57 protein-coding genes (1 of these 57 only partly in view) are annotated in these 56,040 nt (G+C 71.8%); 29 read left to right on the top strand and 28 right to left on the bottom strand.

The genetic code is table 11. The features are described 5' to 3' along the window. Positions 1–497 carry the end of an alpha/beta hydrolase gene (locus IF28_RS0124835; RefSeq protein WP_030224364.1) on the top strand. The gene continues 631 nt to the left of window position 1, outside the view, so only the last 497 of its 1,128 coding nucleotides appear in the window; the start codon falls outside the window, past its left edge; its stop codon occupies positions 495–497. Between the two features lie 169 nt (positions 498–666). Then, positions 667–2,193, top strand: coding sequence for a hypothetical protein (locus IF28_RS0124830; RefSeq protein ID WP_234325338.1), 1,527 nt, complete (start codon positions 667–669; stop codon positions 2,191–2,193). Positions 2,194–2,211: 18 nt separating this feature from the next. Here the strand turns inward: IF28_RS0124830 and IF28_RS0124825 are convergent, their stop codons facing one another. Then, entirely contained in the window at positions 2,212–2,631 is a 420-nt protein-coding gene (locus IF28_RS0124825; RefSeq protein WP_030224358.1) for a VOC family protein, read from the bottom strand. Between the two features lie 226 nt (positions 2,632–2,857). Here IF28_RS0124825 and IF28_RS0124820 point away from each other — a divergent pair, with 226 nt between their 5' ends. The 3 genes from IF28_RS0124820 (at position 2,858) to IF28_RS0124810 (ending at position 5,943) form a co-directional block, all read left to right on the top strand. After that, complete coding sequence (locus IF28_RS0124820) at positions 2,858–4,456, top strand: ABC-F family ATP-binding cassette domain-containing protein (RefSeq protein WP_030224355.1); 1,599 nt, start codon at positions 2,858–2,860, stop codon at positions 4,454–4,456. A gap of 355 nt (positions 4,457–4,811) precedes the next feature. Beyond that, positions 4,812–5,033 carry a helix-turn-helix domain-containing protein gene (locus IF28_RS0124815; RefSeq protein WP_029385158.1) on the top strand — a complete coding sequence of 74 codons (222 nt, stop codon included), beginning with the start codon at positions 4,812–4,814 and terminating at the stop codon, positions 5,031–5,033. A gap of 106 nt (positions 5,034–5,139) precedes the next feature. After that, positions 5,140–5,943, top strand: coding sequence for an enoyl-CoA hydratase/isomerase family protein (locus IF28_RS0124810; protein WP_030224348.1), 804 nt, complete (start codon positions 5,140–5,142; stop codon positions 5,941–5,943). 287 nt (positions 5,944–6,230) lie between these two features. Here the strand turns inward: IF28_RS0124810 and IF28_RS39500 are convergent, their stop codons facing one another. Further along, the gene (locus IF28_RS39500) at positions 6,231–6,956 is read right to left on the bottom strand and encodes a hypothetical protein (protein ID WP_030224347.1); all 726 of its coding nucleotides are present in this window, start codon (positions 6,954–6,956) and stop codon (positions 6,231–6,233) included. 96 nt (positions 6,957–7,052) lie between these two features. On the opposite strand from IF28_RS39500, the gene IF28_RS0124800 reads away from it, so the two are divergent. The 5 genes from IF28_RS0124800 to amaP are packed head-to-tail and all read left to right on the top strand — an operon-like array spanning position 7,053 to position 9,243. Next, positions 7,053–7,538, top strand: coding sequence for an Asp23/Gls24 family envelope stress response protein (locus tag IF28_RS0124800; protein WP_420713794.1), 486 nt, complete (start codon positions 7,053–7,055; stop codon positions 7,536–7,538). Between the two features lie 25 nt (positions 7,539–7,563). Beyond that, positions 7,564–7,749, top strand: coding sequence for a hypothetical protein (locus IF28_RS0124795; RefSeq protein WP_030224344.1), 186 nt, complete (start codon positions 7,564–7,566; stop codon positions 7,747–7,749). Further along, positions 7,746–8,111: a hypothetical protein gene (locus IF28_RS0124790; RefSeq protein ID WP_030224340.1), complete on the top strand. Its 366-nt coding sequence runs from the start codon at positions 7,746–7,748 to the stop codon at positions 8,109–8,111. Before IF28_RS0124795 ends, IF28_RS0124790 begins: the two co-directional genes overlap by 4 nt. Then, entirely contained in the window at positions 8,108–8,662 is a 555-nt protein-coding gene (locus tag IF28_RS0124785; protein ID WP_106982135.1) for a DUF6286 domain-containing protein, read from the top strand. The genes IF28_RS0124790 and IF28_RS0124785 overlap by 4 nt, the downstream gene beginning before the upstream one ends. A gap of 2 nt (positions 8,663–8,664) precedes the next feature. Continuing rightward, the gene (gene amaP, locus IF28_RS0124780) at positions 8,665–9,243 is read left to right on the top strand and encodes an alkaline shock response membrane anchor protein AmaP (protein ID WP_030224333.1); all 579 of its coding nucleotides are present in this window, start codon (positions 8,665–8,667) and stop codon (positions 9,241–9,243) included. A 270-nt stretch (positions 9,244–9,513) separates the two neighbouring features. Here amaP and IF28_RS0124775 read toward each other — a convergent pair whose 3' ends face one another. The 6 genes from IF28_RS0124775 to IF28_RS0124750 form a co-directional block, all read right to left on the bottom strand. Next, entirely contained in the window at positions 9,514–10,269 is a 756-nt protein-coding gene (locus tag IF28_RS0124775) for an SDR family oxidoreductase (protein WP_030224323.1), read from the bottom strand. Between the two features lie 4 nt (positions 10,270–10,273). Next, entirely contained in the window at positions 10,274–12,055 is a 1,782-nt protein-coding gene (locus tag IF28_RS0124770) for a glycoside hydrolase family 15 protein (protein ID WP_030224321.1), read from the bottom strand. Positions 12,056–12,088: 33 nt separating this feature from the next. Continuing rightward, positions 12,089–12,451, bottom strand: coding sequence for a hypothetical protein (locus tag IF28_RS0124765; RefSeq protein WP_030224319.1), 363 nt, complete (start codon positions 12,449–12,451; stop codon positions 12,089–12,091). After that, on the bottom strand, positions 12,448–13,026 hold the full coding sequence (locus IF28_RS0124760; protein WP_030224317.1) for a sigma-70 family RNA polymerase sigma factor: 579 nt from the start codon (positions 13,024–13,026) through the stop codon (positions 12,448–12,450). Before IF28_RS0124760 ends, IF28_RS0124765 begins: the two co-directional genes overlap by 4 nt. After that, positions 13,023–14,585 carry a sodium:solute symporter family protein gene (locus IF28_RS0124755; RefSeq protein WP_030224312.1) on the bottom strand — a complete coding sequence of 521 codons (1,563 nt, stop codon included), beginning with the start codon at positions 14,583–14,585 and terminating at the stop codon, positions 13,023–13,025. The genes IF28_RS0124760 and IF28_RS0124755 overlap by 4 nt, the downstream gene beginning before the upstream one ends. 147 nt (positions 14,586–14,732) lie before the next feature. Beyond that, positions 14,733–15,566 (bottom strand): SURF1 family protein, encoded by an 834-nt coding sequence (locus IF28_RS0124750; RefSeq protein ID WP_030224311.1) that lies wholly within the window; start codon positions 15,564–15,566, stop codon positions 14,733–14,735. Between the two features lie 206 nt (positions 15,567–15,772). Here IF28_RS0124750 and IF28_RS0124745 point away from each other — a divergent pair, with 206 nt between their 5' ends. Next, positions 15,773–16,021: a hypothetical protein gene (locus IF28_RS0124745; protein WP_030224310.1), complete on the top strand. Its 249-nt coding sequence runs from the start codon at positions 15,773–15,775 to the stop codon at positions 16,019–16,021. 80 nt (positions 16,022–16,101) lie between these two features. Here IF28_RS0124745 and IF28_RS0124740 read toward each other — a convergent pair whose 3' ends face one another. The 5 genes from IF28_RS0124740 to IF28_RS0124715 all read right to left on the bottom strand — a co-directional run bounded on the left by IF28_RS0124740 (position 16,102) and on the right by IF28_RS0124715 (position 22,893). Next, complete coding sequence (locus IF28_RS0124740; RefSeq protein WP_030224301.1) at positions 16,102–17,076, bottom strand: DEDDh family exonuclease; 975 nt, start codon at positions 17,074–17,076, stop codon at positions 16,102–16,104. Between the two features lie 106 nt (positions 17,077–17,182). Beyond that, positions 17,183–18,154, bottom strand: coding sequence for a CopD family protein (locus IF28_RS0124735; protein ID WP_051713871.1), 972 nt, complete (start codon positions 18,152–18,154; stop codon positions 17,183–17,185). A 159-nt stretch (positions 18,155–18,313) separates the two neighbouring features. Further along, complete coding sequence (locus IF28_RS0124725) at positions 18,314–19,693, bottom strand: CoA transferase (protein ID WP_030224297.1); 1,380 nt, start codon at positions 19,691–19,693, stop codon at positions 18,314–18,316. Between the two features lie 76 nt (positions 19,694–19,769). Beyond that, positions 19,770–21,302 (bottom strand): S8 family peptidase, encoded by a 1,533-nt coding sequence (locus tag IF28_RS0124720; RefSeq protein ID WP_030224293.1) that lies wholly within the window; start codon positions 21,300–21,302, stop codon positions 19,770–19,772. A gap of 61 nt (positions 21,303–21,363) precedes the next feature. Beyond that, positions 21,364–22,893, bottom strand: a complete 1,530-nt coding sequence (locus IF28_RS0124715) for a S8 family serine peptidase (RefSeq protein ID WP_030224291.1) — start codon at positions 22,891–22,893, stop codon at positions 21,364–21,366. A 269-nt stretch (positions 22,894–23,162) separates the two neighbouring features. Between IF28_RS0124715 and IF28_RS0124710 the strand changes: the two genes are divergently transcribed. The 3 genes from IF28_RS0124710 to moaA all read left to right on the top strand — a co-directional run bounded on the left by IF28_RS0124710 (position 23,163) and on the right by moaA (position 26,426). After that, positions 23,163–23,519, top strand: coding sequence for a DUF485 domain-containing protein (locus IF28_RS0124710; RefSeq protein WP_030224288.1), 357 nt, complete (start codon positions 23,163–23,165; stop codon positions 23,517–23,519). Continuing rightward, a complete protein-coding gene (locus IF28_RS0124705) occupies positions 23,516–25,144 on the top strand; it encodes a cation acetate symporter (protein ID WP_030224286.1) in 1,629 nt (542 codons plus the stop codon). The genes IF28_RS0124710 and IF28_RS0124705 overlap by 4 nt, the downstream gene beginning before the upstream one ends. Before the next feature lie 292 nt (positions 25,145–25,436). Continuing rightward, positions 25,437–26,426, top strand: a complete 990-nt coding sequence (gene moaA, locus IF28_RS0124700) for a GTP 3',8-cyclase MoaA (protein ID WP_030224283.1) — start codon at positions 25,437–25,439, stop codon at positions 26,424–26,426. Between the two features lie 22 nt (positions 26,427–26,448). On the opposite strand, the gene IF28_RS0124695 is transcribed toward moaA, so the two are convergent. Both IF28_RS0124695 and IF28_RS0124690 read right to left on the bottom strand, forming a co-directional pair. Further along, positions 26,449–26,673: a hypothetical protein gene (locus IF28_RS0124695; protein ID WP_030224281.1), complete on the bottom strand. Its 225-nt coding sequence runs from the start codon at positions 26,671–26,673 to the stop codon at positions 26,449–26,451. Positions 26,674–26,895: 222 nt separating this feature from the next. Then, complete coding sequence (locus tag IF28_RS0124690; RefSeq protein WP_030224278.1) at positions 26,896–27,294, bottom strand: DUF3099 domain-containing protein; 399 nt, start codon at positions 27,292–27,294, stop codon at positions 26,896–26,898. A 244-nt stretch (positions 27,295–27,538) separates the two neighbouring features. Here IF28_RS0124690 and IF28_RS0124685 point away from each other — a divergent pair, with 244 nt between their 5' ends. Further along, positions 27,539–27,823: a GlsB/YeaQ/YmgE family stress response membrane protein gene (locus IF28_RS0124685; protein WP_030224275.1), complete on the top strand. Its 285-nt coding sequence runs from the start codon at positions 27,539–27,541 to the stop codon at positions 27,821–27,823. A 77-nt stretch (positions 27,824–27,900) separates the two neighbouring features. On the opposite strand, the gene tyrS is transcribed toward IF28_RS0124685, so the two are convergent. The 3 genes from tyrS to IF28_RS0124670 all read right to left on the bottom strand — a co-directional run bounded on the left by tyrS (position 27,901) and on the right by IF28_RS0124670 (position 32,150). Further along, positions 27,901–29,169, bottom strand: coding sequence for a tyrosine--tRNA ligase (gene tyrS / locus IF28_RS0124680; RefSeq protein WP_030224273.1), 1,269 nt, complete (start codon positions 29,167–29,169; stop codon positions 27,901–27,903). A gap of 66 nt (positions 29,170–29,235) precedes the next feature. Continuing rightward, the gene (locus tag IF28_RS0124675; RefSeq protein WP_030224271.1) at positions 29,236–30,630 is read right to left on the bottom strand and encodes a metallopeptidase TldD-related protein; all 1,395 of its coding nucleotides are present in this window, start codon (positions 30,628–30,630) and stop codon (positions 29,236–29,238) included. After that, complete coding sequence (locus tag IF28_RS0124670) at positions 30,627–32,150, bottom strand: TldD/PmbA family protein (protein WP_030224267.1); 1,524 nt, start codon at positions 32,148–32,150, stop codon at positions 30,627–30,629. The genes IF28_RS0124675 and IF28_RS0124670 overlap by 4 nt, the downstream gene beginning before the upstream one ends. Positions 32,151–32,415: 265 nt before the next feature. Here IF28_RS0124670 and fabG point away from each other — a divergent pair, with 265 nt between their 5' ends. Together fabG and fabI are read left to right on the top strand one after the other, a co-directional pair. Further along, positions 32,416–33,120, top strand: coding sequence for a 3-oxoacyl-[acyl-carrier-protein] reductase (gene fabG, locus IF28_RS0124665; RefSeq protein ID WP_030224265.1), 705 nt, complete (start codon positions 32,416–32,418; stop codon positions 33,118–33,120). Positions 33,121–33,125: 5 nt separating this feature from the next. Further along, positions 33,126–33,893, top strand: coding sequence for an enoyl-ACP reductase FabI (gene fabI / locus IF28_RS0124660; protein ID WP_030224263.1), 768 nt, complete (start codon positions 33,126–33,128; stop codon positions 33,891–33,893). A gap of 54 nt (positions 33,894–33,947) precedes the next feature. On the opposite strand, the gene IF28_RS0124655 is transcribed toward fabI, so the two are convergent. Then, positions 33,948–34,640, bottom strand: a complete 693-nt coding sequence (locus tag IF28_RS0124655) for a FadR/GntR family transcriptional regulator (protein WP_030224260.1) — start codon at positions 34,638–34,640, stop codon at positions 33,948–33,950. 76 nt (positions 34,641–34,716) lie between these two features. Here IF28_RS0124655 and IF28_RS0124650 point away from each other — a divergent pair, with 76 nt between their 5' ends. The 4 genes from IF28_RS0124650 (at position 34,717) to IF28_RS0124635 (ending at position 37,250) form a co-directional block, all read left to right on the top strand. Further along, positions 34,717–36,006, top strand: a complete 1,290-nt coding sequence (locus IF28_RS0124650) for a CynX/NimT family MFS transporter (RefSeq protein WP_420713793.1) — start codon at positions 34,717–34,719, stop codon at positions 36,004–36,006. Positions 36,007–36,187: 181 nt separating this feature from the next. Next, complete coding sequence (locus tag IF28_RS40205; protein WP_267883066.1) at positions 36,188–36,304, top strand: SGM_5486 family transporter-associated protein; 117 nt, start codon at positions 36,188–36,190, stop codon at positions 36,302–36,304. 157 nt (positions 36,305–36,461) lie between these two features. Next, entirely contained in the window at positions 36,462–36,668 is a 207-nt protein-coding gene (locus IF28_RS0124640; protein ID WP_030224254.1) for a hypothetical protein, read from the top strand. 63 nt (positions 36,669–36,731) lie between these two features. Beyond that, a complete protein-coding gene (locus tag IF28_RS0124635) occupies positions 36,732–37,250 on the top strand; it encodes a SixA phosphatase family protein (RefSeq protein WP_030224252.1) in 519 nt (172 codons plus the stop codon). Positions 37,251–37,507: 257 nt separating this feature from the next. Here IF28_RS0124635 and serB read toward each other — a convergent pair whose 3' ends face one another. Further along, the gene (serB, locus tag IF28_RS0124630) at positions 37,508–38,716 is read right to left on the bottom strand and encodes a phosphoserine phosphatase SerB (RefSeq protein WP_030224250.1); all 1,209 of its coding nucleotides are present in this window, start codon (positions 38,714–38,716) and stop codon (positions 37,508–37,510) included. A gap of 94 nt (positions 38,717–38,810) precedes the next feature. Then, positions 38,811–40,658, bottom strand: a complete 1,848-nt coding sequence (locus IF28_RS0124625) for a streptophobe family protein (protein ID WP_051713870.1) — start codon at positions 40,656–40,658, stop codon at positions 38,811–38,813. 242 nt (positions 40,659–40,900) lie between these two features. Between IF28_RS0124625 and IF28_RS0124620 the strand changes: the two genes are divergently transcribed. Next, positions 40,901–43,417, top strand: coding sequence for an FHA domain-containing protein (locus IF28_RS0124620; RefSeq protein WP_030224246.1), 2,517 nt, complete (start codon positions 40,901–40,903; stop codon positions 43,415–43,417). A gap of 90 nt (positions 43,418–43,507) precedes the next feature. On the opposite strand, the gene IF28_RS0124615 is transcribed toward IF28_RS0124620, so the two are convergent. The 3 genes from IF28_RS0124615 to IF28_RS0124605 all read right to left on the bottom strand — a co-directional run bounded on the left by IF28_RS0124615 (position 43,508) and on the right by IF28_RS0124605 (position 46,342). Continuing rightward, positions 43,508–44,263, bottom strand: a complete 756-nt coding sequence (locus tag IF28_RS0124615; RefSeq protein ID WP_030224244.1) for a transglycosylase SLT domain-containing protein — start codon at positions 44,261–44,263, stop codon at positions 43,508–43,510. A 340-nt stretch (positions 44,264–44,603) separates the two neighbouring features. Further along, complete coding sequence (locus IF28_RS0124610) at positions 44,604–45,647, bottom strand: S-adenosylmethionine:tRNA ribosyltransferase-isomerase (protein ID WP_030224243.1); 1,044 nt, start codon at positions 45,645–45,647, stop codon at positions 44,604–44,606. Then, on the bottom strand, positions 45,644–46,342 hold the full coding sequence (locus IF28_RS0124605; protein WP_030224241.1) for an SDR family NAD(P)-dependent oxidoreductase: 699 nt from the start codon (positions 46,340–46,342) through the stop codon (positions 45,644–45,646). Before IF28_RS0124605 ends, IF28_RS0124610 begins: the two co-directional genes overlap by 4 nt. 237 nt (positions 46,343–46,579) lie before the next feature. Between IF28_RS0124605 and IF28_RS0124600 the strand changes: the two genes are divergently transcribed. The 3 genes from IF28_RS0124600 to IF28_RS0124590 all read left to right on the top strand — a co-directional run bounded on the left by IF28_RS0124600 (position 46,580) and on the right by IF28_RS0124590 (position 48,735). Further along, the gene (locus tag IF28_RS0124600; RefSeq protein WP_030224239.1) at positions 46,580–47,725 is read left to right on the top strand and encodes a GAF domain-containing sensor histidine kinase; all 1,146 of its coding nucleotides are present in this window, start codon (positions 46,580–46,582) and stop codon (positions 47,723–47,725) included. Continuing rightward, on the top strand, positions 47,718–48,359 hold the full coding sequence (locus tag IF28_RS0124595; protein WP_030224236.1) for a response regulator: 642 nt from the start codon (positions 47,718–47,720) through the stop codon (positions 48,357–48,359). The genes IF28_RS0124600 and IF28_RS0124595 overlap by 8 nt, the downstream gene beginning before the upstream one ends. A gap of 130 nt (positions 48,360–48,489) precedes the next feature. After that, on the top strand, positions 48,490–48,735 hold the full coding sequence (locus IF28_RS0124590) for a chaplin (protein ID WP_030224233.1): 246 nt from the start codon (positions 48,490–48,492) through the stop codon (positions 48,733–48,735). Positions 48,736–49,213: 478 nt separating this feature from the next. On the opposite strand, the gene IF28_RS0124585 is transcribed toward IF28_RS0124590, so the two are convergent. Further along, positions 49,214–50,002 (bottom strand): hypothetical protein, encoded by a 789-nt coding sequence (locus IF28_RS0124585; protein WP_030224230.1) that lies wholly within the window; start codon positions 50,000–50,002, stop codon positions 49,214–49,216. Between the two features lie 162 nt (positions 50,003–50,164). Between IF28_RS0124585 and IF28_RS0124580 the strand changes: the two genes are divergently transcribed. The 3 genes from IF28_RS0124580 to IF28_RS0124570 all read left to right on the top strand — a co-directional run bounded on the left by IF28_RS0124580 (position 50,165) and on the right by IF28_RS0124570 (position 52,588). Further along, positions 50,165–50,962: an ABC transporter ATP-binding protein gene (locus tag IF28_RS0124580; protein ID WP_030224228.1), complete on the top strand. Its 798-nt coding sequence runs from the start codon at positions 50,165–50,167 to the stop codon at positions 50,960–50,962. Between the two features lie 101 nt (positions 50,963–51,063). Then, the gene (locus tag IF28_RS0124575) at positions 51,064–51,495 is read left to right on the top strand and encodes an NfeD family protein (protein WP_030224225.1); all 432 of its coding nucleotides are present in this window, start codon (positions 51,064–51,066) and stop codon (positions 51,493–51,495) included. A gap of 148 nt (positions 51,496–51,643) precedes the next feature. Then, positions 51,644–52,588 carry an SPFH domain-containing protein gene (locus IF28_RS0124570; RefSeq protein ID WP_030224222.1) on the top strand — a complete coding sequence of 315 codons (945 nt, stop codon included), beginning with the start codon at positions 51,644–51,646 and terminating at the stop codon, positions 52,586–52,588. Positions 52,589–52,751: 163 nt separating this feature from the next. Here IF28_RS0124570 and IF28_RS0124565 read toward each other — a convergent pair whose 3' ends face one another. The 3 genes from IF28_RS0124565 to IF28_RS0124555 form a co-directional block, all read right to left on the bottom strand. Continuing rightward, the gene (locus tag IF28_RS0124565; protein WP_030224218.1) at positions 52,752–53,258 is read right to left on the bottom strand and encodes an HNH endonuclease; all 507 of its coding nucleotides are present in this window, start codon (positions 53,256–53,258) and stop codon (positions 52,752–52,754) included. Between the two features lie 210 nt (positions 53,259–53,468). Continuing rightward, positions 53,469–54,008 (bottom strand): YbhB/YbcL family Raf kinase inhibitor-like protein, encoded by a 540-nt coding sequence (locus IF28_RS0124560; protein WP_030224216.1) that lies wholly within the window; start codon positions 54,006–54,008, stop codon positions 53,469–53,471. 41 nt (positions 54,009–54,049) lie between these two features. Continuing rightward, positions 54,050–54,832: a sporulation protein gene (locus tag IF28_RS0124555; RefSeq protein ID WP_030224214.1), complete on the bottom strand. Its 783-nt coding sequence runs from the start codon at positions 54,830–54,832 to the stop codon at positions 54,050–54,052. Between the two features lie 201 nt (positions 54,833–55,033). Between IF28_RS0124555 and IF28_RS0124550 the strand changes: the two genes are divergently transcribed. Beyond that, positions 55,034–55,675: a DNA-3-methyladenine glycosylase gene (locus tag IF28_RS0124550; protein WP_030224210.1), complete on the top strand. Its 642-nt coding sequence runs from the start codon at positions 55,034–55,036 to the stop codon at positions 55,673–55,675. The last annotated feature ends 365 nt before the right edge of the window (positions 55,676–56,040 follow it).

Below are 56,040 nucleotides of genomic sequence, written 5' to 3'. Positions count from 1 at the left end.
GGCGCGATCTCGACGCGGCGCTCCACCACGCCGTCGACGCCGGCGCCCGGCAGGTCGTCCTGTACGGCTGGTCCACCGGCGCGACCATGGCGCTGCGCGCCGCCGCCCGCTCCGAGGTCCGCGCCCGCGTCGCCGGCCTCGTCCTGGACTCCCCGGTGCTCAACTGGGAGGCGACCCTGCGCGCCCTCGCCTCGGCCCGGCACACGCCCGGCGTGCTGCTGCCGCTCGCGGTCCGCGCCGCCCAGGGACGCACGGGCCTGTACGGCGACCGCAGGCCCGGCGCCGTCCATCTGGACCGGATCTCGGTACCCACCCAGATCTTCCACGGACCCGACGACCGGGTGGCACCCTGGAGGTTCTCCCGGCGCCTCGCCGCCGGCCATCCCCACACCATCACCCTGCACACCGTCAGGGGCGCCCCGCACGCCGCGATGTGGAACGCCGACCCGCACGCCTACGAGGAGGCACTGCGGCGCTTCCTCACCCCCCTGATGTGACCGCGGGAAGCACGGGCCGGGCAGCCGGTGCGGAAGATTCCGTTTAGCGCCGTACCGCTGGCCTGAATCCCTCCCTCCGACGGCATCCGGGACCGGGGCGCACCCCGCCCGATGGGCCCCGTCGGCATTCCGTTTGGGTTTTCGGACCGTCACCCGCGAGACTGCACCCGTGACGTCCCGTATCCCGCGCGACTCCAGGCTTCGAATCGTCCGCCCCCGACCCCTGGCCGCCGCCCCCACAGCGATCAATCAGCGGCGCTCACGCCGCCCAGCGCCACGACCTCCGGAGGGCACGCCGGCACCGGCGGAGCTGGCCAGAATGGCGCGCTCCGGACTGGCGGCCGCGGCCCGCGTCGCCCGCTGGGCCGACGCCGCCCTCGGCCCCGGCGGGGACAGTGCCACCGCCGACGGCAAGGCCACCCTGTCCGACGCGACCGCCGAACGTGCGGCACTCGCCCTGGGCCTGACCCCCGCTCAGGTCCGCGCCGACTGGGACACCGCCCGCCTGGCCGGTCTCATCGAGGTGCACGGCGACAGCGCCCGACCGGGCTGGCGGCTGCGCGCCTGGAACCGCGACGACAGCGCCGTGCTGCGCGGCTGGGTCGCCCTCTGCGACGCGTGGTCGCTGGCCTACCCGGAACCCGAGGAGTACGAGGCCGCGGCCGTCGCCGAGGTCGTCACGGCCATGCCGCAGGTCCTCTCCTTCCTCCAGCTCTCCGCCGGCCCGGTCCCCGTGCCCCAGCTCCTCGACCTCCTCGGGCAGCGCGTCACCGAACTCCGCACGGAACGCTGCGAAGTCGACTACGCCCCGCACCCCGAGGCACCCGGGCTCGAGGCGCCGCGGCCCGGCCCGTCCCGCACCGGCGGCGGCGCACGCCGGCCCGGTACCACCGTCGCCCTCCCCGAATCGGAGGCCGGGCCCGGACCCGACGTGCCGGTTCAGCGGGCCCGGCCGGCCGAACCGCCGGTCACCGACGCCCCGCTCGACGCGCTGCTCGACTGGGCGCTGCGCGCCCTCGCCTGCGTGGGCGCCCTCACCTACGGCGACGGACAGGCCACGCTCACCCCGCTCGGCAGCTGGGCGGTGTGGGTCAAGCTGGAGCAGATCTGCGTCGCCGCGCAGAGCCCGGCCGGGAACATCGAGCAGGGCGCCGAGGACATGCTGCGCGGCTGCGGCCGGCTCCGCCCCAACGCGGCCCGCGCCGAATACCGCGCCTGGCTCGCCGCACGGCCGGTCGGCAGCGCCGTCACCGAGCTGATCAACGCCGCCCGCGGCGAGGACGCCCTGCTGCGCGGCCTCGCCTTCGAGGCGCTGCGCGTCGTCGGAGCCCCCGCCGAACCCGAGGTCCGTACCGTGCTCGACGAGCCGACGCTACGGCCGTACGCCCTCCTGTGGCTCGCGGAACACGACGGCGCCGACCCCGAGGACGCCCACGAGATCCTCACCCGCGAGGAGGCCACCTGGCTGTGGGTGGACACCGCGGCCGCCGTCGCCGACCACGGTGAGGCCCCGCTGCTGGTCCGCCATCTGGAGTCCGCGGTCCAGCCGACCGTCCCCGCGCTGCTCACCGAGGTACGCGCCGTCGGTCACCCGCGCACCGTGCAGGTCCTGGTCGCCCTCGCCGCCGCCCACCCCGACCCGGCCCTGGCCAAAGCGGTCCGCCGGGCCGCCTTCCAGGTGCACACCGGCGGCTGACCGGGCCCGGCGCCCGCTTCAGGCCCCCGTCTCCGTCTCCGGGGCGTAGGTGCCGAAGCTCCAGACGTTGCCCTCGAGGTCGCGGGCCATGTAGTCCCGCGACCCGTAGTCCTGGTCCGTCGGGGGCATCAGGATCTCCGCCCCCTGCTCCACCGCCCGCCGGTGGTGTGCGTCGGCGTCGTCCACGACCACGTACACCCCGGCGGGGCCCGCACCCCTCATCGCCGCGTCGAACGCCCCGCCGCGGCCCTTGGTGCCCAGCATCACCACACCGTCGCCGTGCACCAGCTCGGCGTGCATCACCGTGCCGTCCTCGCCCTCGTACACCGACCGCTCCATGAAGCCGAACGCCTCCGTGAGCTGCCGGATCGCCCCCTTCGCGTCCGCGTACAACAACGTCGGGACGACGCTCGGACGTCCGCCGGCCGTACCTGCCATGGCGATCACTTCCCTGTGTCTCGCACACACCGATTGTCCGGATGCCGCCCAGTGTGGCACCGGCCACTGACAACCGCCGGGCGCTCCCGTACGGGGCCCGCGGGCAGAGAAAAGCGCTTGCACGGCCCCGTTAGAATGGCTCGCATGGCCATTCTCCTCGCGCATTAGACGGCGGGAACGTCCTCAGCCGCCCACCGCCACCCCATACCTGCCCAGGAGTCTGTCCGTGATCTCCGCCTCCGGCATCGAGCTGCGCGCCGGTGCCCGTGTCCTCATCGAGAGCGCCACCTTCCGCATCGCCAAGGGCGACCGCATCGGCCTCGTCGGCCGTAACGGCGCAGGCAAGACCACCCTCACCAAGGTCCTCGCCGGCCAGGGCATCCCCGCCGGCGGCACCGTCACCCGCTCCGGCGAGGTCGGCTACCTGCCCCAGGACCCCCGCACCGGCGACCTCGACGTGCTCGCCCGCGACCGCATCCTCTCCGCGCGCGGTCTCGACGTACTGCTCCGCAAGATGCGCGAGAACGAGCAGCGGATCGCCAATGGCCAGGGCTCCACGCGCGAGAAGGCGCTCAAGCAGTACGAGCGCCAGGAGACCGAGTTCCTCACCAAGGGCGGCTACGCCGCCGAGGCCGAGGCCGCCACCATCGGCGCCGCGCTGAACCTGCCCGACCGTGTGCTCGGCCAGCCCCTGCACACCCTCTCCGGCGGTCAGCGCCGTCGCGTCGAGCTGGCCCGCATCCTGTTCTCCGACGCCGACACCCTGCTCCTCGACGAGCCGACGAACCACCTCGACGCCGACTCGATCGTCTGGCTGCGCGACTACCTCAAGACCTATCGCGGCGGCTTCATCGTGATCTCCCACGACGTCGACCTGGTCGAGACGGTCGTCAACAAGGTGTTCTACCTGGACGCCAACCGCGCCCAGATCGACGTCTACAACATGGGCTGGAAGCTCTACCAGCAGCAGCGCGAGGCCGACGAGAAGCGCCGCAAGCGCGAGCGGCAGAACGCCGAGAAGAAGGCGTCCGCGCTGCATTCGCAGGCCGACAAGATGCGTGCCAAGGCCACCAAGACCGTCGCCGCGCAGAACATGGCCCGCAGGGCGGACAAGCTGCTGGCCGGCCTGGAGGCCGAGCGGAAGTCCGACAAGGTCGCCAAGCTGCGCTTCCCCGAGCCGTCCCCGTGCGGCAAGACCCCGCTCATGGCGGAGGGGCTGTCGAAGTCCTACGGCTCCCTGGAGATCTTCACCGACGTCGACCTGGCCATCGACAAGGGCTCCCGTGTCGTCATCCTCGGCCTCAACGGCGCGGGCAAGACCACCCTGCTCCGCCTCCTCGGCGGCGCCGAGAAGCCCGACACCGGCCAGGTCATCGAGGGCCACGGCCTCAAGCTCGGCTACTACGCGCAGGAGCACGAGACCCTCGACCCGGAGCGCACGGTCCTGGAGAACATGCGCTCCGCCGCCCCCGACCTGGACCTCGTCGACGTCCGCAAGACGCTCGGCTCGTTCCTCTTCTCCGGCGACGACGTGGACAAGCCCGCCGGTGTCCTCTCCGGCGGCGAGAAGACGCGGCTGGCGCTGGCGACCCTCGTGGTCTCCTCCGCCAACGTGCTGCTCCTCGACGAGCCCACCAACAACCTCGACCCGGCCAGCCGCGAGGAGATCCTCGGCGCGCTGCGCACGTACAAGGGCGCCGTCGTCCTCGTCACCCACGACGAGGGCGCCGTCGAGGCGCTCCAGCCGGAGCGGATCATCCTGCTGCCGGACGGCGTCGAGGACCTGTGGGGCGCCGACTACGCCGACCTGGTGGCCCTCGCCTGAGGAACGTCAGCGTGGGTTGATCGAAGGCGTGATCCACTGCGTATGGATCATTCGGCCCATCGGTGATCCATCATTCGTGTGAGATCTCCTCATCCCGAGGTGTGTCCTACACGGAAATCACGGCCGAGCTCCCGGCGAACCGGGGCTCGGCCGTCGCGCGTCTGTGACCAGGCACTTCACGGAAGAACCCGATCGGAGGTACCGCGCGCACACTCCGGAATCCCTCATTCCGTATGTGGGGACGCGCTCCCGTCGTCACAACCTTGTCTCATCGACCTTGCCGAATGGGTGGCCATGAGGGCCGGGAGGGGTGATCATGAGGAGACCAGAGCGCACTTCCCATGAGGAGGCACGGGTGGCCGAGACTCTGAAGAAGGGCAGCCGGGTGACCGGCGCCGCGCGCGACAAGCTCGCGGCAGACCTGAAGAAGAAGTACGACGCCGGTGCGAGCATCCGGGCGTTGGCCGAGGAGACCGGCCGCTCGTATGGCTTCGTGCACCGCATGCTCAGCGAGTCGGGCGTCACGCTGCGAGGGCGTGGCGGGGCGACGCGGGGCAAGAAGGCCCCCTCGGCCTGACCCCGGGCGCGCCACTGTTCCGATGGTGGCCACCCGGTCGGCCGGATGACCGACCGGGTGGTTACTGTGCAGTCACTTGACTGACCGCACCCATCGGAGGCGCCCCATGGCTTCGTCCGCCCAGGACCTCGGTCCGGTACTCGACAAGGACGGCGTACGGCTCACCGTCGACGACGCGATCGCCACGGTGACGCTGACCAACCCGGCCAAGCGCAACGCGCAGAGCCCCGCTCTGTGGCGGGCGCTGACCGAGGCGGGCCGGCTGCTGCCCGGCTCCGTCCGGGTCGTGGTGCTGCGCGGGGAGGGCAAGTCCTTCTCCGCCGGACTCGACCGGCAGATGTTCACGCCCGAGGGAATCGAGGGCGAGCCCTCGTTCATCGACCTGGCGCGCCGCGACGACGCCGCGCTGGACGCGACCATCGCCGCATACCAGGAGGCGTTCACCTGGTGGCGGCGCAGCGACATCGTGTCCATCGCGGCCGTCCAGGGGCATGCCATCGGGGCGGGCTTCCAGCTGGCCCTCGCCTGTGACCTGCGCGTCGTCGCGGACGACGTGCAGTTCGCCATGCGTGAGACCAGTCTGGGCCTCGTCCCCGACCTCACCGGCACCCACCCCCTGGTCGCCCTCGTCGGCTACGCCCGTGCGCTGGAGATCTGCGCGACGGGCCGCTTCGTCACGGCGGAGGAGTCGGTGGCGACCGGCCTGGCCAACGTGGCGGTCCCGGCCGCGGATCTGGACGCGGCGACGCAGGATCTGGCGGCGGCCCTCCTTGCGGCCCCCCGCGACGCGGTGATCGAGACCAAGGCGCTGCTCCGGTCCGCCACCACCCACCCCTACGACACCCAACGAGCCGCCGAACGAGCCGCCCAGTCCCGCCGCCTACGAGCCCTGTCCAACCTCGACGACTAACTTCACCCTAGCTGCGGGCAGTCGTGCCGCTGCAGCCCGCGTAGCTGCGGGCAGTCGTGCCGCTGGGGCGGCACGGGTGGGCGCAGCGGCACCCCCTCCAGCGGGGCGAGCGCACACCCACCCCCGCCCAGCAGTTGCCCGGGGTGACGGCTGGGCGGGGGAGGTCGCGCGGCCCGGCGCTCACGGGGTGCCGTCGCGCCCACCCGTGCCGCCCTGCGGCACGCCTGCCCGCGGATCGGCGGATCGGCGGATCGGTGGGCGCGCGGCCGCGGAACCCCCGGCCACCTTCAGTCGATCGTCGTGACCAGTACGGTCACCGTCGGTCCGCCGGTGACCACGGACGCCACCACCCCCCGAACCTCCCGCGCCACATCCAGCGGCCGCGCCCCCGCCCCCACCGCAAGATCCACCCGCACATGGCGCCGAGGCAATGCGGCGGTACCGCCCTCTCCCGGCTCCTCGGTGATGTGAACCGCCCGCCCCAACACCCCCGTCAGCCGGCTCACCCCCGGCACCCCCAGCACCGCCGCCCCCACCCGCCCCACCTCAAAGTCCCCGGTGTCCACCGGCCCACCGGCCGACTCACGCACCCCCGGTTCAGCAACCGGCTCCGCGTCCAGCAACTCCGTCACCCGCAGATCCACCTCCACGACAGCCAGCCCCACCCCCTCCACCACCGCTTCCCCCAGCACCCCCCGCAGCACCGACGAAGTCTCCGGCAACGGCCGCCCCCCGGTCGCCGCGAACTCGACGACCAGCCGCAACGCCCCCACCCCCAACGCCCCCACCGGCGCCGGCACGACCGGCCGTTCCCCCACCTCCTCCGGATCGACCGGCCCCACCCGCACACCATCCACCCGCACCCCCGGCACCCCCCGCGCGACCGCCCGCCGCAGCACGGCCCCCACCGCCCGCTCCGTGATCCACGCGCCGTCCCGCGCTCCACCCAGGGGCACGATCCTGCCGAGCCCCACCTGTTCCCGCACCACCCGGGTCCACCGATCCGCCGTCATACCACCCAGCCTGCCGCATCTCGGGCGCGAGACCGGGCCACCGCGCATACGGTGGTTGAAGGAGGATGACCGAAGGGACGTACGGCGATGACCGATATGACAGAGGGCGGCTCGGTACGGGCCCCCGACCCGGAGAAGAACCTCTCGGACACCGGCCCCCGCAAGGGCCAGGGAAGCCGCCGCGGCGGCGGCGATGCCGCGACCCGTGGCCGTACCACCATCGCCGACGGCGTCGTGGAGAAGATCGCCGGACTGGCCGCACGGGACGTGCTCGGCGTACACACCATGGGCAGCGGCCTGTCCCGCACCTTCGGCGCCGTACGGGACAGGGTGCCAGGCGGCTCGAAGTCCGCGACGCGCGGCGTGAAGGCAGAGGTCGGCGAGGTGCAGACCGCGCTCGACCTGGAGATCGTCGTCGACTACGGCGTCTCCATCGCCGACGTCGCCAGGGACGTGCGGGAGAACGTCATCGCGGCGGTCGAGCGGATGACCGGCCTCGAGGTGGTCGAGGTCAACATCGCGGTGAGCGACGTGAAGCTGCCCGAGGAGGAGGACGAGGAACCGGAGACCCGTCTTCAGTGAGACTCGGTGAGCGGAGGAGCGCACCATGAACATGGCCGTCGTCGGCATGATCGCCGGCATGGCGTTGGGCTTCGCCGGATACTTCGGCGGGTTCGGAGCATTTCTGCTGGTGGCGGCGTTGGGTGCCGTCGGTTTCGTCGCCGGGCGGTTCCTCGAGGGAGACCTGGAGCTCGGCGACTTCTTCCGGCGCCGTGACGAACGGCGGCGGTGACGGCGTTGGGCACGGTCGCGGAGCCCCGCCGGGGACCGGACGCCGTCGCGCCGGGCGAGCGCGGGGCGACCAGGATCGCCGACCGGGTGATCGCGAAGATCGCCTCGCAGGCGGCCCGCGAGGCGGCCGGCCCTCTCCCACCGGACGCCGCACCACCGCACGCGACCGTGATCGTCAGCCATGAGGCGGCCCGGGTCCGGGTGCACATCGAACTCGACTACCCCGGCGACATCGGCGGCCGCTGCGCGCGGGTGCGGCGCCGGGTGGTCGACCGGGTGCGCGATCTGGCGGGCATGCATGTGCCGGAGGTCGTCGTCCTGGTGGAACGCCTGCATGTGGCGGCGGCCCGGGGGAGGACATGATGAACGAGCCCCGGCGCTTCTGGTCCTCGCGCGCGGTCCCCGCGGGCCTGGTCGCCCTGCTGATCCTGCTGATCGCGGGCGCCTTCCTGTACGACGTCGTCGCCGTACGGGCCCACCGTGCGGGGCTGAGCTGGCGCCGGGACCTGGCGCGGCAGCTCGCCGAACGGCCCCTGGACGACCCCTGGGTACTGACCGGAGCCGGTGTCGCCGCCGCGCTCGGACTCTGGCTGCTGCTGCTCGCGGTGACACCCGGCCTGCGCGCCCAGCTGCCGATGCGCCCCACCGACCCCGACGTCCGCGCGGGACTGCACCGGGACGCCGCCGCGACGGTGCTGCGCGACCGGGCCCTGGAGGTGGCCGGTGTGCGGTCGGTCCGGGTCAGGGTGAAACGCGCCCGCGCGGATGTCCACGCGGTGTCGCACTTTCGTGAACTCGACGACGTACGGGCCGACTTGACCGGAGTGCTCGACGACGCGGTGAAGGGGCTGGGCCTGGCCCGGCCGCCCTCGCTGTCGCTGCGCGTACGGCGGCCCGGCCGGAAGGGGCGGTAGAGGTGCTCGGAGCCGTCAACCGGGTGCTGCTCGGAATCGTGGGGCTGGTGCTGGTCGCCCTCGGCGGGTCGGTGCTGGCCATCGGACTGGGGGCACCGGCGCCGTCCTGGTGGCTGCACGACGGACGCGACGACGTGCTGTTGAACGAGTCCGAGCGGACCCGGTGGCGGGACGAGGGCTGGTGGTGGCCGGTGGTCATCGCGGTGCTCGCCGTCCTGGTCCTGCTCTCCCTGTGGTGGCTGGTCGCGGTACTGCGCCGGCGACGGCTCGCGGAGGTGGTGGTCGACACGGGCGACGACGAGGAGGCGTCACTGCGCGGCCGTGCCCTGGAACAGGCCCTGGCCGAGGAGGCAGGTCACCTGGACGGGGTGGAACAGGCCCACGTCGTCCTGACGGGCCGCCGAGGCACCCCGAGAGCCCGCGTCCTCCTGCTCCTGGACCCCCGCATCGACCCGTCAACAGCCCTGACCACCCTCACCGAGGGCCCCCTGACCCACGCCAGAACCTCCGCAGGCCTCCCCACCCTCCCCACGGAAACCCACCTGAAAACCCAAAAACACCCCCCAGAACGAGTCACCTAACCCCCACGCGCCGCACAGCCGCACTGCCGCCCCTCCGTGCGCCGCACCGCCGCACTGCCGCCCCTCTGCGCGCCGCACAGCTGCACTGCCGCCCCTCCGCGGGCAGTCGTGCCGCTGGGGCGGCACGGGTGGGCGCGACGGCACCCCGTGGGCGCCGGGCCGCGCCACTCACCCCCCGCTCAGCCATCACACCGGGGCGCGGCCCAACTCCGCCGCACGGGTGGGCGCGACGGCACCCCGCAGGCGCCGGGCCGCGCCACTCACCCCCCGTCAGAACCCGTGCCGCACGCCCCCGTCCACCGGCACCATCAGCCCCGTCAGATAAGACCCCGCCGGCGACAGCAAGAACGCCGCCGCCCGCCCGAATTCCCCCGGCGTCCCATACCGCCGCAACGGAATCCGCGACTCCGCCGCCCGCCGAGTAGCCTCCGGATCCGCCGACAACGCGTCCAGCTCCCGCACGCGATCCGTGTCGATCCGCCCCGGCAGCAGCCCCACCACGCGAATCCCCCGCGGCCCCAGCTCGTCCGCCAGCGACTTCGCGAACCCGGCCAGCCCCGGCCGCAGGCCGTTGGAGATCGTCAGCCCCGGAATCGGCTCATGCACCGACCCCGACAGCACGAACCCGATGACGCCGCCCTCGGCCAGCTCCGCCGCGGCCGCCCGAGCCATCCGCACCGCACCGAGGAACACCGACTCGAACGCCGTCTGCCACTGCTCGTCCGTCGTGTCGGCCACGAACCCCGGCGGCGGCCCGCCCACGCTGACGAGAATGCCGTCGAAACGCCCGAACCGCTCCCGCGCGGTCGCGATCAGCCGCGCCGGCGCCCCGGGGTCCGCGTTGTCGACGGCCACCCCCACCACGTCCGGCCCCAGCGCGGCGGCCGCCTCCGCGACGGACTTCTCCTCCCGCCCGGTGATCACCACCTTCGCGCCGTCCGCGACGAGCTCCCGCGCGGAGGCGTTGCCCAGCCCCCGGGTCGCCCCGGTGACGACGTACACCCGGTCCTTCAGTCCAAGATCCATGGCCCTATCCTGCCTCCTCGTCCCCGAACAGGGCGAGAGCGGTGTTCACCAGCCCGATGTGGCTGAACGCCTGCGGGAAGTTCCCCAGCAGCCGCCCGCCCACCGGGTCGTACTCCTCCGCGAGCAGCCCCACGTCGTTGGCGAGCCCCAGCAGCCGCTCGAACAGCTCGCGCGCCTCCTCCGTCCTCCCGGTCATGTGCAGGGCGTCCGCCAGCCAGAACGAGCACACCAGGAACGTGCCCTCATTGCCGGGCAGCCCGTCGACCGCCGTCGCCTCCGGTGTGTACCGGCGCAGAAACCCGTTCTGCCCCAGCTCCGCACGGACCGCGTCGATGGTGCCCAGCACCCGCGGGTCGTCGGGCGGCAGAAACCCCACCCTGGGGATCAGCAGCAGCGCCGCGTCGAGTTCGCGCGAGCCGTACGACTGCGTGAACGTGTTCCGCGCGGGGTCGTACCCCTTCTCGCACACCTCCCGGTGCACCTCGTCACGCAGCTCCCGCCAGCCGTCCAGATCCCCGTCCAGCCCCGGGTTCTCCTCCAGCGTGCGCACCGCGCGGTCGGCCGCCACCCACACCATCACCTTGGAGTGCACGAAGTGGCGCCGGCCGCCGCGCACCTCCCACAGCCCCTCGTCCGGCTGTCGCCACGCCGTACGCAGGAAGTCCATCAGCACCGACTGCAGCGCCCACACGTCCGGCTGTGCCGACAGCCCCGAACTCCGCGCCAGCGAAAGGGAGTCCATGACCTCGCCGTACACATCCAGCTGAAGCTGGTTCACGGCCTCGTTGCCGGTCCGTACGGGTGTGGCGCCGTCGAAACCGGACAGCCACGGCAGTTCGAACTCGGGCAGCCGCCGCTCGCCCGCCAGCCCGTACATGATCTGCAGGTCCGCCGGATCGCCCGCCACCGCGCGGAGCAGCCAGTCGCGCCAGGCCTCCGCCTCGTCCTGGTACCCGGCGGCCAGCAGCGTGTTCAGGGTCAGGGTGGAATCGCGCAGCCAGCAGAAGCGGTAGTCCCAGTTGCGCACCCCGCCCGGCTCCTCCGGCAGCGAGGTGGTGGGTGCGGCGACGATGCCGCCGGTGGGACGGTAGGTGAGTGCCTTGAGCGTGATCAGCGACCGGACGACGACGTCCCGGTGCGGGCCCTCGTAACGGCACCGGCCCGCCCAGGCACGCCAGTCCGTGACGCTGTGCCGCAGCGAGGAGTACGGGTCGACCAGCGGGGGCCGCGGCTCGTGGGAGGGGTGCCAGGTGAGCACGAACGCGACCCGTTCGCCCTCGCGCACCGTGAACTCCGAGACGGTGCTCTGGTTCTCGCCCCAGGTCTCCACGTCCGGGACACTGCGCAGCCACGCCGAGTCCGGCCCGGCCACCGCCACCCGGTGGCCGTCCTCCTTGCGCACCCACGGCACCACGGAGCCGTAGTCGAAGCGCAGCCGCAGCGTGCTGCGCACCCTCACCTCACCCCGTACGCCCTGCACGATCCGTACCACGTCCGGCGCGCGGTGGCGTTGCGGCATCAGGTCGGTGACGCGCACGGCGCCCTCGGAGGTCTCCCACTCGGTGTCCAGGACCAGGGTGTCCTCGCGGTAGGCGCGGCGGACGCAGCGCTCCGCGCCGTCCGGGGCGATCCGCCAGTGCCCGTTGTCCTCGTCCCCGAGCAGCCGGGCGAAGCAGGCCGCCGAGTCGAAGCGGGGCAGGCAGAGCCAGTCGACCGAGCCGTCCGCGCCCACCAGGGCAGCGGTCTGTTCGTCGCCGATGAGCGCGTAGTCCTCGATACGGTGCACGGGGTGCGGGTTCCCGGCAGTCGGGGGCCGCAATCAGGGGTGGACCCGGGGGAGTGACGGACCGTCGGCCGCCGCGGCACCGTCGCCGGAGAAGATGACACCGGGGTCCGAGGGGGCCTGGTTGAGCACCCACAGGCCGATCAGTGTGGCCAGCGCGAAGACGACGGCGACGAGCACGGCGAGGACGAGCCGCCGCCGGCGTTCCCGGCGCAGCCACTCCCCGCGCGCGGTGCGATAGGCGTCCGGGTCGGGCAGCACCCCGCCGGCCAGCGCCTCCAGTGCGTCGCGCAGGTCCCGTTCGGTGCGGTCCGCGCCCGGCGGACGCGGCGGGGCCGGCTCGTGGCCGGTGCGGTCCGGGCCGGTGCCACGCGACGGAGTCGCCTCTCGATGCGTCATCGCCGGGTCTCCATCGCCTGGGTCAGCGCGGCGATGCCGCGTGAGGTGTGCGTCTTCACGGAACCACGGGTGATGCCCATCGCGGCGGCGATCTCGCTCTCCTTCAGGCCGAGCCAGTGCCGCAGCACCAGCGCCTCGCGCTGCCGGGCCGGAAGGTGCTGGAGCGCGCCGATCAGCACCCGCTGGTCGTCACGGAGCAGCGCGGTGTTCTCGGCGGACGCCACGGTCTCGTCCGACGGGCCGGGCGGCTGTTCCCTGCGGGCCGCCTGACGCGTCCGTACGCGGCTCAGATCGCAGACCGTGGAGCGCAGGAACGCCTCCGCCGCGGCCACGTCCCTCAGCCGCCGCCATCTGCGGTAGATCTGGTAGTAGGCCTCCGCCACCACGTTCTCCGGATCGTCCGCGCCGAGCAGCACGGCGAGCCGCAGCATCGACGAGTAGTGCAGCTCGAAGAGGCGGGCGACACCGGCCTCCCGTTCCAGGCCGGCCGGGTCGAGCGGCCGGGCCCCGACCGGTGGCGGCGCGGGCGCCGGGGCCGGGGACAGGGTGGCCCGAGGATGCTCTGCGCGTCTCACGGGTTGTTCGCTCCCGTCTGTGGACGCCGTCCCACCGGCAGGCGGGACGGCAGGTCGGTGGCGTCGGCGCCGCGCGGGACACCGAGCCGGGCGAGGACGGCGGTGCCGGCGATCGCGACGATCAGATTGAGCAGCAGGGCGGCGACACCGGCGTAGATCTCCAGTGGTCCGTCACCGGTGCCGAGCGGCACGATCGAGGAGAACCCCTCCCGCACCACCAGAAACGTTCCGGCGGCCATGCCGACGGCCCACCCGGCGAGCAGCGCCCGCGGATGCAGCCACCGGGTGTACAGCCCCACCGCCACGGCCGGGAAGATCTGCAGGATCCACACCCCGCCCAGCAGCTGGAGGTTGACGGCGTCCTGGTCACGCAGCCCGAACACGAACCCCACCGCCCCGACCTTCGCGGTCAGCGACACCGCCTTGGCGACCCGCACCTGCCGTTTCGGGGTGGCCGTCGGATGCACGTACTCGACGTACACGTTCCGTACGAAACTCGTCGCCGCCGCGATCGACATCACCGCCGCCGGCACCAGCGCGCCCACCACGATCGAACCGAACACCAGCCCGGCGAGCGGGCCCGGCATCAGCCGGTCGACGAGCATCGGCACGGCCGCCTCGGCGGTGCCCGCCGGCGCCCGCACCCCGGCCGCCAGGGCCGCGATGCCGAGGAACCCGAACAGCGCGAGCAGCGCCGTCCACGCGGGCAGGCCCGCGGACACCTTGCGCAGGGTGCGCGTCCCGTCGGCGGCGAACCCGGCGGTGAGCACATGCGGATACATCAGCAGGGCCAGCGCGGAGCCGAGCGCCAGCGTGGCGTACGCCGGCTGCTGCCCCGGCGTCAGCAGCAGCGGGGAGTGGGCCGCGTCCCTGCCGCCGAGCGCGCGGGCCGCCCCGTCGAAGACCGCGCCCGGTCCGCCGAAATGCCGCAGCACCAGCCAGCACACGGCGGTGAGCGAGACGAACACCGCCACCGCCTTCAGCGCGGAGATCACCGTGGGCGCCCGCAGCCCGTGCCGGTAGGTGGCCACCGCGAGCCCCGCGAACACCGCCACCATCACCAGGTCGCCCGTCGCCCCGTGCGGATACAGCCCGCCCGCGGTGAGCACCGCGCGGATGCCCAGCAGTTGCAGCGCCAGATACGGCATCGTCGCCAGGATCCCGGTCAGCGCGACCACCAGCGCCAGCGGCGGCGATCCGTACCGGCCGCGCACGAAGTCGGCGACGGTGATGTAGCCGTGCCGCCGCGCGACGCTCCACAGCCGGCTGAGCAGCACGAACGCCAGCGGGCAGACGATCACCGTGTACGGCACCGCGAAGAAGGCGGGCGCGCCGTTGCCGTACGCCAGACCCGGTACGGCGGTGAAGGTGTACGCCGTGTAGACCGTCCCGCCGAGCAGCAGCCAGGTCCAGCCGGGGCCGAGGCTCCGGTCGGCCAGTGCCCAGCCCTCCAGCGACGGCAGCCGGTCGCCGGGCCGCAGCCGCCGCGCGGTGACGGCGAGCAGTGACGCCCCGCCGATCACGGCGAGGAACGCCGCGGTCATGCCGCCACCGGCCATGCGTCACGTCCTTCGCTGTGCTGTGTCCCGGAGAGCGTCGCGGACGACCGCCGACCGGCCGGGGGCACCCCTCCGGCACGCCGCGTCACTCTCGCACAGACCTCCGCGAACCGGGAGAGGAGCGCAGGTCACAGCACGGACCGGTGATCACCGGCTACGGGGAGTGTCCTCGAGGGCGGCCGGCCGCACCGCCGCCGGTTCGCTCTTCTCGGCGTCCGCCTTCTCCACGGCCGCGCGGGTCCGCTCCCGGGACTCGCGGCGCACCAGCACGAACCAGCCGACCGGCACGGCCGCCGCGAACAGCCACCACTGGATGGCGTACGCGTAGTTCAGCGCCGCGTTCTCCTTGCCGGGGTTCCCGAGCCGCTGCGGGGTGCCGTCCTTCGGCTCGGGGGCCGTCTGCGCCACATAGCCGCCGAGCACCCGGGCGCCGAGCCGCTCCGCCTCCCGCTCGCTGTCGACCAGCATGATCTGCCGGTCCGGCAGCCCCTCCAGATCCTTGATGCCGCTCGCCTCGGTCGTCTCGTCGGGCATCAGCCGGCCCGTGATCGTGACCTCGCCGCGCGGTGGCGCGGGAACCTCCGGGAACGCGGTCTGGCTGGGCCCGTCGGCGGGGATCCAGCCCCGGTTGACCAGCAGGACCTGCCCGTCGTCGAGGACGAACGGGGTCAGGATGTGGAAGCCGATCTCGTCGTCGCCGTTGGTGCGGCGGCGGACGACGACCTCGTCATCGGTGTCGAAGTGCCCCTTGGCGGTCACGGTCCGGTACCGCTCGGCACGCGTCACGGCCTCGCCCGGGGCGGCCAGCCGCTCCACGGGCACCGGATCGGCGGCCAGCGCGTCGGCCACCAGCTGGTTCCGGGCGGCGCGCTCGTCGTGGCGGTCCATCTGCCAGATGCCCAGCCTGATCATCGTAGGGATGAGAAGCAGGGCGACCAAGGTGATGATCACCCATTGCCGGGACAACAGAAAGCGGTACACCCCACGACCGTACAACTCGGCCAGGTGGTGCATTGAGCCGGGTACGTCCCCCCGAGGCCAAGGACCCGGCCGCCCCGGCCTCGTCGTCCCGAGCGGCCCCGGGACGCCGGATCCGGACAGGACGCCTACGCCGACCAGGTGCCGTGTCTCGCCGAGGTGGAGCAGTCGGCTTGCGGGCGCCCTCCCGGCGGCTGACCATGCCGCTTATGACACGTTGTGAAGTGTGCGGCAATGACTACGCGCTGGCGTTCACCGTGGAGACCCGGGACGGTGCCCGCCACGTCTTCGACTCGTTCGCCTGCGCGATCCATCGCATGGCCCCGATCTGCGAGCACTGCCGGGTGCAGATCATCGGCCAGGGCGTCGAGGCCGACGGACACTGGTTCTGCGGCGCCCACTGCGCCCGCGCGGAGGGCAAGGTCGGCATCGTCGACAAGATCGGATCACTGGCGTAGAAGGCGGCGGCCTCCTCCGCGGGGAAGGGGCCCCTTCTCCTTCCCCGCCGCCGTCCGCCCGCCGTCACCCGTCCGTACGGTCAGGCCTCCGCCGCCGGTTCCACGTTTCCGAGGAGCTGGCCGAACGCGGCCTCGTCGACCACCGGGGTGCCGTACTGCCGGGCCTTGAGCACCTTGGACGTGCCCGAGTCCGGGTCGTTGGTGACGAGGAGGCTGGTGAGCCGGGACAGGCTGCCGGCGACATGCAGGCCCGCCTCCGTCGCGCGGTCCTCCAGCAGGTCCCGCTCGGTCGAGGTGTCACCGGAGAACGCCACCCGCATGCCCTGCTTGAGCCGTTCGCCCGGTTCGAACCGCCCCGGATTGGGATACGGGCACGCGGGCCGCTTGCGGGACGGACGCCAGCTCGTCGGCCGGTAGCCGCCCTGCTGCCCGATGCGGGGCCGGTCCGTCCACTCGGTCAGCGGCCGGCACTCGTGCAGCGGCAGCCGTACGCCGCCCGCCGCCGCGGCCCGCAGACTGGGCCGGAACGCCTCCGCGAGCACCCGCGCGTCGTCCAGCGCGTGGTGCGCCCGCTGCTGGACGACACCGTAGTGCGCGGCGAGCGACTCCAGCTTGTGGTTGGGCAGCGGAAGCTTCAGCTCCTTGGAGAGGGCGATGGTGCACAGCCGCTGCTTCACCGGCGCCTCGCCGCGCGCGCGGGCGTACTCCCGGGCGATCATCTGCCAGTCGAAGACCGCGTTGTGCGCCACCAGCACCCGGCCCTCCAGCCGGGACGCGAACTCCGCCGCGACGTCCTGGAAGAGGGGCGCCCCCTCCAGTACGTCACTCGTCAGACCGTGTATCCACACGGGGCCCGGGTCCCGCTCCGGATTGACCACCGTGTACCAGTGGTCCTCGACCTCGCCGCGCGCGTCCAGCCGGTAGACGGCCGCGGAGATGATGCGGTCGTCCCGGGCCAGCCCCGTCGTCTCCACGTCGACGACCGCGTATCCCCGCGGATAAGCGGCCGGCCACGCGGTGGGGGAGGACACTGCGGTCGTGAGGTCATCGAGCATGGTTCACGAGGATACGGCCCCCGGCCGACACCCCGGTCCGTCAGGGCCCCCGTGCGGCACGGGCGTTGAGATGCCGGGAATGTCCGTACGCGTCCCGAAGACCCGTTCACCAGCGGATCGGCACCGGAAGCACCGTCAGCAGCCCCGACACCGCGACCACCGCGCCGAGCGCGTACACCTCCGCCCGCGCGGGGACGCAGGCGGTCAGCGGGTCCTGCGCGCGCGCCAGCCGGACCCGTGCCCACAGGGCGAGCACGGCGACACCGGCCATCAGGATCACCTTGGCCAGCAGGACCCGTCCGTACGCCGTGTCCGTGAGCTGATCCAGGACCGTCTCCGGCGGCATCCGGCGCAGTGAACTCCACACACCCGTCGCGGTGATGGCGACGAGCAGAACGGCCGCCACGCGCGCGTAGCGCCCCAGCAGTACGGCGCCCGCCTCCGCCCGCCCCCACAGCCGCAGGGTGCGCAGCACGTACACCAGACCGCCCACCCAGACCGATGCGCAGACCAGGTGCACCAGGGTCAGTCCGGAGCCGGTCAGCGGTCCGTACTCGGTCGTCGGATGCGCGCGCAGCGCCTCCGCGACCATCACGGCGGCCAGCGGCCACACCTGCGTACCGGGCCGGCCGGAGGCCGCGCACAGGGCGGCCGCGAGGAAGGCGTTGACCTCCAGGAGGGCAAGCTTCCCGTCCCGGGAGTCGTACAGCCCACCGACGTCGATGTCACCGAGCCCGCCGGGCACCAGATTCCCCGTGGCCACGACGGACGCGAGCCCCAGAGCGGCGACGAAGCCGACCGAGTTCGCCACGACGGCCCAACTCCGCGGCGCGGCAGGGGGAGCACCGGGCACGCCACGCACCAGCCGCCGCACGAACAGTTCACCGACGGGCACGGCCAGCACCGCGAACAACACGGTCCGCAGCAGCCCGATCCCCCCGCTTCCGGGCACATCGGCTTCCCCGGTCCCGCGCAACGCGGCCTCCGGCCCCCACACGGGTATCAGCGCCCCGAGAGCGACCAACACGAGCACGGCGACACCCCGCCGCTCCCCACCCACCTCAACCCTGGATCTCACACCGGCAACCGTATCCGCGCCCACACCCCGGCCAACCGCGCCTCGTATCCGCGGGCGCACCCCCCGGCCCGCAGACCGCGGGCAGTCGTGCCGCTGGGGCGGCACGGGTGGGCGCGGCGGCACCCCGCGAACGCCGGGCCGCGCAACCCCGCCCCCGGCTCAGACCCACCGCGCCGAATCCGCACCCCAACGCCCCGGCGCCCGCCCCCAGTCACGCGGCCCACCCTCGAACACCACCGGCGACAACGCGTACCGCAGCCGCCCCAGCGGACTGTCCCGCTCCGTGAGCCACCGCCCGACGGGCACGTCACCACCGACGCCGACGTCTGCGGACCCCGCCAGCAACCACCCCGCCGTCCGCGCCAAAGCGACCCGCACCACCCTGCTCCCACCGACCGACACCTGCTCACCCACCGCCCGCAACACCCCCGCGGCCAGCAGATACCCCGACCCGTGGTCAAGCGCCTGCGCCGGCAGCACCCCGGGCCGCGCCGGCGAAGAGGCCGAATCCAATCCCCCTTCGACCACGGCGATCCCCGTACCCACCTGCACGAGACTGTCGAACCCCCGCCGCCCACCCCACGGCCCGTCCGCCCCCCACGCCGACAACTGCGCCACCACCACCCCCGGCCGCCGAGCGGCCAACGCCTCCGCGGACAGCCCGAACCGCTCCAGTGCCCTTGGCCGATACCCCGTCACCACCACATCCGCAGCGGCCAGCAGCTCCTCGAACACGTCCCGCCCACCCGCCGCCAGATCCAGCAACGCGGACCGCTTCCCGAACCCCGTGTCCGCGTGCTGGTCCACAAGTTCCGGCAACCCCGGCGCGTCCAGGCGCAGCACATCCGCCCCCAGCAGCGCGAGCGTGCGCGTCGCGACCGGCCCCGCGATCACCCGCGTGAGATCCAGTACCCGCAGCCCCGCAGCGGGCAACAGCGGATCCCGGCCCACCGGAGCGAGCACCCGCGCGGGCGCCGAATCCAGCCGCGCGCGCTCCACCAGGGGCCGTGAGGCCACCGCCACGCCCTGCGGATGCGCCGCCCACTCCGAGGGCGTCCGCAGCGCCACGGCCAGCCCTCCGGCCCCGTACACCGCTTCTTCGACCTCATGCGCACGAGCGCGGGCGAGTACCTCCGCCACCGCCTCCGGATCGTCCGGCGCCCCCAGCGCGGCGAGCAGCCGGGCCCGGTGGTGCGGATAGTTCGCGTGCGTCCGCACCCACCCGTCGGCGGTGCGCCAGAACCGGGACAGCGGCGCGAAGCTCTCCGGCGCCCGCCCGTCCACCAGCAGATGCCGTTCGCTGACGAACGCCGTGGCCACCGCCCCGTCGTCCACCCGCACCGCCGGCACCTCGCCCCCGCCCGTCCGCAGCGCCGCCAGCTCGGCGGCGGCCAGCGCGCACGCGCCCACACAGGCGCGCGCCGACCCCCGTACCGGAAGCCGGGCATCCAGCACACCGGGCCGTTCGACGGCCGACACACGTGACAGAAGGGCGGGATCGCCGCCCAGAGCGGACCATACGGACGCGAGATCAGTCATGCCCGCACTATGCCGTCCGGGCCGAAGCGCAAGCGAAAGGGGCCGGGCACGAGCGCCCGGCCCCTCCCACGGAGAACTAGCGCGTCACCGCGTCCAGCGCGTCCGCGGTACCCCAGCCGTAGAACCCGTTGCGGTTCTTCGGCCCCTCGCACACCGCGTCGACCTTGCCGTCACCGTTGATGTCGTACGGGTCCGTGCACGCGGTCGCGTCGGCCTCCGCGTACAGCAGCGCCTTCACCAGCGCCGGCGAGGCGTGCGGATGCGTCGACTTGATGAGCGCGGCGACGCCCGCGACGTGCGGGGACGCCATCGACGTACCGGCCATGTAGCCCCACGACCCGCCGGGCAGCGTGCCCAGGATCAGACCGCTGGTGGCGGGCGGTGCCGGCGTCTGGTACGCCGTCGAGTCGCCGCCGGGCGCGGCGATGTCGATGAAGCCCCGGCCGTAGTTGGAGAACGACGACTTCAGACCCTTCGCGCCGGTCGCCGCGACCGTGACCACGCCCGGCAGCTGCGTCGGGATGTCGAAGCACTCGTCGGGGTCGATCACCCGCTCCGAGGGGGTGGAGTCGTTCGGGGAGACCGGGTCGGGGATCTCGTCGGCGGCGAGGTCGTAGTTCTCGTTGCCGGCCGCGGCCACGTTCACCGCGCCCTTGCGCTCCGCGTACCGCGACGCCCGGGTGACGGCCTCGACGAGCGCCTTCTGGTCCGGGTCGTCCGAGCAGTTGAAGTACCAGGGGTCGGTGTAATAGCTGTTGTTGGTGACGTCGACCCCGTGCTCGGCCGCCCACACGAAGCCGCACACCACGGCCTCGGTGTAGAAGAAGCCGTCCGGGTTGGACACCTTGATGCCCGACACCTTCACGCCCGGCGCGACACCGGTCATGCCGACGCCGTTCTTCGCGGCGGCGATCTCACCGGCGACATGCGTGCCGTGCGGGCTCTCCTGCGCGCCCGGCCGCCAGGCGCCGTCGCTGGTGTCCGGCTTGCCCGACACACAGTTGACCGACGCGGCCCGGTCGAAGTTGGGCGCGATGTCCGGGTGGGTGTCGTCGACCCCGGTGTCGATGACGGCGACGGTCACCTTGGAGCTGCCCAGCGACTTCTCGTGCGCCTTGTCCGCCTTGATGGCGGGCAGGTCCCACTGCAGGCCCTGGAGCGGGTCCTGGCCCTCGGCCGCCGCGGACTCCGCGCGGGCGATCTCGGCGGCGCTGAGCGCCTTCGGGGTGACCGTGTCCGCGGTGGCCGCCGACGGCAGCGGCGCGGTGCGGGTGGCACCGGCCGACTGCACCCCGCGCACCTTGCGGATCGTCTTCGCGAAGTCGGCGTTCGAGGAGTGGACGACGATGACGCCGATCTTGTCGTACGACGTCACGACGGTGCCGCCGGCCTTGCCGATCGCCTTCTTCACCTGCGCCGACGTGCCGTGTCCGCCCTTGACGTTGACCACGTAGCTGAGCGCGGCCGCGTCGGCGGAGACCGAAGCCGGCTGCTCGGGGGCCGGGGCGGCCGATGCGGCGGTGTTCGGCAGGAACGCCAGTGCCGTCGCCATGGCCATCCCGGCGGGGATGACGAGCGCGCGGCGGTGACGCGGGTGGGACGCTGTCATGAAGTCTCCAGTTCGTTCACGCGTGTGGAGCGGGCGGAAGGGAAGTGCGGTGCCGCGCCGGTCACTTGACCGCGCGCAGCGCGTCGACGACGCCGAAGCCGTAGAAGCCGTTGACCCGGCTGCCGCCCTCGCAGGTCGCGTCCTGCACGCCGTCGCCGTCCTGGTCGTACGACTCGGGGCAGCCCGGGTTGTCCGCCTGGGCCTTCAGCAGCGCCTGCAACTGGGCGGGGGAGGCCCACGGGTGCTTGGACTTCAGCAGGGCGGCGACACCGGCGGCGTGCGGGGAGGCCATCGAGGTGCCCTGCAGCCAGGCGTACTCGCCGTTCGGCATGGTCGACAGGATGCGGCCGTCCTTCGACGGCGTGTCCGGCAGCTGGTAGCGGCGGTCGCCGCCCGGCGCCGCGACGTCGACGACACCCTTGCCGTACGTGGAGTAGTACGACTTGAGGTTCTGGACGCCCGTCGCGCTGACCGTGACGACACCGGGCAGCTGGGTCGGCACGTCGAAGCACTCGCTCGGGTCGATGGTGCGCGTCCCCGGCGTGGTGTCGTTCGGGCTGGAGTCGTCCACGATGGCGTCGGAGGCCAGGTCGTGGTTGGAGTTGCCGGCCGAGGCCAGGTGCAGCGTGCCCTTCCGCTGCGCGTACAGCTGGGCACGGTTGACCGCGTCGACGATCGCCCTCTGGTCCGGGTCGTCCATGCAGTTGTAGAGCCACGGGTCGACGTAGTAGCTGTTGTTGGTGATCTCCACGCCGTGGTCGGCGGCGAACACGAACGCGCAGACGACGTTCTCCGGGTAGAACAGCCCGTTGTCCGGGTCGCTGACCTTGATGCCGGCCACCTTCACGCCGGGTGCCACACCGGCGACGCCGATTCCGTTGCGGGCCGCGGCGATCTCACCGGCCACATGGGTGCCGTGGTAGTCGTCGGCCGTGTACGGACGCCAGGCGCCCTCGCCGGTGTCCGCCTTGCCGCCGACGCAGTTGGCCGACTGCGCGGCGGAGAAGTTCGGGGCGAGGTCCGGGTGGGTGTCGTCGACGCCGGTGTCGATGACGGCGACGGTCACCTTCCGGCTGCCGTCGTTGATCTTCGCGGCCTTGTCGGCGCCGATCGCCCGCAGGTCCCACTGGTCGGCCTCGAGCGGCTCGCTGCCCGGCGTCTTCGCGGAGACGGCCTTGGTCCGCGCGGCCTCGGCGGCCGTGACGAAGTTGGCGGCGCCCTCGTCCGTCGTTCCGGCCGCGGTCAGCGGCGCGGTGCGGGTGGCGCCGGCGGACTGCACACCGCGGGCCCTGCGGATCTCCTTGCCGAAGTCCGGGTTGGCCGAGTGGACGACGATCACGCCGATCCGGTCGTGCGTCACGACGACCTTGCCACCGGCCGCGGCGATCGCCCGCTCGACCGACGCGATCGTGCGACGGTCCGCCTTGGTGTTGACGACATACGCCAGGGCGGGCGCGTCTGTCGCCTGCTCGGCCGTCACCGTCCGCGGGGCCGCCGAGGCCGCCGCCGGCAGGAAGCCGAGCGAGGCGGTCAGCGACAGTACGACGGGCACGGCGAGAGCGAGCCGGCGTCTGGAACGCAGATGAGCCATGGGGTCTCCACATCATCCGGAAACGAAACCGCCCGAGGCACAAGGGTGGTGCTCGGGCAGGTACATGACGGGGTGGTGCAGGGTGAAGTTATCCCGCGCTCTCGCTGGCCAGCAATGTTTTGCCGGGAACGTCTTCGGAAAACGGCAGGGGAAAAGAATGGGCCGACCGGTTGAACCGGTCCTCGCGTGGCGCCGTGCCCTTGGGCAGGAAGCGCGAGGACACTCGCCTTTCGTCCCCGCCCGTACCAACCGCACCGCGAGGAGACTCCGTGGCCGCCGAAGCACCGCCCCCCTCGACAGAACAACCCAAACTCCCCACTCCCGAGGAGTTCACCGAGGTGCAGGAGAGCGCGGAGTTCGGTGAACTGCGCCGCTCCCACCGCTCCTTCGCCTTCCCGCTGACGATCGCCTTCACGGCCTGGTACCTGCTGTACGTCCTGCTCTCCAACTACGCGGGCGGCTTCATGGGCACCAAGCTGTTCGGCAACATCAACGTCGCCTTCGTCTTCGGCGTCCTGCAGTTCGTCACCACGTTCCTCATCGCATGGTGGTACTCCCGGCACGCCGCCACCAAGCTCGACCCCAAGGCCGAGGCCATCAAGACCCGTATGGAGGGCGGCGCATGAGCCCCGCGATCACCCATGTCACGCTCGCGGCGAACGAGGCCAGCGAACACCGCACGCTGATCATCACCCTGTTCGCGCTGTTCGTCCTCGCCACCCTCGGCATCACCGTCTGGGCCGGACGGCAGACCAAGGACGCCGCCGACTTCTACGCGGGCGGCCGGCAGTTCAGCGCCTTCCAGAACGGACTCGCGGTCTCCGGCGACTACATGTCGGCCGCGTCCTTCCTCGGCATCGCCGGCGCCATCGCCCTCTTCGGCTACGACGGCTTCCTGTACTCCATCGGCTTCCTGGTCGCCTGGCTGGTCGCCCTGCTGCTGGTCGCCGAACCGCTGCGGAACTCCGGCCGCTACACGATGGGCGACGTCCTCGCCTACCGCATGCGCCAGCGCCCCGTGCGCACCGCCGCCGGCACCTCCACCATCGTCGTGTCGATCTTCTACCTGCTGGCCCAGATGGCGGGCGCGGGCGTCCTCGTCTCGCTGCTGCTCGGCATCACCTCCGACGCCGGCAAGATCCTCATCGTCGCCCTCGTCGGCGTCCTGATGATCGTGTACGTCTCCATCGGCGGCATGAAGGGCACCACCTGGGTCCAGATGGTCAAGGCCGTCCTGCTCATCGGCGGCACCATCCTGATCACCTTCCTGGTGCTGCTGAAGTTCAACTTCAACATCTCCGACCTGCTGGGCAGCGCCGCGGAGAACAGCGGCAAGGGCGACGCCTTCCTCGAGCCCGGCCTCCAGTACGGCGCCGACGGAACCACCAAGCTGGACTTCATCTCCCTCGGCATCGCCCTGGTGCTCGGCACCGCGGGCCTGCCGCACATCCTGATCCGCTTCTACACCGTGCCCAACGCCAAGGCCGCCCGTAAGTCCGTGAACTGGGCCATCGGCATCATCGGCGGCTTCTACCTGATGACCATCGCCCTCGGCTTCGGCGCGGCGGCACTGATCTCCCAGGACGAGATCATCGCGTCCAACCCGTCCGGCAACACGGCAGCCCCGCTGCTCGCCCTGCACCTGGGCGGCGTCGACTCCGCCTGGGGCGCGATCCTGCTGGCCACCATCTCGGCGGTCGCCTTCGCGACGATCCTCGCCGTGGTCGCGGGTCTCACCCTGGCCTCGTCGTCCTCCTTCGCGCACGACATCTACGCCAATGTCATCCGCAAGGGGCAGGCCACCGAGAAGGAGGAGATGCGGGCGGCCCGCTGGGCGACCGTCGCCATCGGCGTCGTCTCCATCGCGCTCGGCGCCCTCGCCCGCGACCTGAACGTGGCCGGCCTGGTCGCGCTGGCCTTCGCGGTCGCCGCCTCCGCCAACCTGCCGACCATCCTCTACAGCCTGTTCTGGAAGCGGTTCACCACCCAGGGCGCGCTGTGGTCGATCTACGGCGGTCTGATCGTCGCCGTCGGCCTGGTGCTGTTCTCGCCCGTCGTCTCCGGCGACCCCAAGGCGATGTTCCCGGACGTCGACTTCGCCTGGTTCCCGCTGAAAAACCCGGGCATCATCTCCATCCCGTTCGGCTTCGCGATGGGCTGGCTCGGCACCGTCCTGTCGAAGGAGGAGCCCGACGCCAAGAAGTACGCGGAACTGGAGGTCCGCTCCCTGACCGGCACCGGCGCCCACTGACCCACACCCGCGACGGCCGCGTCGTACGACCCTTCTCCGGTCGTACGACGCGGCCGTTCCGCATCCCGGGACGTGGGCCCCGCCGTCACTTTCCGGCCTGCCGCGCGACGTCATGCGGCTCCCGCGCGGCCCCTGGGGCGCGGGAGGCGCCCCCACTCGCCGCACGGCCCGCCCTCCGGGCGGACGACGGGAATGCGACGAGAGGGCCGAGGCTCCCTGGGGGTTGTCGGTGGCGTCACGTAGGCTCGGAGGAGCCGGGCACGAGTGATCCGCGTCGAGGGAGGGGGCCCACGTGCTCATCGACACCTACGGCCGAGTGGCCACCGATCTGAGGGTCTCGCTCACCGACCGCTGCAATCTGCGCTGTACCTACTGCATGCCCGAGGAAGGCCTGCAGTGGCTGGCCAAGCCCGACCTGCTCACCGACGACGAGATCGTCCGCCTCGTCGGCATCGCCGTCACCTCCCTCGGTATCGAGGAGGTCCGCTTCACCGGCGGTGAACCGCTGCTGCGCCCCGGGCTGGTCGGCATCGTCGAGCGGGTCGCCGCACTGGAACCCCGCCCGCAGATGTCCCTCACCACCAACGGCATCGGCCTGCGGCGCACCGCGGCCGCCCTGAAGGCGGCGGGCCTGGACCGGGTCAACGTCTCGCTGGACACGCTCCGCCCTGACGTCTTCAAGACCCTCACCCGCCGCAACCGCCACCAGGACGTCCTGGACGGCCTGTACGCGGCCCGCGAGGCCGGACTGACCCCGGTGAAGGTCAACTCGGTCCTGATGCCGGGGCTCAACGACGACGAGGCCCCCGACCTCCTCGCCTGGGCCGTGGAGCACGACTACGAGCTGCGCTTCATCGAGCAGATGCCCCTGGACGCCCAGCACGGCTGGAAGCGCGACGGCATGATCACCGCCGGGGACATCCTGACGTCCCTGCGCACCCGCTTCGAGCTGACCCCCGAGGGCGACGAGGCCCGCGGCTCCGCCCCGGCCGAGCGCTGGCTCGTCGACGGCGGCCCGCACCGCGTGGGCGTCATCGCCTCCGTCACCCGCCCGTTCTGCGCGGCCTGCGACCGCACCCGCCTGACGGCCGACGGCCAGATCCGCACCTGCCTCTTCGCCACCGAGGAGACCGACCTCCGCGCCGCCCTCCGCTCGAACGCCCCCGACGAGGAGATAGCCCGCATCTGGAAACTGGCGATGTGGGGCAAGAAGGCAGGAGCAGGCCTGGACGACCCGACCTTCGTCCAGCCGGACAGGCCCATGTCGGCGATCGGCGGCTAGCCGGCCGCTAGTCGGACGGAGATCAAACCCCCGGAGTCTCCCAGTCCTCCAGAAGGACGACGTCCTTCAAGAACCCCCGAACCCCCAGGAACTGGGACAAGTGCTCCCGGTGCTCCTCGCACGCGATCCACGTCTTGCGCCGCTCGGGCGTATGAACCTTGGGGTTGTTCCACGCGAGTACCCACACGGCCGCCGCACGGCACCCCTTCGCGGAACAGACAGGCGTCTCGGAATCAGAAAGCGTCACGCCAGTGACCCTAACCCGCCCGGAAATGGCGACGCCGAGCAGCCACGGGGGGAGCTGCCCGGCGTCGGTCCGTCGCTCCGACGGGGGATGCGGAGCGCGTACGAAGTATGTCATGGGTCACCCCGCCCCCGGCACCGGAACAACATGATTGATCTGAGGTTTTATTGAGCTTGGCGGGGAAGTGTCTTCCGCTTGAGGCCGCCACCCCCCACCCCCCGATCCTCACGCCCGTTCGGAACGCTCCGTTCCTGTGCCCCGCGCCGCCTGTGACGCGACATCTTCCGCATCGGATTCCGCGGAACCGTCATTCGTCCGCGGCGGCGTGATCATCGGCTTCATCGGCGCCGTCACGAACGTCGACGGCAGCGACGGCGCGTTCTCGCGCCCGGCGTTGGCGATCACCACCGCGATGTACGGCAGTACCGCACCGAGCACCAGCGCCACGATCGCAACGTGCCTCTCCACGTTCCAGAGCGTCGCCGCGAGGATGACCGAGATCGTACGGACGGCCATCGAGATCACATACCGGCGCTGCCGCGCCCGCACATCGTCATGGAGACCCGCCCGGGCACCGGTGATCCGGAACACCTGGACGCTGCCGCCGCCATGCTGCTTCCGCATCACATTCCACCATCCGCCCGCTCGGACCTTCCCCGTACCTGACCGGCCGGAGCGCCGTTCCGTGACACCGGTTCCGGACATGTCCACGTTACGCCGCACCCGGGTGCGCGACGAGAGCGGGTCACCCCGGCCGGGCACCGCCCCGGCTGCGCCGTAGCGCGTACGGCATGCCCGACATGCGGCGTACGGCGTACCGGCCGACACTGTCCGTAATGCTCGCGTCAAGCGGTACGAGGAGGCAGCCATGGGCTGGTTGTGGGCGATCATCGTGGGATTCGTGCTCGGTCTGATCGCGAAGGCGGTGATCCCCGGCAAGCAGCACATCCCACTGTGGCTGGCCACCATCTGCGGCATGATCGGCGCCGTCGTGGGCAACGCCATCGCACGGGGCTTCGGTATCGAGGAGACCCGGGGCATCGACTGGGGCCGGCACATCTTCCAGCTGGGCGCGGCCATCGTCGTCGTCCTGCTCGCGGAGATGCTGTACACCGCGATGAAGCGCAGGAAGCACGAGGGGCAGCGGGTCTGACCCCCGCCGTACGGTGACAGAGGGGCGGTCCCCGGCATGCGCCGGAAACCGCCCCCGGGCCCGTACGGGCCACCGGCTCAGCCGGCCGTGACCTCCACCGCCGCCAGGTTCTTCTTGCCCCGGCGCAACACCAGCCAGCGCCCGTGCAGCAGATCCTCCTTCGCGGGGACGGCGTCCTCGGCGGTGACCTTGACGTTGTTCACGTAGGCGCCGCCCTCCTTCACCGTGCGCCGCGCGGCGGATTTGCTCGGCACCAGGCCGACCTCGGCGAGCAGGTCGACCACCGGACCCAGCTCGGTCACCTTGGCGTGCGGCAGCTCGGAGAGCGCCGTCGCCAGCGTGCGGTCGTCCAGCTCGCCCAGCTCGCCCTGGCCGAAGAGGGCCTTGGACGCGGCGATCACGGCGGCCGTCTGCCCGGCGCCGTGCACCAGCGTCGTCAGCTCCTCCGCCAGCGCGCGCTGCGCGGCCCGGGCCTGCGGACGCTCCTCGGTCTGCCGCTCCAGCTCCTCCAGCTCCGCACGGGACCGGAACGACAGGATCCGCAGGTAGCCGGAGATGTCCCGGTCGTCCGTGTTCAGCCAGAACTGGTAGAACGCGTACGGCGTCGTCATCTCCGGGTCGAGCCAGACGGCCCCGCCCTCGGTCTTGCCGAACTTGGTGCCGTCCGCCTTCGTCATCAGCGGCGTGGCGTAGGCGTGCGCCGTGGCGTCCGGCTCCAGCCGGTGCAGCAGGTCGAGACCCGCCGTGAGGTTGCCCCACTGGTCGCTGCCGCCCTGCTGCATCGTGCAGCCGTAGCGCCGGTACAGCTGGAGGAAGTCCATCGCCTGCAGCAGCTGGTAGCTGAACTCCGTGTAGCTGATGCCCTCGGAGGACTCGAGGCGCCGGGCGACGGAGTCCTTGGTCAGCATCTTGTTGACGCGGAAGTGCTTGCCGATGTCCCGCAGGAACTCGATCGCGGAGAGGTTCTGCGTCCAGTCGAGGTTGTTGACCATCGTGGCCGCGTTCTCGCCCTCGAAGGCCAGGAACGGCTCGATCTGGCCACGCAGCCGCTCGACCCAGCCCGCGACGGTCTCCGGGGGGTTCAGCGTGCGCTCAGCGGTCGGGCGGGGGTCGCCGATCTGGCCCGTGGCCCCGCCGACCAGCGCCAGCGGCCGGTGACCGGCCTGCTGGAGCCGGCGCAGGGTGAGCACCTGCACCAGATGCCCCACGTGCAGCGACGGCGCGGTCGGGTCGAAGCCGCAATAGAACGTGACGGGACCGTCCGCGAGCGCCTTGCGCAAAGCGTCCTCGTCGGTGGACTGGGCGAACAGCCCGCGCCACTTCAGCTCGTCGACGATGTCCGTCACGGTTCTCGTGTCTCCTCGATGATCCTCGGCCGGTCGGGTGACGGCCGGTTGTGAACGCCTACGAGGTTATACGCCCTGGCTGACAGAGCTCATATTGAAATCGGGGACCCGCAGCGCGGGCATCGCCGCCCTGGTGAACCAGTCGCCCCACTCCCTGGGCAGCGTCTTCTCCGTACGGCCCGCCTCCGCCGCCCGGCCGAGCAGGTCCACCGGGGACTCGTTGAACCGGAAGTTGTTGACCTCCCCGGTGACCTCGCCGTTCTCGACCAGGTACACCCCGTCCCGGGTCAGCCCCGTGAGCAGCAGCGTCGCCGGATCCACCTCGCGGATGTACCAGAGGCAGGTCAGCAGCAGACCGCGCTCCGTGGCCGCGACCATGTCCTCCAGGGACCGGTCGCCGCCGCCGTCCAGGATCAGGTTGTCGATCCCGGGTGCCACCGGCAGCCCGGTCAGGCCCGCGCCGTGCCTGCTGGTCGTCAGCCGGTTCAGCTCGCCCTCGCGGACCCACTCCGTGGCCTCCAGCGGCAGCCCGTTGTCGAACACCGACTGGTCCCCGCCGGAGGAGTGCGCGAGCACGAACGGCGCCGACTCCAGGCCCGGCTCGCCCGGGTCGCTGCGCAGGGTCAGCGGCAGCTCGGACAGCCTCTCGCCGACCCGGGTGCCGCCGCCCGGCTTGGAGAACACCGTGCGGCCCTCCGCCGCGTCCCGCCCCGACGCCGACCACAGCTGGTAGATCAGCAGGTCCGCCACCGCCGTCGGCGGCAGCAGCGTCTCGTACCGGCCCGCGGGCAGCTCGAGCCGCCGCTCGGCCCAGCCCAGACGTACGGCCAGCTCCGCGTCGAGCGCCGCCGGGTCCACGTCCTTGAAGTCCCGCGTGGAACGCCCCGCCCACGCCGAGCGCGTACGGTCCGGTGACTTGGCGTTCAGCTCCAGCGTGCCGTTCGGCTGGTCGTGCCGCAGCCGCAGCCCCGCCGACGTACCGAGGTAGCTGGAGACCATCTCGTGGTTGGCGAAGCCGTACAGCTCCCGGCCGCCGGCCCGCGCGCGGGCGAACGCCTCACCCAGCGCCGGCGCGAAGTCGGCGAACACGGCCGACGACGTCTCGGCCGGCGCCTGCGTGAACTCCGGCGCCGGGGCCACCCCCGTGACCAGCGGCTGCGCGTCCTCCGCCGGACCCGCACCCCGCGCGGCGGCCTCGGCGGCCCGCACCAGCGGCTCCAGCTCGTCCACGGTCACCGCGGACCGCGACACCACCCCGGACGCCGTACCCCGCGCCCCGTCCACCGTCGCGATCACGGTGAGCGTGCGCCCGCGCGTGACACCGTTCGTGGTGAGCGCGTTGCCCGCCCAGCGCAGATTGGCGCTGGACTCCTCGTCGGCGATCACGACACACCCGTCGGCCCGGGACAGTTCGAGAGCGCGCTCGACGATCTCGTACGGCTTACTGGTGCGCGCGCTCATCGCCCGGCCTCCTGCGTGGTGTTGAGGATGTTGACTCCCTTGAACAGGGCGGACGGGCAGCCGTGCGAGACCGCGGCGACCTGTCCCGGCTGGGCCTTGCCGCAGTTGAAGGCACCGCCCAGCACATACGTCTGCGGGCCGCCGACCGCCGCCATGGAACCCCAGAAGTCCGTGGTCGTGGCCTGGTAGGCGACGTCCCGCAACTGCCCCGCCAGCCGCCCGTTCTCGATCCGGTAGAAGCGCTGCCCGGTGAACTGGAAGTTGTACCGCTGCATGTCGATCGACCACGACCGGTCCCCGACGACATAGATGCCCCGGTCCACGCCCCCGATCAGGTCCTCCGTCGACATCCCCGCCGGATCAGGCGCCAGCGACACATTCGCCATCCGCTGCACCGGCACATGCCCGGGGGAGTCCGCGAACGCGCACCCGTTGGACCGCTCGAACCCGGTCAGCCTCGCGATCCGCCGGTCCAGCTGGTAACCGACCAGCGTGCCGTCCTTCACCAGGTCCCACGACTGCGCCTCGACGCCCTCGTCGTCGTAGCCCACCGTGGCCAGCCCGTGCTCGGCGGTGCGGTCACCCGTGACATTCATCAGCTCGGAGCCGTACTTCAGCTTGCCCAGCCGGTCGAAGGTGGCGAACGACGTCCCCGCGTACGCCGCCTCGTAGCCCAGCGCACGGTCCAGCTCGGTGGCGTGCCCGATCGACTCGTGGATCGTCAGCCACAGGTTGGACGGGTCCACCACCAGGTCGTACAGCCCCGGATCGACACTCGGCGCCCGCATCTTCTCGGCGAGCAGCTCCGGAATCCGCTCCAGCTCGTCGTCCCAGTCCCAGCCGGTGCCCGTCAGATACTCCCAGCCCCGGCCCACGGGCGGCGCGACCGTGCGCATGGAGTCGAACTCGCCGCTGGAGCCGTCGACCGACACGGCCGTGAACGCCGGGTGCAGCCTGACCCGCTGCTGGGTGGTCACGGTCCCGGCGGTGTCGGCGTAGAACTTGTTCTCGTGCACGGTGAGCAGCGAGGCGTCGACATGATCCACCCCGTTCGCCGCCAGCAGCCGCGCGCTCCACTCGGCCAGCAGCCCGGCCTTCTCCTCGTCGGGCACGGCGAACGGATCGATGTCGTACGACGACACCCACGTCTTCTCGGAGTGCACCGGCTCGCCGGCCAGCTCCACCCTCTCGTCCGACCCGGCCGCCCGGATCACCTGCGCGGACAGCTTCGCCATCGCCACGGCCTGCGAGGCCACCCTGGCGGCCGCGTCCAGGGTCAGATCCACCCCGGACGCGAACCCCCAGGTCCCGCCGTGCACCACCCGCACCGCGTACCCGAGGTCGGTGGTGTCCGACGACCCGGCCGGCTTCGCGTCCCGGAACCGCCAGGACGCACTGCGCACCCGCTCCAGGCGAAAGTCCGCGTGCTCGGCCCCGAGCGCCCGCGCGCGGGCCAGCGCGGCGTCGGCGAGGGGGCGCAGGGGCAGGGCCGTGAAGGCTTCGTCAATGCTATGAGGCACCTACGTCTCTTCCTGTCGGCATTCGATGGTCGGTTTCCGGTACTGCTCGGTCGTCGCTGCGCATCATGTCGCGTCGGCCGGTGCCGGACCACATCTTTCCGACGCGAGCCCGGAGCTTTCTGTAGGGACCCGACAGTGACTCCCGTGAGCCACTGTCGGTGCCCCAATGTCCCGGGAGGGGCCGGGACCGATAGGTTTTCGGTGTAGCCGCCTGTCATCCAGGTGTCCGGGCGGTGCACCAGACCGCTATCGAAAGGGTGATCCGTTGAGCCGCTCGGTTCTCGTCACCGGAGGCAACCGGGGCATCGGCCTCGCCATCGCCCGCGCGTTCGCCGACGCCGGCGACAAGGTCGCCATCACATACCGCTCGGGCGAGCCGCCGCAGGGCCTCCTCGCCGTCAAGTGCGACATCACCGACACCGAGCAGGTGGAGCAGGCCTACAAGGAGATCGAGGAGGCCCACGGCCCCGTCGAGGTCCTGATCGCCAACGCCGGCATCAACAAGGACCAGTTGTTGATGCGGATGTCCGAGGAGGACTTCACCTCGGTCGTCGAGACCAACCTCACCGGCACCTTCCGGGTCGTCAAGCGTGCCAACCGCGCCATGCTGCGCGCCAAGAAGGGCCGCGTCGTCCTGATCTCCTCGGTGGTCGGACTGCTCGGCTCCGCGGGGCAGGCGAACTACGCCGCCTCCAAGGCCGCGATGGTCGGATTCGCCCGCTCCCTCGCCCGTGAGCTGGGATCGCGCAACATCACCTTCAACGTCGTCGCGCCCGGTTTCGTCGACACCGACATGACCCGGGAGCTCAGCGAGGAACAGCAGACGAAGATCCTCGCGCAGGTACCGCTCGCCCGGTACGCGCGGCCCGAGGAGATCGCCGCGACCGTGCGGTTCCTCGCCTCGGACGACGCCTCGTACATCACTGGAGCCGTCATTCCCGTTGACGGCGGACTGGGAATGGGTCACTGAACGACATGAGCGGAATCCTCGAGGGCAAGCGCGTCCTGATCACCGGTGTGCTGATGGAGTCCTCCATCGCCTTCCACGCCGCCAAGCTGGCCCAGGAGCAGGGTGCCGAGATCATCCTGACCGCCTTCCCGCGGCCCACGCTGACCGAGCGCATCGCCAAGAAGCTGCCCAAGCCCACCAAGGTCATCGAGCTGGACGTCACCAACGACGAGCACCTCGGCCGCCTGGCCGACGTCGTCGGCGAGGAGCTGGGCGGCCTCGACGGCGTCGTGCACTCCATCGGCTTCGCGCCGCAGGACGCGCTCGGCGGCAACTTCCTCAACACGCCGTTCGAGTCGGTCGCCACCGCGATGCACGTCTCGGCGTACTCCCTGAAGTCGCTGACCATGGCCTGCCTGCCGCTGATGCAGAACGGCGGCTCCGTCGTCGGCCTCACCTTCGACGCGCAGTACGCGTGGCCGCAGTACGACTGGATGGGCCCCGCGAAGGCGGCCCTGGAGGCCACCAGCCGCTACATGGCCCGTGACCTCGGCAAGCAGAACATCCGCTGCAACCTGGTCTCGGCGGGCCCCATCGGCTCCATGGCCGCCAAGTCCATCCCGGGCTTCGGCGAGCTGGCCTCGGTGTGGGACACCCGTGCGCCGCTGGAGTGGGACCTGAAGGACCCGGAGCCGGCCGGCCGGGGCATCGTCGCGCTGCTCAGCGACTGGTTCCCGAAGACCACGGGCGAGATCGTCCACGTCGACGGCGGTCTGCACGCCATCGGCGCCTGACGAACGCACCGCCGAAGGCCCGCGTCCCCTCCGGGACGCGGGCCTTCGCGCGTGTCAGCCGTCGGAGGGCGGACCGAACAGCCCCGGACGGCACATGAACGGATAGGCGGCGGCCTCCTCGGCCGCCTTCGCCGCGTCACCCGCGCGGATCGCGTCCACCAGCCGGCCGTGGTCCATGTGCGCCTCGGGGGACATGCCCCGGTCCATGTCACCGCGCAGCCAGTCCCGCAGCACCTCGCTCAGATCCGCGTACATCGCGGTCATCACGTCGTTGTGCGAGGCGGCCACGACCGCCAGATGGAACGTCGCGTCCGCCGCCACGAACGCCTCCGCCTCACCCGACTCCCAGGCCTCCTCCCGGCGCAGCAGCAGGGTGTCGATCTGCTTGAGGTCCTTCTCCGTCCGCCGCTCGGCGGCCAGCCGCGCGGCCGCCGACTCCAGCGTCGAGCGCAGCTCGGCGATGTGCCGGGGGTCCGCGCCGGCGAAGCGGCGCTGCATCACACCGGCCAGCTCGCTCGTGGCCACGACATACGTGCCCGAGCCCTGGCGGATGTCCAGCAGCCCGTTGTGCGCCAGCGCGCGGACGGCCTCACGGACCGTGTTACGCGCCACACCCAGCTGCTCGACGAGTTCCGGCTCGGTGGGGATGCGCGCGCCGACCGGCCACTCGCCCGACGTGATCTCGGCCCGCAGCGCGGCGATGACCTGCTCGGACAGGGCCGAACGACGGGGATGGCTCAATGACATGGCACACCTTCGCACGACAGCGGCGCCGCGGCACGGCGACCTCGGCATGGACAACCAATCATCCCATGATTCTATGATGGGCGGCATGGCTCGCCAGGAAACCCGGACGCTCACGTCCACGACCGTACGTACGCCGACCGCTCCCGAAGTCCGGACGACCGCCGGGACCGGGCCCACGCGCGCGTGGCGGACACGGCTGCTGGTCCTCGGTATCGTGCTGGCCGCACTCAACCTCCGCCCCGCCATCACCAGCCTGGGCGCGCTGCTCGAGGAGGTCCGCGACGGGCTCGGCATGAGCAGCAGCGTGGCCGGGCTGCTCACCTCCGTGCCCCCGCTGTGCTTCGCCGTCTTCGGCGTCACCGCGCCGCGGCTGGCCCGCCGGTTCGGCGCGGGCGCGGTGGTCTGCGCCGGCATGGCCGCCATCGGCACCGGTCTGCTGATCCGGCCGTACGTGGGCGGCACCGCGGCGTTCCTGGCGGCCACCGCGCTCACGCTGATGGGTATCGCCGTCAGCAACGTCCTGATGCCGGTCATCGTCAAGCGCCGGTTCCCCGACCGGGTCGGCTCCATGACCGGCCTGTACTCCATGGCCCTCGCCCTGGGCACCGCCTCGGCGGCGGCCGTGACCGTGCCGCTGACCGGCGCGCTCGGCGGGAACTGGCGGTCGGGCCTCGCCGTGTGGGCGGCCCTGGCGGCCGTCGCCGTACTGCCGTGGCTGACCTTCGCGCGGGCCCGGGAGCCGGAGCAGGAGCGGGACACCCGCGCCGGGGCGCCGGTACGGCTGCGGATCACCCGGAGCCGTACGGCCTGGGCGCTGGCCGTGTTCTTCGGGCTCCAGGCCACCGCCGCGTACATCACCATGGGCTGGATGGCGCAGATCTTCCGCGACTCGGGCGTCCCCGCCGGCAAGGCCGGGCTGCTTCTCGCGGTCACCATGGTGATGGGCGTCCCGCTGGCCTTCGTCATCCCGCGCCTCGCCACCCGGCTGCCCCACCAGGGCCCGATCGTGCTCGCGCTGGGCGTCAGCGGCCTCATCGGCTACGCGGGCCTGTACCTCGCCCCGGCCGAGGGCGCCTGGGCCTGGGCCGTGCTGCTCGGCATAGCGAACTGTGCCTTCCCGCTCGCGCTCACCATGGTCGGCATGCGCGCCAGGACCGGCGCGGGCGTGGCCCAGCTCTCGGCCTTCGCCCAGAGCACCGGCTATCTGATCTCCATCCCCGGCCCCCTCCTGGTAGGCGTCCTCTACCAGCACAGCGGCGGCTGGGGCCTCCCGATAGCCCTGATGGCAGCACTGATGATCCCGCAAACGGCAGTAGGCATCCTGGCCGGCCGCCCCCGCACGGTAGAGGACGAGGCAGCCGCGTAAGGGGCGCGGAGCTGTGCCGCTTTGCGGCTCCGCCGCGTGGGCGCAAGGGGTTCTGGGGGCGAAGCCCCCAGGGACGGGACGGGAAGGGGCGGCGGGGGCGAAAAACCCCCGTGTCACCCCACCCCCGCCCCCCGGTGAACCCCCGAAAGCCCGCCGCAGGCGCGGATGCGAGACTGACCCCATGCCAGTCCTAGACCCCACCCCCCAGAACGGCCAGAAGAAGCTGCTCCTGGTCTTCGGCGCCTTCTTCGCCATCTTCATCGTCATCGGCGTGGTCGCCACGATCCTCGCCCCCTGAAAACCCCCATGGTGGTGCCAGCACCCCCATCCCCTAGGGGGCCAGGCTCAGGGTCAAGTGGGTGGATCACCGGATGGGTTGAGCCCCGAACAATCCGTACCTTCGAGATGTGGCCGCGAGACGCGACCCACGCACCATCCAAGGGAGCGGAGGCCCCATGTCGGCGCACACGCACACCCGGCCCCACCCGGCCCCCCGGGGCGGCGTCGACACCCGGCTGCCGTGGTGGGCCCTGGCCCTCCCCACCCTCGCGTTCGTCGCCCTGCTCACCCTGATCCTCAACCCCTCCGAGGCCCACGCGGCGGCGGGCGATCCCGGGCTCACCCACCTCGTCGAGCGGGCACAGCGGCTCATAGCCCGCTGAACCCCCGAAAGCGCCGGTCAACTCCCTGCGCCCCGTGGCCTGTTTCATGCGAAGCTGGGTCACATGAGCGTCGCAGAACCCCGCAGGATTGTCCTTTTCCGGCATGCGAAAGCCGACTGGCCCCCGGTGACCGACCATGAACGCCCGCTCGCAGAGCGTGGCCGCATGGAAGCCGCCGTCGCCGGACGCAAGCTCGCGGACACCGGTATCGCCTTCGACCTGGCCGTGTGCTCGACCTCGGTGAGGACCCGCGAGACCTGGAAACTCGCGGTCCACGAGTTCCCGGAGCGGCCGAAGACCGTCTACGAGGAGCGGGTCTACGAGGCCTCGCCCGGCGAGCTCATCGCCCTGCTCAACGAAACCCCCGACGACGCGCAGAACGTCCTCCTGGTCGGCCACAACCCCGGCGTCCAGGGACTGGCCGACATCCTGGCCGGCGCCGCGGAGGGCGACGCCCGGGAGCGCATGAACCGCCTCGGCTACCCGGCCGCCGCCTTCGCCGTCCTGTCGTTCACCGGCTCCTGGAAGACCCTCGAGCCCGGCGTCGGCACGCTCGTCGACTACTGGGCGCCCACGGAGTGACACCCGGCGCGACGGGGGCCCGGCACCGATGTCCATCGGCGCCGGGCCCACCCGTCTCCGTGCTCCGGTGCCCGCACCGGCCCTAGGGCCTGTCTGACAATTCCCGTCTGCCGCGCGACGCCATGCACGCACTCTCGCCGCACCGGCCCCAGACCCGAGTACATCCAGTACGAGGCTCTGGGGCCGGCACACCGAGAGCACGCACCTGACGCCGCGCGGCCGCCCTTCGGGCGACGACGCGAATTGTCAGACAGGCCCTAGCCCACGTCGAGCGTGTCCGCCGCCTCGACCTCTTCACGCGTGACCCCGAGCAGATACAGGACCGTGTCCAGGAAGGGGAAGTTCACCGCGGTGTGCGCCGCCTCGCGCACCACCGGCTTGGCGTTGAAGGCGACCCCGAGCCCCGCCGCGTTCAGCATGTCGAGATCGTTCGCACCGTCACCGATCGCCACCGTCTGCGACAGCGGCACGCCCGCCTCGGCGGCGAACCGGCGCAGCAGCCGGGCCTTGCCCGCCCGGTCCACGATCTCGCCGGTGACCCTGCCCGTCAGCTTCCCGTCGACGACCTCCAGGGTGTTGGCCTGGGCGAAGTCCAGCCCCAGCCGCTCCTTCAGATCATCGGTGACCTGGGTGAACCCGCCCGACACCACGCCCACTTGATAGCCGAGGCGCTTCAGCGTACGGATCAGAGTGCGCGCGCCCGGCGTCAGCCGTACCTCGCTGCGCACCTTGTCCACCACGGAGACGTCCAGCCCCTCCAGCAGCGCCACCCGCGCGTGCAGCGACTGCTCGAAGTCCAGCTCCCCGCGCATCGCCGCGGCCGTCACCTCGGCGACCTTGTCCTCACAGCCGGCGTGCGCGGCGAAGAGCTCGATCACCTCGTCCTGGATGAGCGTGGAGTCCACGTCCATGACGACCAGGCGCTGCGCCCGCCGGTACAGCCCCGCCCCGACCACGGCGATGTCGACCCCCAGCCGCGCCGCTTCCGGCGCCAGCGCGGTGCGCAGCGGTTCCGTCTCCACGCCGGACACCGCGAACTCCACCGCCGTCACCGGGTACTTGGCGAGCCGGAAGATACGGTCGATGTTGCCGCCGGCCTCGGTGATCCGGGCGGCGATCGTCGCCGTCGCCTCCGAGGTGAGGGGGTGGCCCAGCACGGTGACCAGGGAGCGGCCGTGCCCGCGCGGACGGTTGTCGCCCATACCGGAGATGATCTCCGCCTGCATCTTCATCGACTCCGCCCAGCTGTGGACGGTCGCCCGCAGATTGCCTTCGAGCCCCTCGGGCGGCTCGGTCACGAGCGCGCAGAGCACGATGCGGCCACGGGTGACGACCTGCTCGATGTCGACCACGTCGACCGAGTAGGCGGCGAGGGTGTCGAAGAGGCCGGCCGTGATGCCCGGCCGGTCCCTGCCGAAGATCTTGACAAGAAGGGTGGGAACGTCGGTGGTCTGCGATGCGCTCATGGTGTTCCCACCGTATCCGGCACCCAGTGCCCCGCGCCTGCGAGGTCCGCCTTCCGGACAGCGAACACTGCCCGTCCCGGGGATGTCCCCCGCCTTAAGAACGGTCCGGTTTCCGGGGCACCGGCGGAGGATCCGCCGGAGGCGGCGGCTTTTCCGGCCACCCCCGACCCCGACGCGGTTCGATGGGCCCGATCACAGTCGGCGCCCCATAGACGTCCCCGCGCCCGTCCGCCGCACCGCCGGCCTCCGGCGACCCCGGCTCGCGCGTCCCTGGCGCCGGCACGGCGTCCTCGGGTCCGTGGGCCCCCTGCGGTCCCCGCGCGCCGCCCGCTCCTCGCGGCCCCGGCAGCCCCTGTGCACCACCCGGCGACCGCGCCGGAGCTCCCCGCCGTCCCTCCGGCCTCCACGCCGGCTCCTCAACCCCCCGGGGGCCCCGCCCCAGCCGCAGATACGGATTCGTCTCCGGATTCGGCGGCCGGTGAGGCAGCCCCGGCTCATACGGACCGGCGGGCCCCGTCCAGGGCGGGCCCTCGACGCGCCCCGCCGCGCGCCACGCACCCTCCGCCTCCATGTCACCCCGTGCCAGCCGCGCCGCCCGCGCCCCCGCGGCGCCGCTCGCCCAGGCCAGCAGCGCCCCCGCCGCTCCCGCCCCCGCCCCCCACACCGCGCCCAGCAGCAGCGCCATGCCGAGCCGGCCGTGCAGCTCGAGGCCGGCGTCGAACGCGTCGAAGCCCAGCACGGACAGGGAGGCGTTCGCGGACACCTCCGTCAGCCAGGCCAGCAGGGGAAGGGCCAGTGCCGTAGCGACCCCCAGCCCCAGCGCGCACCGCCCGGCGAAGGCGACCGGGCCCGCCTCCGCGGCCGCCGTCACCGGCGTCCGTACCGCCGTCAGCACCCCCGCCAGCAGCATCATCAGCGCGGCGGCCACCGCCAGCAGCCACACCCGGCTGTCGTACTCCGCCAGCCGTCCCAGCGTGACGGGCCGGTCCGAGCCCGCCCGCAGCAGCTCGTCCACGGGATGGGGCAGCACCTCGAGCAGCGCCCCGCTCGCCCGCCCGTCCCACGGCACGAACAGACCGAGCGGCACCCCGGTCCACACCCCGTTCGGCGCCCCCAGCAGCGCGGCCCCCGCGATCCGCCGGGGATGCTCGTCACCGATCGCCGCGTAAGCAGCCGCGGCGCCCCCCGCCGCCACCGCCACCAGCGCCACCGTGACCAGCGCGGACACCACCGGCCGTACGACACGGTGCACGGCGCCCCAGCCGCGCGGCAGGGGAGTGCGGCGGGACGCGAGCAGCGCGACGAGCAGCACCCCCGCCGCCCAGCCGAGACCACCGAGGAGCGTCGGCACGGTGTCGACGGTGAACCCCACCGCCGCCTCCGCGTCGACGAGATCACCCACCCGGTCCGGCAGCAGTCCCCCGACATCCCCCAGCCCCGGGATCTCGAGACCCCCGCCCAGCCCGAGCGCGCTCCCGTCGATGGTGACGACGTCGTGCCCCGCCCACACCAGCCCGCCCGCCATCGCCACGAACAGCGCGGCCACCGCGCCCGCGCGGGCGAGGAGTTCGGCGCCGGAGACCACCACTCCCGCCGCCCGCAGGGACCGCAGGAAGAAGTACGACAGCAGTAGCGCACCCACCAGGCTCACGCCCAACGGCGTGACCGCCATCGACGTACCGGCTTCGGCGCCCGACAGCCCGAACGCGGACATGTCGCCGGACGGAGTGACCGAACCGCCCGCCCCCAGAGCCACCACCGCCGCGGTCATCGGCCCCAGCGAACCGGCCGCGTCCGCGTCCAGCAGCCGCAGCCCGAGCGCCGCCGTGCCCGCCATCCCGATCAGCGCCCAGCTCACCGCCGCGACCGCCGACATCACCACATCGACCCAGGGCACGCGCGCACCGCGTCCCGTCGGTCCAACGCCCGTGGCAGCACTCATGACGAAGCCCCCGATCCGCGACGCGGTGTGACGGCCGCGCGTGTCCCCCTCGCGTGGTTTACCACTCTCCGGGCCGATTTCAACCCCGTCCGCGAAAGGACGGTGAACACCTTGGTGCGCGCTCGTGACAAGGCCCGACTTTCGGTCACGGGGCCGGGCCTGGAATAGTTCCCCCCGATGTTCGACATCCCTAGACTCCCTGCGATGGGGGAAATTCGGGGGACAACTCAGTGGGGCATGGAGTGCCGGAACTCGTACTGGAATCAAACGGACGGACCTGGACGCTCGATCCGTCCAGGGCCTACACCCTCGGACGTGATCCGCAGGGGGACGTCGTGCTGGACGACGCCAGGGTCTCCTGGCGTCACGCCACGATCAGTTTCAACGGCCGCAGTTGGGTCATCGAGGACCACGGCAGCACGAACGGCACGTTCGCGCAGGGACAGCGGATCCACCACCTGGAGTTCGGCTCCGACACGGCGCTGAACCTGGGCAACGCGACCGACGGGCCGCGCGTGACCCTGTCCGGCGTCGCCGCCGCCGCGCCGCAGGCCCAGCCGCAGCAGCCGTACGCGGCGCAGGGCGCGAACGCCGGCTGGGCCTCACAGCAGCAGGCGCCGCAACAGCAGCAGCCCGGCTGGCAGCAGCCGCAGCAGCCGGCCGCGCAGCAGCCCGCGCCGCACTTCCCGCAGCAGCAGGGTCCCGGCGGTGCCGCGGGGGCGCCGCCGGTCTACGGCGACCGCAGCCCCACCACGTTCCACCAGTTCTCCCTCGGCCGCGTGATGCGCATCGGCCGTGCGCTGGAGAACGACCTGGTCGTCTCCGACCTCCAGGTCTCCCGCAACCACGCCGAGTTCCACTCCACGCCCGACGGCCGCATGGAGATCCGCGACCTCGGCTCGCACAACGGCACGTACGTCAACGGTCTGCCGATCGCCAAGGGCGGCACCCAACTGCTCGGCCCCACCGACATCGTGGGCGTCGGTCACTCGACGTTCCGGATCGTCGGCGACCGGCTCGAGGAGTTCGTCGACACCGGTGAGGTGTCCTTCTCCGCCCGCCATCTGACCGTCACCGTCGACGGCGGCAAGCAGATCCTCAAGGACGTCTCCTTCGGCGTCCCCGAGAAGTCGCTGATCGCGGTCATCGGACCGTCCGGCTCCGGCAAGTCGACCCTGCTCAAGGCGCTCACCGGCTACCGCCCCGCCAACCAGGGCGAGGTCCTCTACGACAACCGGAACCTGTACAAGCAGTTCGCCGAGCTGCGTCAGCGCATCGGTCTGGTCCCGCAGGACGACATCCTGCACAAGGAGCTGACCGTCAAGAAGGCCCTCAAGTACGCGGCCAAGCTCCGCTTCCCCTCCGACACCACGGCCGCCGAGCGCGACGCCCGCATCGACGAGGTGCTGCGCGAGCTCAAGCTGGACATCCACAAGGACAAGAAGGTCACGTCCCTGTCCGGCGGCCAGCGCAAGCGTGTCTCCGTCGCCCTGGAGCTGCTCACCAAGCCGTCGCTGATCTTCCTGGACGAGCCGACCTCCGGTCTCGACCCGGGTATGGACCGCGACGTCATGCAGCTGCTGCGCGGCCTCGCCGACGACGGCCGCACCGTCCTCGTCGTCACCCACTCGGTGGCCGAGCTGGCGATCTGCGACAAGCTGCTGGTGATGGCGCCGGGCGGCTCCGTCGCCTACTTCGGCCCGCCCGAGGAGGCGCTGAACTTCTTCGGCTACGACACCTGGGCCGACGTCTTCTCCGCCTTCGAGAACTACCGCGACTACGACTGGGCGGGCCGCTGGAAGGGCTCGCAGCACTACCAGATGTACGCCGCGGACATCGACGCCGTCGCACCGCAGTCCGTACAGGTCCCGGCGATGCAGGCGATGAAACCGCCGAAGCCGCAGGGCTGGATGTCACAGTTCGTGACCCTGGTGCGCCGCTATGTCTCGGTGATCGTCTCCGACAAGGGCTTCCTCGCCCTGATGGTGATCCTGCCCGCCGTCCTCGGCGCGGTCAGCCTGCTGATCGACGCGGACAAGGGCCTGCTGCCCAACCCGCCCAACCCGCAGACCGGCCGGATCATCCCGAACGGCACCGCGACCACCGTCCTGCTGATCCTCGCGGTCGGCGCGTGCTTCGCGGGCGCCGCGAACTCCGTACGTGAGCTGATCAAGGAACGGGTCATCTACGAGCGGGAGCGCGCCACCGGCCTGTCCCGCTCGGCGTACCTGATGTCCAAGGTGTTCGTGCTCGGCATGATCACCGTGCTGCAGGGGCTCCTGGTCGGCGTGATCGGCTTCTCCAGCCGGGAGATCCCGGAGGAGGGCCTGGTCTTCGGCGGCTTCACACTGCTGGAGCTCTCCGTGCCGATCATGGCGCTGGGCTTCACCTCGATGATGTTCGGCCTGATCATCTCCTCGCTGGTGAAGACGGCGGAGAAGACCATGCCGCTGCTGGTGATGTTCGCGATCATCCAGGTCGTCTTCACCGGCTGTCTGTTCACGCTGCACGGCTCGATCGGCGTCAACCAGTTCTCGTTCCTGATGCCGTCGCGCTGGGCGGTCGCCGCGTCGGGCGCCACGCTCGACTTCAACAGGATCAGCCCGCCGGAGACGGCCGGCGACACCGACCCGCTCTGGGAGCACACGGTCGGGGCGTGGGCCATGGACATGGGAGCGATCATCCTGCTCGGCGTGATCTGCGGCTTCTTCGTGGCCCGCTTCCTGCGCCGGCACGAGCCCGAGGTCATGCGCAAGTAACGAGCGCCGTACCACCCCGAAGGGCGGCACCCTGTCAGGAGGGTGCCGCCCTTCGGCGTCTGTGAGTGCGAGAAGAGGTCCGCGCCGACCTCAGTACGCGCTGTCGACGTTGTCCATGGTGCCGTACTTGTCCGCCGCGTAGTTGCAGGCGGCGGTGATGTTGGAGACCGGGTCGTAGATGTTCTTCGGGGTGCCCGGCACGTGGTACGCCTCGAAGGTGGGCGGGATCACCTGCAGCAGACCCTTGGACGGGATGCCGTTCTGGGCGTTGATGTCCCAGAGGTTGATCGCCCGCGGGTTGCCGGAGGACTCCCGCATGACGTTGCGGTGGATGCCCTCGTAGGAGCCCGGGATGCCGTGCTTCTTCATGATGGACAGGGACTCACGGATCCAGCCGTCCAGGGTGTTCGGGTAGCTCTTGGGAGCCGCCTTCTTCACCTCGGCGCGCTGGGCGGCACGGCTGGCGGACTCCTTGGCCTGTCGGGACTTCTCGGCCTTGGCCTTCGCGGCGGCCTTCTTCTTGGCGGCGGCGGCCTTCACGGCTGCCTGCTTCTTGGCGGTGGCCTCGGCGGCGGCCTGCTTCTTCGCCGCGATCTGCTCGGCCTTCACGTTCGCGCCGGCCAGCTGGTCGGTGACGGTCCCGCGGACGTCCTTGATCTGCTCCGTGCTGTACGCGACCTTCGCGGTCGGAGCGGCGGCCTCGGTCGTGGTGGTCGTGGAGGCGTTGCTCGGGATGGCCGAGAAACCGATGGCGGCCGCACCGAGCGCCGCGACGCCGGCGGCGGCGATCCTGTGGTGACGGGTCAGGGCACGACTGTGGCCACGGGTCAGGATGTGCTTGGACATGCGGATCGGACCTCTTCGAATAGCGCGGAGGCCGCTCGACGTCCGGTGGGGACAGGGTGCTTCCGGCACAAACGCCGCGGGGGATACCCACGGCGCCGAGCGACGCAGCCATTCTTAGCGGCCGCAAAATGGCGGGGCAAAGGTGTGACGTACGAAGCCGGGTAGTGGATCAGGGAGGGTGGAATCGGGGCAGAGTGGACTATCCGCCCCGCTCACATGGTCGGTATGTCTCTCCTATGCCTCTTCGTACGTGATGTGCGCCCTATGCCCGGCCTCACACGGCCCACCCCCCGCTCTCACTGCTGGTTGCTGAAGCAATGCTCTGTGTGAGGGTCTTCGATCACTCCGCCAGCACCAGGTGCACATCCCCGAACTCGTGCCACAGATAGCGCCCGCGCAGCGCCTCCTCGTACCCCCGGCCGATGGCCGCCCGCCCGGCCACCGCCTCCAGCATCAGCAGATGCGAGGCCTCCGGCTCGTGCAGCCCGGTCAGCAGCCCGTCCACCACCCGCACCCCGCGCTCAGGGGTCACCACCAGATCCGTCCACCCCGCGCGGGACCGCACCACACCGTCCGCACCGGCCGCCGACTCCACCGCCCGTACGGCCGTCGTCCCCACCGCGATCACCCGGCCGCCCCCGGCCCGCACCGCCCCGATCAGCCGCGCCGACGCCTCCGGCACCACGAACCGCTCCGGATACGGCGGCTCGTGCGCCTCCGCCGACGCCACCCCCGTATGCAGCGTGACCGGGGCGAACTGCACCCCCCGGCTCACCAGCTCCGCCACCATCCGCGCGGTGAACGGACGCCCCGCGCTCGGCATCTCCGCACTCCCCGCACCGTCCGGCGACGGCAGCGCGAACACCGTCTGGTACGCCGACAACGGCTGGTCCCGCTCCGTGTACGCGTACCGGATGGCCCGCCCGTGCTCCCGCAGCACCCCGAGCACATCCCCCGGGACACGCGCCCACCACAGCCGCTCGCCCCGCGCGCTCAGCGGCTCCTCCAGCACCAGCCGCGCACTCCCGACCAGCCGCACCTCCGTAGACGCGCGTACACCCGCGCGCGCACGCGTGGTGCCGCGGCCGTCCGGATCCCGCAGCTCCACCGCCCAGCGGCCGTCGTCACCGCGCGTGGAGAAGTGCACCACCACACGCGTGTGCCCCACCCACCCCCCGACCGCCGCCGCCAGCGTCGGCGACGTGTTCACCACCAGCAGGTCCCCGGCCCGCAGCAGCCCCGGCAGCTCCACGAAGGCGTGATGCGACACCTCCGTACCCCGTGACACCAGCAGCCGCACCGCGTCCCGCTCCAGCCCGGGGCCCCGCTGCTCCACCGGCACCCGCGCGGACAGCTCCTCCGGCACCTCGACGATCACGGTCATCGCCGCTCCTCCAGCAGCGCCGGCGCCGCGTAGCGGCCGCTCGCCGGCCGCTCGTCCAGCAGCCGCAGGAACGCGGGCACCACACTCGCCGGTGCCGGCCGTGGACCGTCGTCGTCCGGTACGGCCGCCACGTACAGGTCCGTCGCCATGTCCCCGGGGTCGACCGACCACACCCGCAGCCCCGGCTCCTCCTCCGCCAGCACCGCCGCCAGCTGGTCCAGGGCCGCCTTGGACGCCCCGTACCCGCCCCACGTCGGATACGCCTCGGCGGCGGCGTCCGAGCTGACCGCCAGCACCGCCCCGGCGGGCGCCGCCCTGAGCAGCGGCAGCGCCTCCTGGACCAGGCCCAGCGCCGCCACCAGATTCACCTCCAGCGCCCGCCGCAGCCCGTCCAGCGGCAGCTCCTCCAGCGGGACCAGCGGCTCGGCGCCCAGCGCGCTCGCGTTGTGCACCAGCAGATCCACCCCGCCCAGCCGCCACGCCGCCGCCACCAGCTCCGCGCGGTGCGCGGCGTCCGTCACGTCCCCGGGCAGCGCCGTCACCCGCGTGCCGTGCGCCGACAGCGGCCCGGCAGCCTCCGCGAGCGGCACCGGGTCCCGCGCGTCCAGCACCAGATCCCAGCCGCGCTCCGCCAGCGCCAGGGCGAGCGCCTCCCCGAGCCCCTTCGAAGCCCCCGTGATGATCGCAACCGGCATGGCTACCGTCCCCTCGTCCTTCGACGCCGCTTGATCGGCGTGCCCTCAACGTAGGGACGGGCCCGCCGCCGTCGCCTCGGGCCGGGGACGCAGCAGCCGGGGTCCGTTGGGCCTACGTCACCGTCCCCGGGCCCCCGGCCCTACGCCGCCGTCCGGGACCCCGGGACCTCCGGCCTAGGTCCACCGGCCCGCCGCACGTCCGATCCCGCCGTCAGTGCCCGCCGGTACCGTGAGGACATGAGTCACGGCCCCCGGTCCGGCCTCGCCGCGGTGAGTTCCGCGTTGCTGGCCATGAGCAGGCACCTCGAGGTGCGCGACGTCCTCAAGACGATCGTCGCCTCGGCCCGCGAACTCCTCGACGCGCAGTACGCCGCCCTCGGCGTCCCCGACGACCACGGCGGCTTCGCCCAGTTCGTGGTCGACGGCGTCAGCGACGAGGAGTGGAAGGCCATCGGCCCCCTCCCGCGCCAGCACGGCATCCTCGCCGCGATGCTGAACGAGGCCACCCCCCAGCGCCTCGCCGACGTACGCCGCGACCCCCGCTTCGGGGGCTGGCCCGGCGCCCACCCCGATCTGGTCGATTTCCTGGGCCTGCCCATCCGCGACGGCGACGAGGTCATCGGTGCCCTGTTCCTCGCCAACAAGCGGTGCCCCAAGCCCGAGGGCACCTGCGGCTTCACCGAGGACGACGAGGAACTGCTCGGCATCCTCGCCCAGCACGCGGCGATCGCCCTCACCAACGCCCGGCTCTACGAGCGCAGCCGCGAGCTGACCATCGCCGAGGAACGCTCCCGCCTCGCCCACGAGCTCCATGACGCCGTCAGCCAGAAACTCTTCTCCCTGCGGCTCACCGCCCAGGCGGCCGCCCGCCTCGTCGACCGCGACCCGTCCCGCGCCAAGGGCGAGCTCCAGCAGGTCGCCGCCCTGGCCGCCGAGGCCGCCGACGAACTGCGCGCGGCGGTCGTCGAACTGCGCCCCGCGGCCCTCGACGAGGACGGCCTCGTCGCCACGCTCCGCACCCAGATCCAGGTCCTCGACCGTGCCCACACCGCCCGCGTGACCTTCACCGGCCACGGCGTACGCGCCCTGCCCGCCGCCCAGGAGGAGGCGGTGCTCCGCGTCGCCCAGGAGGCCCTGCACAACGCGCTGCGGCACTCCGGCGGCGACCACGTCGACGTCACCCTGGACCGGCGCGGCGGCGGAGCGGTCCTGCGGGTCAGCGACGACGGCGGCGGCTTCGACCCGCGCATCGTGCGCCGCGCGGGCCGCCATCTGGGCCTGGTCTCCATGCGGGACCGGGCGAGCGGGGTCGGCGGCACGCTGACCGTGGAATCGGCGCCCGGCAAGGGCACCACGATCGAGATGGAGGTCCCCGGTGGCTGACGCAATCAAGGTGCTGCTGGTCGACGATCACCAGGTGGTACGCCGGGGACTGCGCACCTTCCTCGAGGTGCAGGACGACATCGAGGTCGTCGGCGAGGCCGCGGACGGCGCCGAGGGAGTCGCCCTGGCGGGGGAACTGGGGCCCGACGTCATCCTCATGGACGTCAAGATGCCCGGCATGGACGGCGTGGACGCGCTGCGCCGGCTCCGCGAACTGGACCACCCCGCGCGTGTGCTCATCGTCACCAGCTTCACCGAGCAGCGCACCGTCGTCCCCGCCCTGCGCGCGGGGGCCGCCGGCTATGTGTACAAGGACGTCGACCCCGACGCGCTCGCCGGAGCCATCCGCTCCGTGCACGCGGGGCACGTGCTGCTGCAGGCGGAGGTGGCCGGTGCGCTGCTCTCCCAGGAGGAGACCGGCACGGGCACGGGACGCGCCGGGTCCCTCACCGACCGGGAGCGCGAAGTGCTCGGGCTGATAGCCGACGGGCGCGCCAACCGGGAGATCGCGCGCGCCCTGGTGCTCTCGGAGAAGACGGTGAAGACGCACGTGTCGAACATCCTGATGAAACTCGACCTGGCGGACCGTACCCAGGCCGCGCTGTGGGCCGTACGGCACGGTCTGACCGGCTGAGTCCGTCCGATCTGAGATTCATACCGTAGGGGGAATGTCCCCCAGGTGGCCGTATCCCTCGTCGGCACCCGTCGTTCTCCAGTGCACGCCGCGGCGCCTGCCGCGGTCATCACCAGGAGGGCATCGGAAAGTGAAGAACCTGAAGAAGGCAGCGGCCGTGACGATGGTGGCCGGCGGTCTGCTCGCCGCCGGTACGGGCATGGCCTCCGCCACCGACGGCAGCCACGCCCACGGCAAGGCCGTCGGTTCCCCGGGCGTCGTCTCCGGCAACCTCGTCCAGGTCCCGGTCGACGTCCCGGTCAACGTCAGCGGCAACAGCGTCAACGTCATCGGCCTCCTCAACCCGGCCTTCGGCAACACCGCCGTCAACCGCTGACACCCCGCGCGAAGCCCTGGCCGCCCACCAGGCGCCCAGGGCCCACCAGCACCCCCCGCAGCCCGCTCTGCCGCGCAGCTGCGACCGGCCCTGCCGCCGTAGCCCGCCGAGCTGCGGGCAGCCGGGCCACTGCAGCCGCGTAGCTGCGGCCAGCCGCACCGCCGTAGCCCGCGTAGCTGCGGGCAGTCGTGCCGCTGGGGCGGCACGGGTGGGCGCAGCGGCACCCCCTCCAGCGGGGCGAGCGCACACCCACCCCCGTCGGGCAGGCACCCGGGGTGAGGGCTGAGCGGGGGGAGGTCGCGCGGCCCGGCGCTTACGGGGTGCCGTCGCGCCCACCCGTGCCGCCCTGCGGCACGCCTGCCCGCGGATTGGCGGATCGGCGGATCGAGGGATCGGCGGATCCGCGGATCGGCGGCCACGCGAGCCGCGCGGCGCAGGTGCGGCACCGCACACCCCGCACCCGCCCCGGAGACCCGGCTCACCCCACCCCCCGCTCCTCCACAACGGAGTTGTACGCGGCCACCTGCGCCCGCCGCCCCGTCCGCTCCACCGGCCGCAACGCCGCAGCCCGCGCGGTCATCTCCGACGCACTCACCGCACCCCCGTGCCCCACACCCCCCGCCAGCGACACCAGCGCCCCCACTCGCTGAGCCAGCTCCAGCACCCGCACCGCCCGAGCCGGATACCCCGGAGCCAACACCCCCCGCCCCCGCGAGGCGGACGCCCGCGCCCGATACGCGTCGATCGCCGACTCCGCCACCGGCCCCGACCCGGCCACATCCAGCCGCGTCAGCACCTCCGTCGCGTCCCGCAACGCCTCCGCCAGCTCCCGCTCGGCCTCCCCGAGCGACGGCACATCCGCCGGCGGCGCCGACCGCACCGGCAGACAGTGCCAGACCACCTCCACACGCACATCACCCGGGGGCCCGGCCTCGGACACCTCCGGCACCAGCCCCCACGCGGCCCCGGAACACACCACCGCCTCCTCCGCCTCCAGCGCCCGCGCGTTGAACTCCGGCGGCCCGCTCAGCCCCAGCGGATGCCCCGGCGCCGGCAGCGCCAGCCGCAGCCCGCTCACCCCCAGCGTCCGCAACCGCCCGAGCGCCAGCGTGAGCCCCACCGGCGCCGGCTCACCCGGCAACCCCTCCACCCGGTGCACCGCGTCCTCCCCGACGATCGCGAGCACGGCGTCATCCGGCGAGACAAGTCCGGCAAGAAGGGCGTTTCCCCAAGCGGCGAGGCGTCCAGAGCGAGGTTCCGAGAGCATCCCCCCACCCTAGACAGACCCCAAGAAGCGGACCGGAGGAATGTCCGGGACGACCAGTGGCGTAGATTTCATGATGGGCTGCGCCCACGGGTGCGGCGGACCGACGCACAGGCGTACGCGACAGCCGAGACCGGCCACACTGCAAGGGGAGACAACGCGCTCATGAGCGATGTTCTGGAGCTTCAGGACGTATCCGTGGTCCGTGAGGGCCGGGCTCTGGTGGACCAGGTCTCCTGGTCGGTGAAGGAGGGCGAGCGCTGGGTCATCCTCGGCCCCAACGGCGCCGGCAAGACCACCCTCCTCAACATTGCCTCCAGCTACGTCTACCCGAGCAAGGGCACCGTCAGCATCCTCGGCGAGACCCTCGGCACCGCCGGCACCGACGTCTTCGAGCTGCGCCCCCGCATCGGCGTGGCCGGCATCGCCATGGCCGACAAGCTCCCCAAGAAGCAGACCGTCCTGCAGACCGTGCTCACCGCCGCCTACGGCATGACCGCCGGCTGGCAGGAGGAGTACGAGGACATCGACGAGCAGCGCGCCCGCGCCTTCCTCGACCGCCTCGGCATGTCCGACTACCTCGAACGCAGGTTCGGCACCCTCTCCGAGGGAGAGCGCAAGCGCACCCTCATCGCCCGCGCCCTGATGACCGACCCCGAGCTGCTGCTCCTCGACGAGCCCGCGGCCGGCCTCGACCTCGGCGGCCGGGAGGACCTCGTACGCCGTCTCGGCCGGCTCGCCCGCGACCCCATCGCCCCCTCCATGATCATGGTCACGCACCACGTCGAGGAGATCGCCCCGGGCTTCACCCACGTCCTGATGATCCGCCAGGGCAAGGTCCTCGCCGCAGGACCGCTGGAGCTCGAACTCACCTCCCGCAACCTCTCCCTCTGCTTCGGCCTCCCGCTCGTCGTCGAGCAGGTCGGCGACCGCTTCACCGCCCAGGGCCTTCCCATCTCCTGAGCCCCTCCCGGCACCCCGCACCCAAGCCCCGGAGCCACAAGGCGCGTTGAAACTGATCGGCGCCCTGTCGGCGACCGGGTGCGCGGTCCTACCATGGCCGGGTGGACATCGACGCATGGCTGTGGTGGCTGATCGGCGCGGCGGTACTCGGCATCGGGCTCGTGATCACCGCGATGCCCGAACTCGGCATGCTCGCGGTGGGCGCCGTCGCCGCGGCAGTGGTCTCCGGCATCTTCGGCGGCGGCGCCGTCGCCCAGGTCGTGGTCTTCGCCGTCGTATCGACCGCGCTCATCGCCGTCGTACGGCCCATCGCGAACAGACACCGCGCCGCGCGGCCCCAACTCGCCACCGGAGTGGACGCCCTGAAAGGAAAACAGGCCGTCGTCCTGGAGCGCGTCGACGGCTCCGGCGGCCGGATCAAGCTGGCCGGCGAGGTCTGGTCGGCACGCGCCCTCGACGCGGGCAACGCCTATGAAGCAGGCCAGGAAGTGGACGTCGTGGACATCGAGGGGGCCACGGCGATCGTCATGTGATCCGGCACGACACAACTGGGGCGAACAACCTCCCAGTTGTACCGATGGTCTGACAGACTCGACCAGCAAGATCTTCAACCGCGAGATCTTCCACAGGCACACGATCTGCCGCAGGCGCCGAGGCTAAGAAGGGTTCGGGGAACCGACGATGGAACCGATCATCATCGTCCTGATCATCCTGGTGGTGTTGGTCTTCATCGCCCTGATCAAGACGATCCAAGTCATCCCACAGGCAAGCGCCGCCATCGTCGAGCGCTTCGGCCGCTACACACGGACACTCAACGCGGGCCTCAACATCGTCGTCCCGTTCATCGACACCATCCGCAACCGCATCGACCTGCGCGAACAGGTCGTACCGTTCCCGCCGCAGCCGGTGATCACCCAGGACAACCTGGTCGTCAACATCGACACCGTCATCTACTACCAGGTGACCGACGCCCGCGCCGCCACCTACGAGGTCGCCAGCTACATCCAGGCCATCGAGCAGCTCACCGTCACCACGCTGCGCAACATCATCGGCGGCATGGACCTGGAGCGCACCCTCACCTCCCGCGAGGAGATCAACGCGGCCCTGCGCGGAGTCCTCGACGAGGCCACCGGCAAGTGGGGCATCCGCGTCAACCGCGTCGAACTCAAGGCCATCGAACCGCCCACCTCCATCCAGGACTCGATGGAAAAGCAGATGCGCGCCGACCGCGACAAGCGCGCCGCGATCCTCCAGGCCGAAGGTGTCCGGCAGTCCGAGATCCTGCGCGCCGAGGGCGAGAAGCAGTCCCAGATCCTGCGCGCCGAGGGTGAGGCCAAGGCGGCGGCCCTGCGCGCCGAGGGCGAGGCCCAGGCGGTCCGTACGGTCTTCGAGGCCATCCACGCCGGAGACCCGGACCAGAAGCTCCTCTCCTACCAGTACCTCCAGATGCTCCCGAAGATCGCCGAGGGCGACGCCAACAAGCTCTGGATCGTCCCCAGCGAGATCGGCGACGCCCTCAAGGGCCTCTCCGGAGCCATGGGCAACTTCGGAGCCATGGCCGGCGGAAACACCCCGACCGCCAACGTCCCCGCCCAGGAACGCCGGGAAAAGCCCTCGATCGACTGACGGAACCTGAAAGCACGGGATGGCCCGCACCCCTCCACGAGCACGGGGGTGCGGGTCACCTGTCAGCAGAGGCTCCCCGCATCCCCCAGGGGCGCGGGGAACTGCGCGACCAGGCACAGACAACCCGCAGCCGGGCGGTGCCCCCACCCCTACGGCGAGGCCGTCACGCCGCATCCAGCGTCAACCACTCGGGCAACGCCTCGAAATCCTCCGCCCCCAACGCCAAAAGCATCGCATCAGCCGGCGTAGGCTCGAACGGCCGCCGCAACAGCGGCATATCCGCCTGCTCAGGCGTCCGATTCGCCTTCCGGTGATTGTCCTCCGCGCACGAGGCCACCGTGTTCAGCCACGTGTCCTGTCCACCGTGCGACCGCGGCACCACGTGGTCCACGGTCGTCGCCCGCCGGCCGCAGTACGCGCACCGGTGCCGGTCCCGCACCAGCACACCCCGCCGCGACCACGGCGCTTGTCTTCGGAACGGCACCCTCACGTAGTGGCAGAGCCTGATCACCCGGGGCGCCGGTATGTCGACCGCGGCCCCACGCATCCGCAGTTCGGGGTGGGCCTGCTCGACGACGGCCTTGTCCTGAAGCACCAGAACGACGGCTCGGTTCAACGTCACCGTCGACAACGGCTCGAAGCTCGCGTTGAGTACCAGCGTGTCCCGCATACCAGCCCACCTCCCGTGTGCACCGGCCCACCCCTCGGCGGGCTGGGATCAACTCTGGCCGGGCACGCCGGGATGGACAACGCAATATCTGCTGCTTCCACGGGAGATGACCCCGCAACCCCCGGCAACAAAAATGCCCGCCCCTGATCAATTCCAAGACCAGGGGCGGGCAAACGTTCCATGAACGCCCGGGGGAGCGCTCGGACCCTCTCAGGACTCCCCGGGCACCTCGTACTCACCGATCAGCTGGGCGCGAGCCAGGGTGTGGAACCGCAGGTTGAAGCCCACTACGGCAGGGGACGCGTCCGCGTCCGGACCGAGCTTCTCCTGGTCCACGGCGTACACCGTGAACACATACCGGTGCGGCCCGTCGCCGGGCGGCGGCGCGGCGCCGCCGAAGTCCCTGCTGCCGTAGTCGTTGCGCGCGTGGACGGCGCCCTGGGGGAGACCCTCGAACGTGCCGCCGCCCGCGCCGACCGGCAGCTCGGTCACCGAGGCCGGGATGTCGAACACCACCCAGTGCCAGAACCCGCTGCCTGTGGGAGCGTCGGGGTCGTAGCAGGTCACGGCGAAGCTCTTGGTCTCCGCCGGGAAACCCTCCCACCGCAGCTGCGGAGAGGTGTTGCCGGCCGCGTGGACCTGAGCGTCCTTGAGCGCCGCCCCGTCCTGCACATCCTCGCTCGACACCGTGAACGACGGCACGGGCGGATGGAAGTCGTGGGGGAGCGGCCGCCGCTTGAGCTCGGTCACCTCGGTACCTCCTGATCGATCGCGTTCAGTGGGAACCGAGCCTAGAACCAGTTGCGCTTGCTGCCGACCTCCGACAGCCACTGGTTGAGATACGCCGTCCAGTCGGTGCCCTGGTAGTCGTGCAGCCCCACCTTGAAGGAGCGGAAGGTGTCGCTGCCCTCACTGAACAGACCCGGCTTCTTGTCCATCTCCAGGATGACGTCCATGGCCTGCTCGTCGGCCACGAAGCTCAGCTCGACCTGGTTCAGCCCGCGGTACTGCTGCGGCGGGAAGAACTCGATCTCCTGGTAGAAGGGCAGCTTCTGCCGCGTGCCCCGGATGTGACCGCGCTCCATGTCCGCGTTCTTGAAGCGGAAGCCCAGCTGGATGAACGCGTCCAGGATCGCCTTCTGCGCCGGCAGCGGGTGCACGTTGACCGGGTCCAGGTCACTGGAGTCCACCGCACGCGCGATCGCCAGCTCGGTGCTGACCCCGATGTTCATCCCGCGCAGCGCCTGCCCGTCGATCATCGTGATCGGCGTCTCCCACGGGATCTCCAGCCCGAACGGCACCGCGTGCACCGCGCCGGCCTGCAGTTCGAAGGCGCCGCCCAGGCTCGACTTCGTGAACTCGATGTCCTGCTTGTACTCCTGGTCGCCGCTCTCCACCTCGACCTTGGCCTGCAGCCCGACCGAGAGTCCCTCGATCTGCTGGTTCACCGACCCGCCCTGGATCCGCACCTCGCCCTGGACGACACCGCCCGGAACGACGTTGACCTCGTGCAGCACCGTCTCCACCGAGGCCCCGCCGGCACCCAGACTCGCCAGCAGCTTCTTGAACGCCATGTCTCTCCCTCTCCAGGGGACCCCCGTGGGCCACACCTGATCCGTCGTCCTGCGTCGAGTCGTCCATCCCGAGTCGTCCGTATGGACGCTGATCCCTAACAACGCGATCCGGCCGTGGCCGGTTCCGCGTCCACACCCTGGCAACCACGGAGCCCGCTGACCACCCCGTGGCACCGACCGTCTCCAGTACCCTCGGACGGCATGATCGCGACCCCCGACCGTACGCCCCTGCCGAGGAAGTTCTTCGACCGCCCCGTCCTCGAGGTCGCCCCCGACCTCCTCGGCCGGATCGTGGTCCGCGACACCCCGGACGGTCCGATCGCCCTCCGCCTGACCGAGGTGGAGGCGTACGACGGCGCGAACGACCCCGGCTCCCACGCCTATCGCGGTCGTACCGCCCGCAATGAGGTGATGTTCGGTGAGCCCGGACACGTGTACGTCTACTTCACCTATGGCATGTGGTTCTGCATGAACCTCGTCTGCGGCCCCGAAGGCAGGGCGAGCGGTGTACTGCTCCGGGCCGGCGAGATCACCGAGGGCGCCGAACTGGCCCGCACCCGCCGGCTCTCGGCCCGCAACGACAAGGAGCTCGCCAAGGGGCCGGCCCGTCTGGCCACGGCACTCGGCGTCGACCGCGAGTTCAACGGCACGGACGCCTGCGCGACCACCGACACCCCGCTACGGGTCCTCACCGGCACCTCGGTGCCCTCCGGCCAGGTGAGCAGCGGCCCACGCACCGGAGTCTCCGGAGAGGGAGCCGTCCACCCCTGGCGCTACTGGGTCACCGACGACCCGACGGTGAGCCCGTACCGGGCCCACGCGCCACGGCGCCGCCGAAGTTGACTCGTTCCTGGAACATGCGTAATGTGGCCCGAGCCGCTTGACCCGGGTACGGCGATCGCCTGCAGCCGGGAGCGGCCACCCACTACCTACGATCCACCCCTCAGCGGGGTCGAATTCGTCATGTCCGCATGCCTGAATTCTGAACCGCGAAGCCCGATTATGAATCGAGCGGGGGAATCGGTTAACGTAGTGAATGTCGAAAGGCCGACAAGCGAAAGCGGACGGCTCGACGGCAGAACCCACCGACTGGGAATCAGGCCCGAAAGGATCTGATAGAGTCGGAAACGCAAGACCGAAGGGAAGCGCCCGGAGGAAAGCCCGAGAGGGTGAGTACAAAGGAAGCGTCCGTTCCTTGAGAACTCAAC

The organism is Streptomyces sp. NRRL WC-3626, from assembly GCF_000718785.1.
Classification (GTDB): domain Bacteria; phylum Actinomycetota; class Actinomycetes; order Streptomycetales; family Streptomycetaceae; genus Streptomyces; species Streptomyces edwardsiae.
Note: the sequence above shows the minus strand (reverse complement) of the source record. Positions and strands in the feature narration are given on the sequence as shown.

Bases quoted from the DNA above. Each gene is read 5' to 3' on its own strand.
- IF28_RS0124825 (WP_030224358.1), bottom strand. From the start codon at position 2,631: ATGGCAGGTACGGCCGGCGGACGTCCGAGCGTCGTCCCGACGTTGTTG.
- IF28_RS0124810 (WP_030224348.1), top strand. From the start codon at position 5,140: ATGGCTTCGTCCGCCCAGGACCTCGGTCCGGTACTCGACAAGGACGGC.
- IF28_RS39500 (WP_030224347.1), bottom strand. From the start codon at position 6,956: ATGACGGCGGATCGGTGGACCCGGGTGGTGCGGGAACAGGTGGGGCTC.
- IF28_RS0124800 (WP_420713794.1), top strand. From the start codon at position 7,053: ATGACAGAGGGCGGCTCGGTACGGGCCCCCGACCCGGAGAAGAACCTC.
- IF28_RS0124795 (WP_030224344.1), top strand. From the start codon at position 7,564: ATGAACATGGCCGTCGTCGGCATGATCGCCGGCATGGCGTTGGGCTTC.
- IF28_RS0124785 (WP_106982135.1), top strand. From the start codon at position 8,108: ATGATGAACGAGCCCCGGCGCTTCTGGTCCTCGCGCGCGGTCCCCGCG.
- IF28_RS0124775 (WP_030224323.1), bottom strand. From the start codon at position 10,269: ATGGATCTTGGACTGAAGGACCGGGTGTACGTCGTCACCGGGGCGACC.
- IF28_RS0124765 (WP_030224319.1), bottom strand. From the start codon at position 12,451: ATGACGCATCGAGAGGCGACTCCGTCGCGTGGCACCGGCCCGGACCGC.
- IF28_RS0124755 (WP_030224312.1), bottom strand. From the start codon at position 14,585: ATGGCCGGTGGCGGCATGACCGCGGCGTTCCTCGCCGTGATCGGCGGG.
- IF28_RS0124745 (WP_030224310.1), top strand. From the start codon at position 15,773: ATGACACGTTGTGAAGTGTGCGGCAATGACTACGCGCTGGCGTTCACC.
- IF28_RS0124740 (WP_030224301.1), bottom strand. From the start codon at position 17,076: ATGCTCGATGACCTCACGACCGCAGTGTCCTCCCCCACCGCGTGGCCG.
- IF28_RS0124725 (WP_030224297.1), bottom strand. From the start codon at position 19,693: ATGACTGATCTCGCGTCCGTATGGTCCGCTCTGGGCGGCGATCCCGCC.
- IF28_RS0124720 (WP_030224293.1), bottom strand. From the start codon at position 21,302: ATGACAGCGTCCCACCCGCGTCACCGCCGCGCGCTCGTCATCCCCGCC.
- IF28_RS0124715 (WP_030224291.1), bottom strand. From the start codon at position 22,893: ATGGCTCATCTGCGTTCCAGACGCCGGCTCGCTCTCGCCGTGCCCGTC.
- IF28_RS0124705 (WP_030224286.1), top strand. From the start codon at position 23,516: ATGAGCCCCGCGATCACCCATGTCACGCTCGCGGCGAACGAGGCCAGC.
- IF28_RS0124690 (WP_030224278.1), bottom strand. From the start codon at position 27,294: ATGCGGAAGCAGCATGGCGGCGGCAGCGTCCAGGTGTTCCGGATCACC.
- IF28_RS0124685 (WP_030224275.1), top strand. From the start codon at position 27,539: ATGGGCTGGTTGTGGGCGATCATCGTGGGATTCGTGCTCGGTCTGATC.
- IF28_RS0124675 (WP_030224271.1), bottom strand. From the start codon at position 30,630: ATGAGCGCGCGCACCAGTAAGCCGTACGAGATCGTCGAGCGCGCTCTC.
- fabI (WP_030224263.1), top strand. From the start codon at position 33,126: ATGAGCGGAATCCTCGAGGGCAAGCGCGTCCTGATCACCGGTGTGCTG.
- IF28_RS0124655 (WP_030224260.1), bottom strand. From the start codon at position 34,640: ATGTCATTGAGCCATCCCCGTCGTTCGGCCCTGTCCGAGCAGGTCATC.
- IF28_RS0124650 (WP_420713793.1), top strand. From the start codon at position 34,717: ATGGGCGGCATGGCTCGCCAGGAAACCCGGACGCTCACGTCCACGACC.
- IF28_RS40205 (WP_267883066.1), top strand. From the start codon at position 36,188: ATGCCAGTCCTAGACCCCACCCCCCAGAACGGCCAGAAGAAGCTGCTC.
- IF28_RS0124640 (WP_030224254.1), top strand. From the start codon at position 36,462: ATGTCGGCGCACACGCACACCCGGCCCCACCCGGCCCCCCGGGGCGGC.
- IF28_RS0124635 (WP_030224252.1), top strand. From the start codon at position 36,732: ATGAGCGTCGCAGAACCCCGCAGGATTGTCCTTTTCCGGCATGCGAAA.
- serB (WP_030224250.1), bottom strand. From the start codon at position 38,716: ATGAGCGCATCGCAGACCACCGACGTTCCCACCCTTCTTGTCAAGATC.
- IF28_RS0124625 (WP_051713870.1), bottom strand. From the start codon at position 40,658: ATGAGTGCTGCCACGGGCGTTGGACCGACGGGACGCGGTGCGCGCGTG.
- IF28_RS0124615 (WP_030224244.1), bottom strand. From the start codon at position 44,263: ATGTCCAAGCACATCCTGACCCGTGGCCACAGTCGTGCCCTGACCCGT.
- IF28_RS0124610 (WP_030224243.1), bottom strand. From the start codon at position 45,647: ATGACCGTGATCGTCGAGGTGCCGGAGGAGCTGTCCGCGCGGGTGCCG.
- IF28_RS0124605 (WP_030224241.1), bottom strand. From the start codon at position 46,342: ATGCCGGTTGCGATCATCACGGGGGCTTCGAAGGGGCTCGGGGAGGCG.
- IF28_RS0124600 (WP_030224239.1), top strand. From the start codon at position 46,580: ATGAGTCACGGCCCCCGGTCCGGCCTCGCCGCGGTGAGTTCCGCGTTG.
- IF28_RS0124585 (WP_030224230.1), bottom strand. From the start codon at position 50,002: ATGCTCTCGGAACCTCGCTCTGGACGCCTCGCCGCTTGGGGAAACGCC.
- IF28_RS0124580 (WP_030224228.1), top strand. From the start codon at position 50,165: ATGAGCGATGTTCTGGAGCTTCAGGACGTATCCGTGGTCCGTGAGGGC.
- IF28_RS0124570 (WP_030224222.1), top strand. From the start codon at position 51,644: ATGGAACCGATCATCATCGTCCTGATCATCCTGGTGGTGTTGGTCTTC.
- IF28_RS0124565 (WP_030224218.1), bottom strand. From the start codon at position 53,258: ATGCGGGACACGCTGGTACTCAACGCGAGCTTCGAGCCGTTGTCGACG.
- IF28_RS0124555 (WP_030224214.1), bottom strand. From the start codon at position 54,832: ATGGCGTTCAAGAAGCTGCTGGCGAGTCTGGGTGCCGGCGGGGCCTCG.
- IF28_RS0124550 (WP_030224210.1), top strand. From the start codon at position 55,034: ATGATCGCGACCCCCGACCGTACGCCCCTGCCGAGGAAGTTCTTCGAC.